Origin of the sequence: Sediminibacterium goheungense (genome assembly GCF_004361915.1) — a bacterium.
GTDB classification, from domain to species: Bacteria; Bacteroidota; Bacteroidia; order Chitinophagales; family Chitinophagaceae; genus Sediminibacterium; species Sediminibacterium goheungense.
The window spans coordinates 1,038,528-1,096,198 of sequence record NZ_SNWP01000010.1; the positions used below are offsets into that span (position 1 = coordinate 1,038,528).

Consider the following 57,671-nt stretch of genomic DNA (forward strand, 5'->3'; position numbering starts at 1 on the left):
ATTATGGCCAACTACCTCGAAACCACTTATGATGTTTATAAAGAAGCGGCAGAAAATCCACAAAAGGGTTTGTGCTGTACTACCACACCTGTATGGCAATTACCTGGCCTTTCTATTCCACAGAAAATGCTGGAAATGAATTATGGCTGTGGCAGTACTGTAAATGCCAGGGACCTGGTGAATCATCCTACAATATTGTATGTTGGTATTGGCGGAGGTATGGAACTATTACAGTTTGCTTATTTCAGCAGAAGGAATAAAGGAGTGATTGGTGTAGACATAGTAGATGAAATGATCGGTGTATGTAAGGAGAATATGCTGGAAGCAGCGCAACAAAACCCCTGGTTCAGCACTGAATTTGTAGATATCCGAAAAGGCAGTGCATTGAGTTTGCCAATCGATGATAATAGTATTGATGTTGCTGCGCAGAACTGCCTGTTCAATATTTTTGAGGAAACAGAACTGAAACAGGCACTTACCGAAATGTATCGGGTACTAAAACCCAGAGGCAGGCTTGTATTGAGTGATCCTACCTGTGAGCAGCCTATGCCCGAAGGATTAAAACAGGATGCCCGTTTACGTGCATTATGTTTAAGCGGTGCCCTTCCGCTTCAGGAATATGTGAACATGATTACCTCCATTGGTTTTGGCACTGTAGAGATCCGCGCCAAAAGACCTTACCGCATACTTGATCCGGAACATTATCAAACAGATGAGCTGATCTATATTGAGAGTGTAGAAGTTTGTGCCATCAAAGATCCGATGCCGGCCGATGGTCCTTGTGTATTTACCGGCAAAACAGCTATTTATTATGGTGGAGAGGAATATTTTGATGATGAGAAAGGTCATGTGCTTTTACAGAACCAGCCACTGGCCGTTTGCGACAAAACAGCTGCTGCCTTATATAACCTAGGTAGAAAAGATATTTTTATTTCGCCTTCTACTTTCTTTTACGATGGAGGAGGTTGTTGCTGATAGCTAAAATACTTTATTTCACTTTGTTCCATCCCAGCATAGATACCATCCAGTTGGGGAGTGGTTTATGGGTACGACGTTTGTTAAGCTGAAGATACCAGCCTAGCTTTTTTACTAAAGGTACTTTGTGTGTCTGCACAAGTTCAATTAAAGTACCGTCCGGATCCTCAACATAACAAAAACGCCCTGCTGCATCTTGCATAGAAAAACCCGATGCGCTGTCAACCGTAAATACATATCCATTTTCTTTCATCACCTTTTTAAGTGCATCCATATCCAGTACATCAAAACAAATATGAATGAAGCCACAATCACCCCAATATCTGTCGTGAAAGAGATGCTGAGGTCGTTCATCCATCAGTTGTATCAGTTCTATATCAGTATTACCAAGCAAGCGGGTAAATGCACCTTTTTCCAACATGGTTTTACGCAGCAAAACCCTTCTCCGACTGATTCGAAAGCCATTTATTTCATTCGTTTCTATAATGTCGTATACAAGTTTTGCTGTTCCGAGCAGGAGTTGATAAAATGATATGGATTTTTCCATATCCGTAACACCTATAATCGCTCCTGTAACACCTCCGAAACAATGGGTATTTTTTTGGAACCAGTCATAAGCTTCAATCAGCTGAAAACAATTTCCGTATCCGTCTATTACTTCAAAGAACTTTTTGTTATCGGGATCTGACTGGATCTGTGTAATGACTAAATCCTTATATTGTTTAAGATAGATATAAGCCGTATCTGTACAATGCACTTTCATCTTTACGGCATTGATACCAGGTGCGCCCCTGGTAAAATCATTTTTCTGTGGTGTAGCCGCCCTGCTGAGGAACTGCCATATTTCAAATCCACCACCACCATTCATATTCATGGTGAGGAGGGCCCTTCTCGTATAAATTTGATTTCCTGTATACGCTGTCATCAAACCTGCGGGTGCCCTGTCATCAAAAACAAGCGCATTCATGCCAAATAGATCACGGTACAGGTATTTAGCATCCTCTGCATCTGTAACACCAATGCCCACTTGCTGAATGCCAGTTGTGTATGAAAACATGTAAGATTTTATGAAATATACGGTAACCCTGAGTAAAAAGATGATTAATCATCGGTACTGAAGTAAGCTTTTATAGGTATTCACCATCTCATCCTGACCGGCTCCTTTCTTATACATCCTGATAATGGTAGAATTGGCCCACTGTACCTGTATCCAGCTATTTGTTTCGTATTTGCGTGCCGATACCAATGCTGCTTTTTTAAAAATTTTATACCGGGCTTTCTGTTCTTTTGCCCTCACCACAATATCATAGTCTTCCATTATGCGCATCTGACTGTTAAAACCATCGATCTTTTGAAAAAGCGCTTTCTGTATAAATAGTGTCTGATCGCCACCGTAACAGATAAAAAGATCTAAACGTGTAAACCAGGCATTAAATAGTAATATTTTCTTTGGCGAATCAAATTTTGTTCGGTATCTGCCAAAAGCATATCCGGCATCAACTGCTTCCTGAATATCTCTTGCAAAAGAAACAGGAGGAAAGGTATCGGCATGAACAAAATAAAAAATATCGCCACTGGCCTGTGCTGCGCCGCTATTCATCTGACCCGCCCTTCCTTTTACAAGAGAAATAACAACCACTGCACCCGCTTCTTTCGCAAGCAGTACTGTATTGTCTGTACTTCCACCATCCGATACAATGATTTCTTTTATATAGGACCCTCCATGATCCATCAGAAAACGAATCAGCTCGCGGATATTCCCGGATTCATTCAGTGTTGGAATAATGATACTGATGGAGTGCATGGTTAATACAATTTAAATTCGCTTTACATAGATACGACAGTTATGTATTTTACGGATGACTAACTTAAAGAAATCAAGATCTTGCAAAACTGATTTCGCAATAATGGTACCCAAATAAAGAGCGGCCTCATTACTGAAGCCGCCCTTTCAGACTATCCTTCACGATTAACAGTTCCGGATAACCGATGCACATGAGAACCTATTGGGGGTAATTTATTGTTTCGTTTTTCGGATCACCAGATCGCCACTCCAGCTCTTAATCATCATTTCTGCACCACCACCATTGATCTTACCGGAAACCCAGCTGTCTTTAATGATTTTATACACGCCGCCATTATTGGTTTTTTGAGCAGGTCCACTCCCTTTTTCTACGGCCACTTCAAAATCACTGTAAATTTCTCCCTGATCTGTTTTCATTTTCAGGTTGGCCTTGGTGGAAGCAGGGAAACTGATATTTACATCGCCATTGAAGGTGGAGAATGCCATGGGTTTACCATCTGTTACACTGTTGAAATCAACATTAATATCACCATTCGTAGTAGTAGCTACAGCAGAACCTGTAATACCGGAAAGTTTGATATCGCCATTGATATTACTGATCTCCAATTCACCTTTTACATTGGTAACCGTAATATCGCCCTGGTTAACTGTTCTCAATACCAGCGTACCGTTTTGCGGAACTTTTAATTCTATATCTACTTTGCGCGATATACTGCCATTACTTACCGATACTTCATTGTTTTTTTCTGCGGCCCTTACTTCAAAACCGCTGGCTCCTCCTATTCTTTTCAGACCATCTTTCGATTTATCTTTTGCCTTGGACGAACGGTCTTCTTCTGCCTCAACAGACACCAGAATATTATCTGCTGCATGACCGGTTACTTTGATGGAACCCGTAATCAGTTCTACCCTCAGCTTATAAGGTTTACCCGGACTGCTTAACGCTACGGTTAACTGTTCTTTATCGCCCGACTGTGCCAGCATCCCTGTAGTTATACAGATGAATGCAAGTACCATGATATATTTTATCTGTTTCATATTCTTTGTTTTATGATTTTTTGATATAAACGTTTCCGTTCAGTGTTTCAAAATGAAATTGTTTGCCGCCATTGCCAATCTTTACGCCGGCATTTTTTACAATTTTATAAACCGTTCCTTTGTCGTTTTTTTCTCCGTTTTTCACCAGTGTATTACTGATGGGTTCTGCATTATCGAAATCGGTATAGTAACTACCATTCATACTTTTGAAAAACAGTTCAGCATCGAGATTGGTTTTGTAATACACCGTAATATCGCCATTAATGGTATGATAAGTAGAAGCTGCCGGTGGATTTGCTGCATAGCTTACATTCAACTTACCATTCACCGTTGTGGCTTTTGTAATACCTTTTGCATTTTCAATGTCAATGGAACCGTTTACATTACTTACAAACAGGTTACCAAATACATTACTCACCTGGATATTTCCATCATTTACAGTCGACACGCGTAAACGAATACCCTGCGGTACTTTTACCACCAGGTCAAGGTAATATTTATAGCGTATATTTCTACGGTCCTCATTCCTGTCCCAGCTTCGCCGGGGTCTGGAATCATTGGGTGCGGCTACATATAATACTATACTGTCTTGTAACTGCTCTATTTCAAATTTAAATTCTTCTTTCCCTTTATCCACTTCATCCTGCGATTTAGCGGTTATTTTCTTATCAATTTCCAGCAGTACTTTATCGCCATCATAGCCCTCTACTTTAATAGAGCCAAATATATTGTATACCGCCAGTACAGCTTCTGTATTCTTTGCATTCACTGTAAACTGTTTCGATACATGTTCCTTGAACTCCTGCGCGGGCAGGTCAGTGCAGGCGCATAGAGATACTGTTCCTGCCAGCAGCAGGTGATAGATCTTTTTCATGTTTTGGGGGTTTTATGAAATGAATTAACTCAGTTGGTGTATGGTCTGTTTAATCTTGTCTTTAATGGCTTCATTGGTTTCAGGCTTCTTCAGCAACTGCTGCAGGGAGCGAACCGATTTTTTAGCCTGCATTTTCAACATCAGGTCGGCCAATGCCGATTGTATCAGCGGAGAATCCTGGTGAACAATAGATTGAATAAGGCCCTCTCTTACTTTCGGATCAGCCGTCATTTTTGATAAGGTTTCCAATGCTGTGAGACGAACATTGATATTCTCATCATTATTAAGTGTGGTAAGCAGCGCATCTTTTACACGCGCATCTACCGTATCAATTTCTTCTACATAACTAACGGCCCTTAATCTTTCTGAAGCCGACGGATGTTCCAGTAAACTCAATGCCAGCATCTCGCGCATTTCTTTTACCTGGGCAGATAATTGCTGCACATCATCTCCAGCTTTGTTGTTTGTGGTAAAGAAAAAAGTAGTAGCAATCACACCAATCAGCAACATAGCAAGTCCGTAACCAAATTTTGGCGTAACCATGCCGGCAACCAATGAACGCAACCGCTCTTTCCACATAGAGAAGCCATTGCTTTTCGACAACTGTTTTTGTTGATAGTTTTCCAGTTCTGCCATAAAGCGTTGCTTCATACCTGCAGGTACTTCCGGTTCGGGTAAGGCTGCGGTGATATTCCAGAAACCCATGATGTCATTCAGGGCAGCCTTACACTCTTCGCAGGATGCCACATGCTGGTTTACCGTTGCTTTTTCTGACTCACTAAGCTCATTCAGTGCCAGTGACCATAATTGCTCTTTATCAAATGCACAGTTCATGATAGAATGGTTTTATGGCTGAGTTGTAAATAGTTCTCCTTTAATTGTTTTACCGCACGATGGATCCTTACTTTAATAGCGCCTTCCGATAGATTCATCAAGACAGCGATTTCTTGGTATTTCATTTCCTGATAGCGGGAAAGGATAATCAATTCTCTGTCTGTTTCATTAAGCAGTTCAAGTGCTTTTTTCAATAATCGCTCTTCTTCCTTTCTGTGGATTTTATCATCTGCTTCTGCACTGTCTTTTAATTGACTGGTCACTTCATCTGCATCCACAAATCCGGCTGATCTTTTGTTTTTCCGGTAATGATCCTTGAGTGCGTTTCTGGCTATCGTGTACATCCAGGTTTCAAATTTGTGCGATCCCGTGAAAGTGGCCCTCGAACGGATCATATTCATAAATACGGTCTGTACCAGATCCTCACTCTCGTTTTTCAAACCCGTATTATGGTAAAAAAAACCATATAGCGATCGATGGTGCCTGTCGAAAAGCAGTCCCATCTGATCCAGGTTACCTTCTTTTACCCTGAACATGAGTTGATTATCAATGGATTCGCTGGTCAATCTCGGGTTAGTTTTATTCGGTTTGAGATATAAACTGCAGGAGAAAGGGAAAGTTACAGGATAATCGAATTTTTTTCACAGTCCCGCAACCGCTTAGATAGAATTTTTAAAACAAAAGAGAACAGCCATTGTCAGGTAATGGGTATGTTCTACAACACTGCACCTGATATGTACGTCAGGTTATGGATTATTTTTCTTCATAGCCCTGATCATTCTGTCTGTTCTTCTGTCTGCCCTGGCATTCTGTAAAGAAATAACGGCCCAGATAGCCGCAGGTATCCACCCGATCAAAGTGATTTGTAAAATGAGGCAGATGATACCTGTAAATATCCTGCCCCTTAATAAAAAAGAGAGAAAAGGAAAAAATATGGCAATGAGGGTCATGGCACAATATTCATTTAGTAAATTATATAGACAATTTCTACATAAATGCTGATGTATACAAATATTGTTCTTTCAATTTGTCATTTGCCTTGTATAAACCAGTTGCGCCTGACTGTCTTGTATTGAAAAAATAAAGGAAGAAGTATTATTGAATTAATCTGCAAATCGTTATTCAGCCATCCCGGCAGTATTCAAAAAGCTTTTTTATCAGTCCCAAATTCTGCATGCTGAAGTAAGGCTGGAAAAATTTACTCTTAATAAATCTATCTCATTTTATTTTCTACTTATAACAATGTGCTGTTGGATTATTTTTTGGAAAAAGCGAAATAAAATTTTTTTAGTTCATAAAATAATACAACTTTGCAAACGAAATATTAAAACAATGCTACGCAAACAATCACATATTAATTCACAAAATGGCTTTGATGCTCGTGGGTATCATATGTTTTGCGGGGTCTTATAATTTGATTACAACAACCAATTATAGTAAAGCCCCGCTGATTGCGGGGTTTTTTATTGACCGATCATGAAAACATGTAAACACATATTCGCTTTTGATACCATCAATCGCATGATGGCTACAGGGAGTACTATGCCTGTACAATATCAATTGCAAAAGCAAACCCGACCGTGGTATGGTGAACTGCTTGGCTGAATTAATTTCAGCAAGAAGGTATGACCCGGTCTGGTAACAGGCCGGGTTTTTTATTTATAACATAAGGATTCAGTTAATAGAATCCTTCTAAAACGAACTGTATGGGAATACTTTTAATTATACTACTGTCTATCTACCTGCTGGCCTGGTTACTTAGCAATATGCCATCTTGGTATCGAAGGCTGACCAGACTGATCAGCAAACTGGGTAACAAAAACACACAATTGTTTGACAGCTATTTCGTTGAACCTAAAGCATTTTATTTGAGAGAGTTCAATAAGGTTCCAGCAATGGCTTTTATCGGCAGTATAAATACTGATGCCGTATTAACGATGATCAATGAAAAGCAGTTTGGTGAACCTGTTGCTGTCTACCAACGTAATTATTACAATTGGAAGGCAGAAAGAATTGAATTTACCAAAACACTGGTGGTACTGGAAAAGCGTATGATAATTATGCTTGATGAAGATAGTGCTGAAATACTGTTTTGCAATACCGATTATGAAAAAGCCAGCAACATGATCCTTGCATTCAGTAAACATAAAGCTTTACAGAAAGAAGCTGATTTTGAAATCAATATTATTACACAATCTACGTATGGACTGGATTTGAAATCACTGGCGATTAAACCTACGGAACTGGATATCGATCTGTATTATAATGATGACTTCAAAGAAGTAGATGCGGTAATTAAAGAGCGGCTGAGTAAAGAAAATGAAAAAGGTATCGTGTTGTTACACGGTTTACCAGGTACGGGCAAAACAACTTATCTGCGACACCTGATCGGAGGACTCAAGAAAAAAGTACTCTTCGTATCACCCGGTGTTGCCGGTAATTTAATGAACCCCGAGTTCATGGATCTCTTACTCGATAATCCGAATGCTGTTTTGATTATAGAAGATGCAGAAAACATCATCATGGACAGAAGATACAGCAGTCAGAGTAGCGTAAGCAACCTGCTCAATATCAGCGATGGTTTGTTGAGCGACTGTCTGAATGTACAGATCATCTGCACTTTTAACAGTGCAGTAAATATGGTTGATGAAGCACTGATGAGAAAGGGCAGGCTGATTGCGCGATACGAGTTTGCAAAACTGGAAACAGTGAAAGCGCAAAAACTGAGTAAACATTTAGGGCTGAATCAACTGATCAGTAAACCTATGACATTGGCAGAAATTACCAACCCTGATGAAAACTTTCATGAGGTAGTACATACCAATGTTATCGGATTCAGACGAGATGCCGCATTGGTTAACTAATGTAAAAACTTATAAAAGAACGGATGAAGCATCCATAAAAGCTTGCCTGACGGCAAGAAGGATAATATACTTTGTTATCAAACCAGAAGTGTGTTTAATAAAGCACCTTAGTGCGGAGGTAGTAACCATCTGTATGCTATTGCTGCAAAGTGTAATGTCCTCCATTAATCTGCTGTATGTTGGGGGTTCGAGTCCTCCTTCCGGTAATACCGGAATAGCTCAACAGGTTAGAGCATCAGCCTTTATGTGGGTTCGAGTCCCACTTCCGACTTTGTCGGAATAGCTAAATGGTAAAGCACTACATAAAGATGTAGAAGAAGTACATCACTTCTATAAAAAGATGCCAGCAAATAGTTGTAGCACAGGGGAAGGGATAACAGGTATTGGCATATACCAGTTGCTGTTATTCCACATTTCCCTACACCTGCAGCCCGACACAATGAAGTAGCATACAATTGGTTTACATGAATTGTTCATTGAACATAAAAGTGAACCCTTGCAGCAAGTTTCATCCTGTCAGACTCCGTGAAAAGAAATGCCACTGTGCTGCTGCTATTATTATTAAGTATGTAAAATTGAAACAAATGAAAAATGTACTAATCAATGCCTATCAGATTGGTATTGTATTAAAAAGAGGCGTTTACCAGGGTTTCCTTACAGAAGGCAAATACTGGTTATGGGGTAAAGAGGTATTGATCTTCGATCTGTACAAGCCCTTCGTTGCACCTGTGGAATTGAATATCCTGTTACAGGATCAGGCACTGGCTGAAAAACTACAACTGGTAGAAGTCAGAGATAATGAAATAGCCCTTCAGTTCGAAAACGGTTATTTCAAAGAAGTGCTTACTGTGGGAAGGTATGCTTTCTGGAAAGGAGTGAATGAATACCGGTTTGTTATAGCCGATATCAGCAAACCAGATATTGACGAAGCTATCGACAAAAGCCTGCTACCACATAAACTGCTTGCACCCTATATACGTATGTATACCGTAGAAAACTATGAAAAAGCATTGCTTTTCATAGATGGAAAATACATGGGTATACTGGAAAGTGGTATGTACCAGTGGTTTAAAAACCCTGTACCGATCTTTATTGGTAAAGCCGATATGCGGCAACAACAAATTGATCTCAACGGTCAGGAAATTCTAACCAGAGACAAAGCTGCTTTGCGGATTAACGCCTATGCACAGTTTAAAGTTGCAGACATTGAAAAAGCATTACTTGACAACAAGGATTACGACAAACAATTGTATGCGCTGTTTCAGCTGGCATTGCGGGAATATATCGGCACTGTAAACTTTGATGATCTGTTGGAGAAAAAAGAAAGTATTTCTGCAGCAATATTAAATGGTTTGCAGGTAAAAGCAGCAACACTGGGCGTGCAGGTGATTGAACTGGGTATCAGGGATATTATTTTACCAGGCGATGTGAAAGATATCATGAACCAGGTATTGATTGCTGAAAAGAAAGCACAGGCCAATATCATCATGCGGAGAGAAGAAACCGCAAGCACCAGAAGCTTACTCAATACAGCTAAGCTGATGGAAGACAACACTATGCTTTGGAAACTGAAGGAAATGGAGTATGTTGAAAAAATCGCTGATAAAATCAACACCATCACTGTAAACAACAGTGGCGTGTTATCTGATCAGCTAAAACAGCTCTTCATTCCAGGTAAATAAAATGCACCGGGAGTTGTATAATAACGTATAGCTTCCGGTATTTTTTCCAAAGTGAATAAAAAACAAAACAGATAGCGCTTATACAGCACTATCTTAAACAACAAATGAAATGAGCAGGTTAAAAATAACAGCAAAAGAATTAAGGGCTATCGGATTTCCAGAGAGTCCGGTAATTCCTGTGGCCATGTCGGTAGTAGATAAGTTTTATAGATTCAGTAAAAAAGACGAGGTGATCGAACTATTAAAAAAAGTATTGACACAACCTGCCGACTATAAAAATGATCCCATGCTTGAGAGTATTGCTTTAAAACTGCTTCCGAAAGAAGTGGCGAATGCAACGGGCATAGCACTAAAAGAATCAGGAGCAGCCGTAAGTATTTTCGGGCCCAAACATATTGAAGCAGGTGCATTACACCAGATTCATATGGCAGCTAAACTACCCATATCGGTTAAAGCTGCATTGATGCCCGATGCCCATCATGGCTACGGCCTGCCTATTGGTGGTGTACTGGCAACTAAAAATGCCGTAATACCCTATGGTGTAGGCGTGGATATTGGTTGCAGGATGTGTTTATCAGTTTTCGATATGGATCCCGACCTGCTGAAAAGCAAAACATCTTTTTTTGCAAGGGAAATTCATGAAGCTACATTATTTGGCAGTGGTGCACAATTTAAAACAGCAGAAGAGCATGAAGTAATGGACAGGAATGAATTCCATTCTACCCCATTACTCAGGTCGCTCCATGGCAAAGCATGGAAACAGCTGGGCTCATCGGGTAGTGGTAATCACTTTGTAGAATTTGGCGTAGTTGAAATTCAGGAGAAAGATGAAATACTGGGTATTGAAACCGGAAAATATATCGGTCTCTTATCGCACTCCGGTTCGAGAGGGCTGGGTGCCAATATTGCCAACTACTATACCAAGCTGGCCATTGAAAAAAGAAAACTGCCCAACGATGCAAAAAACCTGGCATGGCTCGATTTACAGGAAGCCGAAGGACAGGAATACTGGATGGCGATGAACCTTGCAGGTGACTATGCCAGTGCCTGCCACCACATTATTCACAGGAAAATTGCCAGACAACTGGGGAGAACACCTATGAAGATGGTAGAGAACCACCACAATTTTGCCTGGAAAGAAATATTGGATGGCGAAGAAGTTATCGTTCATAGAAAAGGGGCAACACCGGCCGGTAAAAATGTATTGGGTATTATTCCTGGCAGTATGTCGGCCAATGGTTTTATTGTAAAAGGCAGGGGTATGGCTGATGCTATTCATTCTGCGGCACATGGTGCAGGTAGAAAAATGAGCAGGTCTGCCGCCATCAGTGCCATTACCCATAAAGCTATGAGGGATGCACTCGATAAAGCAGGCGTAACTTTATTAGGTGGCGGACTTGATGAAGCGCCGTTTGCTTATAAAGATATTCATACGGTAATGTCTGCTCAGACTGAACTGGTGGATATTGTAGGCAGTTTTACACCTAAAATTGTAAAAATGTGTGGCGATGGTCCAAAGCAGTTGAGAAAAAGAAACCCTTCAGATGGCGAATAAAAAGAGCGGTACAAAATGTGCCGCTCTTTTATCAACTGATATTACCTCTTCACCGGTATTTTAATAAACCCATCATTGTGCCATCGAATCTTCAGCGGTTCTTTTGCATCCTGAATGGTTTCGCTGCTTACATCTTTCCCCGTTCCGTAATTGATTTGTTCCGACTGACTTTTGTTTACGTTTACAATTAATACCAGCCTGCTGCCCTTCGCTATTTTTCTACTGGTGAAATAACTGTTCGTGAAAGGTAGTGTGGTTTTTTTACCCGGTATCAGCAATTGTCTTTTGGTATTGTCTCTTGCATAACTGGCCCTGCCCATAAAATAACTGAGGTAGAAATAGCGACCATCAGGTAACTGTTCAAACAACACAGCACTGTAATCCATATCTCGTTTGTTGATGGTAACTTTCAGGTTGCCGGTAAAACAGCCGGTAAATTCTGTGGCTGTTTCGAAGGGTTTGCTTTTATACATCACACCACCACCACTGAAAAGACTGTCCCATATAATACGGAACTCGTAGAAATAACTGTTCATGGAACTGCGATCGGCAAAATCAAGTTCCATATTCGAATAACCCGGCTGTGTTGGTTTTTTTCGGTTGAGCAGACCTTCGTTTTTATGATCGAGGTAAAAAGTAAGGGTATCATTGCTTACCTTATCAAGCGAAGCAGCATGTTTCCATTCGTTGGAAGCCATCGGCTGGTAATTGATCTTGTCTTTTAAAAAAGCGGGCTTGGGTTTTCCCTTCAGTATATAATCGAACCATTCGTAAATGATGTTGTGAATGGAAATATTGGCCACCGCATCAATGGTATAACCATGGTAAACCGTATCCGGATGACCCTGTGACCCGAAATGACCATAAGGACCAATGATGACATAATGCTCTGCACCCGGTTTGTATTTGTTGTGTTCGCGTGTATAATACAGCGCACCCACCTGCCCGCCATCGTAATAACCGGTAGTGGTTAATACGGGTATATCAATATTGGCAAATTCATGTTTATATGGAATCATGTTTTGCCAGTAGGCATCATAGGTAGGATGTTGCAACCAGGTTTGAAATATTTTATTACGGGGTCTGCCTTCTACCAAACTATCCAATGCGCGATAAGCCAGGCCTTGCTGAAACCATTGATATTCCAGTTCTTTCCATTTCGGGCTGTTATAATCTTCCGTATCGAGAAAGCGGTTATTGGATACATAATAGGTCCAGGAGAAAGGAAAACTCATGATAACATTGTTCATCATCGGCACATCCAAACCCGGTGCAACGGTGGCTGAGGGCACAATGGTTTTGAGTGCGGGGTGCATACGTTTGGTGGCGGCCCATTGGGTAAAGCCATTATAGCTGCCACCATACATTCCTATTTTTCCATTGCACCATTTCTGCTTGCTGATCCAGTCTATTACTTCATACACATCTTTTGCATCGTGTTCATAGGGCGTAATTTCACCGGTACCATAGCGCTTGCCACGCGAATAAGCCATCACACCCACATACCCTTTCTCTGCCGCTTCAATGGCTTTTTTAATATCGGTATGGCGGGCATAAATAGTGAACTGGAGAATCACAGGCAGTGGTTGCTGCTGCTCTTTTTTCAGCACCACCAATGCAGAAATAACGGCACCATCTTTTGAAGGAATCAAAACACTGTCGTACACATGGTAGTACGCGCCTTTAATTAATGTATCTCTTCCTGTTGTGTTGTTGGCTTTTACACAAAGCGATGCCCCCAGGCAGCAGACTGCCATGATGAATAGTTTGATCATATGGTTGTTGATTTTTTTAGTGAAGCCATTGGCTACAGGCTTCCATATTTATTTTTTAAACGTGCCGACTGCCTGTTCGAAACAGTAAGCCTTTTACCATTCTTCAGCAGAACGGTTAATTGTCCGTTCGGCAAAGCCTGCATTTGACTGATGAAACCGGTATTGATGATTTCCTGTCTGCTGATGCGGAAGAAAAAAGTTGCATCCAGTGTTTGCTCTAATTGGTTCAGCGATTTTTTGATCAATACTTTTTGCTGGTTAAAATAGATTTTTGCATAATTACCTGCCGATTCTATCAGCGAAATCTCATCTGTTTTAATCATGTAATAACGGTCGCCCTCTTTCACAAAAAGATGCTGCATCCCCACCCTTGTACCTTGTTCCCTTGTACCTTGCCCCCTTGTATCTTGTTCTTCTTGTTCTTCGTGTTTCCTTGCAACCTGTTCCTTCACCCTGTTAACCGCCATGGCAAAACGCTCATCGCGTATAGGCTTAACGAGGTAGTCGAGTGCATTGATTTCAAAAGCTTTCACAGCATAGGCATCGAAAGCAGTGGTGAAAATAACAGCAGGTATGGTATCGAGCGATTCCAGTAATTCAAAACCGGATTTGCCGGGCATTTGAATGTCTAATAAAAGCAGGTCGGGTTGCATTTCGGTGATGCGTTGTACTGCTTCATCGGCATCAGCAGCTTCGCCCACCAATTCGAAGTCGGCATGCTGCTGCAGGTGTCTTTTCAGCTCTTCCCTTGCGAGACGTTCATCATCTATTACCAACACTTTTATGCGGTTCATGCTAAGGGTATTTTGAGTGTGGCCAATACGGTATCTGCTGTATGCTGTGTTATCCGGAACGATGCATTGCCATCATACTGCAGTTGCAGCCGCTCCTGTAGGTTTTTTATACCCAGCCCATGGGTGGCAGCCTGTTGTAGTTTACCGGGGTTTTGCACTTCTACCCGCATGCTGTTGCCATCCTGCACTACCCTGATGCTGAGCATACCGCTTTCTTTGCAGTGGGCGATACCATGTTTAATGGCATTCTCTGCCAATACCTGTATACTAAATGGTAGCAGTGGCTGCGACAACAATGCTTCGGCTATGGTAAGGGAGGTTTGTAGTCTTTTTTCTAATCGTATCTGTTCCAGTTCGAGGTAATCTTTTACCATATCCATTTCTTCCTGTAAGGATATGAGGCCGGCTTCTTTCCGGTATAAGGATCTGCGTAACAGGTCAGACAAAAGATCGATGGCCCTGCGGGTGGCTTGTGGATTTTCAACTACCAGTGCTTTGATGCTGTTGAGTGCATTGAAAAAGAAATGCGGGTTCAGCTGTGCCGTGAGGTTATTAAAGGCGGCGTCTTTGGCCATCATACCCAAACGGCTGCTTTCTTTTACCGCATTGATTTCGCGGAGGGCAAAATGATACCCATAATAGGCCAGCAGCCAGATGCTCATGAGGCGCATACCCGTGGCCATTACCACCAGCCATTGCGCCGATAACTGTTCTGTATAACGCATAGAGAAACCCGGCTCAAACCAGTATCGCAGCAGGTAATTTTTAGAAACCGTGAGCCACATAAATGCGGCACCCAGCAATACCACTACCGGCAGCAGCCGCCCTACCAATGGCCGGATGGCCAGTTGATGCCAGCCCCATTGAATAGAAACATTTCTATACAGGTGCGATAAGCCGATATAGATGGAGAGATCGGCCAGAAAATGCAGGATGGCCAGCGTCCAGCTGAAACCCGATCCCAGAAAACCCTGCAGCCCCCAATACAATGCCGCCGCCGACCAGCCCAGCAACTGACATTTCCAGTACAACGATATTTTTGGTAATAGCTTCATGCTTTTGTTTGACAAACAAATTAAACTATTACCAGCTTAAGAAATATTTGTACAGGAACGTGAGGGTTTGGGGGATGGGGGGTTGCTATAGCTTTAATAAGTTTAGGTACTGACTATTTACTGAGCGGTTATAGACAGAGATACTAGAGGCACAAGAGAACCATTAGAGAGTGCTAGTGAAAACATAGTTTTTTGTAATGAATTCACTTTACAGACTAGTGTATAGTATTGGTAATGTCTAATCTGCCTAGATGCAACTATAGGAAAGTTTATGAATTTTTAAAATCAATTCTCATTATATTACTAAGATTGTGGGTAATAAACAAAAGATTGCGGCGGAAGTAAATTATAGTCTGCCCTTAAACATTTTGGTTGTCTATACTTTTTTGCCTTTTTAATTTGTATAGCAAACCCCTCGGTTCGGTTCTCAAAGTATTGGTAAAAATAATCCTCTGTTATTCCTGATAAATCTTGCGTCATTTCCCAAAGACTATCAATATCTTTATTAATAATCCTTTCAATGTCAAACTCCCCAATTACCTGCTGAACTGGTGAAGAAGCATATACAATTACAGTTTTTATTTTAGTGTTTTTAAAAATAGCTTTTCGAAACTCGAACTTCTTAGTTCCGTCAAATATTTTAAATGCGAATTCAGGTTTTATTGATAATACTACTTTCATTTCCCGATTGAATAATTTGCAATTTTAAGAAAATTTTCGCGGCTTATTTCCCTAAATCCTCTTGGCATATCTAATATGTCTTGGATAACTCCATTTTCATTAAGCCACTTCAAGTTAGGTCTTTTTCTAAACGAGTAAGCATAAATAAAGTTTACGATAAAGGGTTTGTCTGTTTTTCTATAATTCCAATGCTCTTTTAATTGCTGGTCTGTGAAAACACTTCTTTTTCTACAAGACTGAATGAAAACGGTTTCGTTTGGAATATTATCAATCACGGATTCTACAATTCCATAAGTTGTAACTACCCCTTGATAAATACCACCTGTTCGATAGAATACGACAATATCCCCCGGTTTTAAGTCCCGCACAAAAGAACGGGAAATATACACCTTACTTAGTGCATTTCGGTGGGGTTCATTTTCTGTAAAATTTATTGGGGATTCAGTTCTCAGAATTGAGTCTGGAAATAATTCAGTATGGTACTGGGGATAAATGGGAACTATATAAATTTTGTTTTGGGATGAAATAAACGGAAATGTTTTTTTAGGTTGCAAGGAATTTATTTCTTGTGCTCTATCAAAATTTTTCACATAAACATTTTCATCGCCAGTTGCAGTGGTTTTGATTCCAAAGTAGTAGAAACCCCATTCTTCAAGTAAAGCAATTAATCTAATTTGTTCTGGTCTTTTATTGAAGATAGTTACATATATTTCTGATACATTATATTGAAGTGCGTTGTCAAATATGATTTTTAAAAATCGTTCTCCAATTTTGAATCCATTACTTGCTACTTTTAGTGTCCCTATTTTTAAACGTTTTTTTCGTTTAAAGTTTGGCTGAATATCTGAATAGTTTTCTGTCTCTTCTTCAACTTTTATGTATAAAAATGCCGAAAGAGCATTATTGCTATAACAGACGTATGCTATTTCATCTGCTTTTTTATTAAACCATCTGTCGAACCCGTCATAATCTTCCCTAAAACTGTCAAAAAAAGTGTCTTGCACATTAACTTGTCCAAAATCGACTTTCTTAACTGCCAGAACTTTATAATCAACCAAACTAGGGTTTTCTGCAGTTACCTTTTCAAGGAACTGGTCAATTTTGAAAACTTTTTCTGATATCCCAAGCAGTAAAGCTTTTGTGTGAATTTTTTTATCTTCTGATATTAAAATGTCAACTCTTTCAGAAAACACTTCATTAAGTATTCTTGTGTCATTTATATCGTTTGCTACAGTGTCAATTTGCTTACTAACTTGTTCGATAATTTGGCTTGTTGGAGCAAGGTTTCTAATTAAGTTATAGCTAGCGATTTTTATTGCCATTGTGGCGACCGTTTGTGGATCTTTATTACGATTAAGTTCTTCAATTGTTACGGGATGTATGAATTTTTCATACTTAAGTTTGTCAAGCCAATTAAACAATATGCCAATATCCTGATTGATGATTTTGGAAGCTTCTCTATGGATAATTATGTTGGTGTCAAGTAAAACTTTCATTCAGTTAGTTTAATGATGCAAGGTGTCAATAACATAATTCACGACTACTAAAGTTTCGGAACAACGCGTTAATAACCTTCACCAATCAACCCAAAAAAATGGTGCATAGGAGAAAGTATTTATTGAATTTCTTGAAACAACAGTTTACACAAAACTGTCACTGGGGGGAATAGTAAGATAGAAAGAAAAAATGAAATATGCAAATTTATGCTAACATATTTAAGTGGGGGTTCCAGGGCTGGTTTAATAAATGATAAGTACTTTTCTTGAAGTTCCTTGCTATGTGTGGCGTAATGGCTGGTACTCAAGCATCAAATTCTTCCAGGAAATCTTCAGGTATGTACACCGCTAAGACAGGGATGCTCTTTAGTTGCCTATGTTTTATCCTTGTAATACAAATCTTTCAAATCGGCACGCATATTTACCTTTGCGGGAGTTTCCAGCTTATTTACCATGTCAATAATATTCTTCCTCTTTGCGGGCCTGGCAACAGTTTTAAAATAATGCTCCACCAGTTCAGAAATACTGGTTCCCCTCTTCAGGGCATAAGTCTTCATGTTTTTAAGCAGGGCATTATCTATAATAAGGTTTAATCTCGTTTTCATGGAACAAAGATGTGCATATTTTATAATTATGCGCATATCTTGTTATTTCCCAATACAAAACTTACTAAATATAAAATCCAGCTGATCCTCATTGGTAATTTCACCGGTTATGAGGCCGAGGTAGTGCAGGCATTGGCGTATGTCGAGGGCCAGCAGGTCGCCGGGTACCTGATCATGCATACCATTGCGTACATCGGTTAATGATTGGGAGAGTTTTAATAAGGCATCGTAATGGCGGGCATTGGTTACAATGGTGGCTTCGGTATTTACATCGCCACTGATGGCTTTTTGCGTGAGGGCCTGTTTCAGCACATCTATACCGGTATGGGTTTTGGCTGAGATACTGATGGCGTATGGCATATGGGTAATGGCCTGGATGCTGCCGAGCTTGGCCGTATCGGTTTTATTGGCCACGAGCAGGTATTGTATGTTTTTTTCTTTCAGGGTTTGTTCAAATGCCTTCAATTCTTCTGCCGTAGTTTCATTTACATCAAAGAGGTACAACACAATATCTGAGGCATTCATTTTTTCCAGGCTCTTCGCTACTCCTATCTGCTCAATAATATCAGCCGTATGTTCACGAATACCCGCTGTATCTACCAGGCGAAACAGAATGCCATTGATATTAATCACTTCTTCAATCGTATCTCTTGTGGTTCCGGCTATATCACTTACAATGGCGCGGTTTTCATTCAGTAATGCATTGAGTAAAGTAGATTTTCCTGCATTGGGTTTACCGATAATGGCTACCTGCACCCCATTGCGTATTACATTACCCAATGAAAAAGATCGTATCAACTGTTGTATCGATCCATCCAGTTCATCGATCAGTTGTTTCAACGCAGTACGATCTGCAAACTCCACATCTTCCTGCGAAAAATCGAGTTCCAGTTCTATCATCGCCGAAAAACGAATGAGCTGCTCGCGCAGTTGTTTCAGGTCAGATGAAAAGCCACCACGCATATTATGCAGTGCTGTTTTTCTGCTGGCTTCTGTATTACTCGCAATCAGATCGGCCACCGATTCGGCCTGTGCCAGATCTAACTTACCATTCAGGAAAGCTCTTTGTGTAAACTCACCGGGTTTGGCTAGTCTTGCCCCTTTTTTGGTAATCGCACGAATTACCTGCTCCTGTATAAACGGTGAACCATGACAGCTGATCTCAATCACATCTTCACCTGTATATGAACGCGGACCTTTAAACAGCGATAATACTACTTCATCCAATACCTGATCATCTTCTTTCAGATAACCCACCTGTATGGTATGTGAAGCTTGTGCCGTTAAATCTTTAGAAGGAAATAGCTGATTCAGAATATGAAAACTTTCTTTCCCACTTACCCTGATCACCCCAATCGCCCCAATACCCTGTGGTGTAGCCAGTGCCACAATGGTATCATCCCAACCAGATAAGTGAATAGACATGTTGTTTCTTATTTCCGCAAAGATAGAGAATCGTGAATTGTCAATTGTCAATTGTGAATGGTGAAGAAAGGTGAGTAGTGAGTAGTCAGTAGTGAGTAAAGAAAAGTGAGTAATTTGACGGGCTACATTCAGCACTGACTAGTGACTACTGACTACTAACTACTGACTACTCACTACTCACTCCCCTCACTGCTCGGTAACTTTGAACGTGATCATCTGTTTGTGTCTGTACACTACGGGACGGCCGTTTTGGTTGGCGGGGATCCATTTGGGGCCTCTTTTGATCACACGGATGGCTTCATCTTTGGTGCCATAGCCGGGATCGTTTTCTGCTTTTACATCACTTACCTTCCCTTCTGTATCTACCACAAATGAAACGGTTACGGTATATACACCTGTAGGTGCGCCATTTTCTGTTGGCAGATCACTGTTCAGGTTACGTTCCAGAAAACGTTGCCATTCTTTGATACCACCGGGAAATTCTGCTGCGATTTGTACAGATTTAAAGTCTTCATCTAATTCATTTTCTTTTGACTTTATGCCTTTAGTAACACCTGTAGTTAACTCAACAGGTGGCTCAACAATACCTATATCAGCAGTGCCTTCTATTTTTTGTAAACCGATTTTCACATCATTATACACTTCTACTTCCTGCATAACATCATCTTCTTTTACCATTTCATCCTGAACAATTTTTGGTGGTGTTAATACTTCTGTTGCAGTTTGTGGTTCTTCTACTTTTGGTTCCGGTGGTTTTACTTCTTCAACAGGTGGTTGCTCTTCAATATTGGTAAGTTCAATTTCAGGGCCTACATAAGCAAGATTATCTTTTTTGCTTTTTGCATTGGCAAGAATAGAACCTACGGTAAACAATAAACAGAGCAGGAACATGGCTGATAGTGCATACTTCATGCGTTTGTTATACATCACACGCAATTCATAAGCACCATAATCTTTGTTTCGATTGGCGAATAATATCTCTAAGATATCATTACGCTGGTTGAATTTTTTTTCCATAGCGTTTCGTTTTTAATGAGACGCCGGGGGGAGAAAATTCCATATGGAGAGGAAGAGTGAGTAAAGAAAAGTGAGTAGTCAGTAGTGAGTAAAAAAAACGAGTAATTTAGCGGGCTATATTCAGCACTGACTACTGACTACTGACTACTGACTACTGACTACTCACTACTCACAAAAAAGCCACCCCGATACACAGAGTGGCTTTTGAAAATTTATCAGGAAAAGAGATTACTCTTCTGATACCATGAAAGTGATACTTTGTTTGTGACGATAGATCACCTGACGTCCGTTCTGAACGGCTGGTTTCCAGTTGGGACCACGTTTGATAACGCGTACCGCTTCGTCTTTTGTACCATAACCGGGATCATTCTCAGCTTTTACTTCACTGATACCACCGTTTTTATCAACGATGAATGATACGATTACAGTGTATTTACCCGGAGGTGCACCATTTTCAACAGGTAAGTCTCTGTTCAGGTTACGTTCCAGGTATTTGGTCCAGGCAGGAATACCACCGGGGAATTCCGCAGGAATCTGTACTACGGTAAATACTTTATCGTAGTCTTCTTCCTGTTTAGGTGCTTCTACAACGCCGGTACCTTTGGCTTCCACGGGTGGAGCAACGATACCTTCGTCTTTAATACCTTCCTGGTTAATGGTACCAATTTTGGTATCTTCCAGTTTCTCCACTTCCTTGATTTCCTCTTCGGGTTTCACTTCTTCATCCTTCACAATTTTGGGAGGGGTGAATTTGGTGATCTCCACTTTCGGAGGCTCTTGTTTAGGTGGTGGAGGCGGAGGTGGTGGCTCAGGTTTTTTCTCTTCCTTCTGAACATCCTGTAACTGCACATCTTCAACCAGGATCTGCGTTTTATTTTTGTCAGAGGAATTGGCAATCAATGAACCTACCAGAAAAAGCAGGCACACCACTACAGTTCCTATGATAGCGTAAGTAATACGCTTGTTATAGGTTCTGCGGAGTTGGTACGCACCGTACTCTTTGTTTCTACCCTCGAATACGATATCGAGGATATCCGCGGTTAATATTTTATTTACGTCCATTGTTAGGTCTTTAAAATGTATGATTCATTTGCGGGTATTTTCCATACCGAAAAGTCAATTAATTTGAACCTGCTCCTCCGGCAGCACCGGCGGCATCAGATAACTTAACCAATTGTTCTTCGACAGGAGAAATATCCACGAGCGCATAGCGCTTTAACACATTGATAGTCATTTCATCCAGAATATCCACCACATTTCTGTAAGTGCTCTCAGATGAAGGCTTCAATACCACTACCAGGTCTTTCTCGTTGGTACGTGCTTTTTTCTCGAGCAGTACGGTACGGATTTCCTTGAAGTTGGATGATTTGAAGTTAGAACCATCTGGTGCCAGCTGACCCTCATAGTAGAAGACATTATTGTCTTTTCCCAGGAGGAGTGTGATAACACCTGATTCTTTTGCCTTATTCTGATCCTCCGGATTTTCAGCATCTTTTGGTAAAAAGAGCTTCATAGCCGTAGGTTGACTCATCGTTGTGGTGAAGATAAAGAATGTGATGAGCAGGAAGCCCAGGTCAACCATGGGCGTCAGGTCTACACGGGTAGATAATTTCTTCCCTTTCTTGACCCCGGGGCCCTTTTTGTGGCCCCCGCCACTCGAGGTATCCATTTCTGCCATAACGGTAGAATTTAGTTTTCGTGAGTAATTTGTTTACTTACTACTGATCAACAGTATTTATTCTTCTCTTTTCTCTCCGGCCATGGTTTTCTTCCATAACTCGGTACCGGTTGGAACACTTTCAGGATTGGTGATCATCTGGAACTTCAGCTGATCTGTTTTCTTGAAAGCATCGATCACAGCTTTGAAAGCCGGATACTTGGCAGCATTATCGCCTTTTACCAGCAGGTTGATTTTACTTCCCAGGTAAGCATCTGTAATGGCTCTCATCCAGGTAACCATCTGGTTATCGGTTGAGTCTAATACAGGGATACCAGGTAATTTATCGCCCTTACGCTGATCTTCAGCTAATGCGAGAAAAGATGCCATTTGTCCGAAGGGTGCACCAAAGAAACCTGCTTTTTTAAATGCAGCAACATTCATATTCAGGTTCAGCTGGCTATTCAAAGCATTACACACCGCTTCTTTCTTTTGTTCTTCATCCATCGTAATAAATACCTTGCCATCCTTGTCGATCGTAATCATTACAATGTCTTTATCGGGGGCCACTTTTGCTGCCACTGAATTCGGAGTGGTTACAGCAATGGCTTCAGCCGGCTTAAACTTTGTAGTTAAGATAAAGAACGACAACAGGAGAAAGGCCACATCGCACATGGCAGTCATGTCGATATTGGTACTTTTACGAGGTAATTTGGCTCTTCCCATTGTTATTTATTTATTGCATTCACTAATTAAGATTCAAAACTTTTCAATTTCCATACAAACAATCAACGATTATTTGTAGTTAGCAGCAAAGCTTTGAGTTAAAGTGAATCCAGACTCGTCGATACCATACGTGATTGCATCGATACGAGTGGTAAATACGTTATACATTACGATCGCAATCGCAGAAGTACCGATACCAAGGGCTGTATTGTACAGGGCCTCAGAGATACCTTGAGAAAGTTCGCGGGCAGCTTCTCCACCACCTTCATCACCGAGTTTAGAGAATGAACGGATCATACCCAATACGGTACCGAACAGACCCAACAGGGTTGCTACAGAAGCGATGGTTGAAAGGAATACGAGGTTTTTCTCCAGCATAGGCAGTTCCAGTGCAGTAGCTTCTTCGATTTCTTTCTGGATATTCAATACTTTCTGCTCAGTAGCCAGTTCAGTATTGGTGATCATTTCTTTATACTTACGCAGACCTGCTTTCATTACATTACCTACAGATCCTTTTTGTTTGTCGCACTCAGCCAAAGCCTTATCAACATCTTTATTAGCCAGGTGGAACTGTACTTTGCGGATGAACTCAGCAATGTTACCAGCACCAGTTGCTTTAGATACAGTTAATAATCTTTCAATACTAAAAGTAACAGCAGTTAAGAAAGTACCAATCAGGATAGGTACTACGATACCACCTTCATACATTTTGGTAAATGTACCTTTAGGACCCTGGTGTGCTGGCCAGAACCAATGGCTTGGATCGGGATCAGGAGTAGTAAAATTGCCTGCGCTTCCTAAAACTACGCGCCAGATAAAATAACCGCCCAGGATACATAAGATGGGGGCAAGTGTTGCAACTAAATTACTGCTCTTCTTAGGTTGAACAGACGTGGCGCTCTTTGCAGCCGTTGCAGTTGGTTTTGTCTCAGCCATGATTCGATTGATTTTTGTTTTTTTAAAATAACTGGTTGATTTAAAAAATTATCCTCGCAATGCTAATGAAAAATGTAATTCACAGGTCAAACATTGTTTCAAAAGTCTGAAAGGGGTTACAAAATAGGTATTTTCCTGAAAGCGGCAAATTTGATTCGGCAAAAACCCGCAAAGCTTTGCGTATTCAGGAATGGGCAAGATAAGGGGTTTATCAGAACCTCGCTCACCTTTTCACCGACCCAAATTAAAGATTTTACCTTTCATCCAACACTATCAGAAAAAAAATTGTTGATTAATTTACGATGCTATCTTTAACGATTATTCAAAACCATTTAACTGAAACAATGAGAAATTATTTTATCGCAGCAGCTTTGCTGGCTTCTACTGTGTCGGTTGCCCAAACCAGAGACACATCCAGACCCGCAGGTACCCCGCAGATAAGTAATCTTGGCGGGGGGTTCCCCGGCGCAGGTGGCGCAGCCCGAAGCGGACCAAGAGCTTACAGGGACGTAATTACCAATAAAGCCATTTCACAAAAAGGAATGGTGACTGTACACAAAGTAGAAGACAAATACTATTTTGAAGTACCTAATTCTATCTTAGGCCGTGAAATTCTTGCAGTTACACGTTACGTTAAAGTACCTGCTATTTCCGGCAACGGTCGGGGTGCCTATGGTGGCGAAGTAGCCAACCAGCAGACACTGGCATTTGAGAAAGGCCCTAACAGCAATATCTTCCTCCGTACCATCACGCTGATTAACGCAGCAGATCCGAAAGATGATATCTATAAAGCCGTTACCAATTCTAACCTGAACGCCATTGCAGCCGCTTTCCCGATTGCAGCCTATGGTAAAGACAGTGCTTCTGTGGTACTGGATGTTACCGACTATTTTAAAGGTGATAACCAGGTTGTAAGCATCAATGCCAATATCAAACGTTCTTTAGGTCTGGGACCTATCTCAGCCGACAGATCTTATATTCAGAAAATCAGCACCTACCCTATTAATACCGAAATCAGAACGGTGAAAACCTTTACCGCTGGTGGTGGTGGCGCAGCGATTGTAATTGGCGGCGGCGGCGGTGGAGCCAATATACCAGCTGCCAACGCTGCAGGTGCCGTAACCATTGAGCTCAATACTTCTATGCTATTGCTGCCTGAAAAACCAATGACACCCAGAATCGCAGACAAACGCGTTGGTTTCTTCACAGACGACTACGTGCTCTTTGGCGATAATCAGCAAAAAGTAGAAAACAAAGAATTTGCTGTTCGCTGGAGACTCGAACCAAAAGACGAAGATGTTGAAAAATGGAAAAGAGGTGAACTCGTTGAGCCTAAAAAACCCATCATCTACTATATCGATCCGGCTACACCAAAAGTGTGGAGAAAACACCTGATCCTCGGGATCAACGACTGGCAGAAAGCTTTTGAAAAAGCCGGTTTCAAAAATGCCATCATGGGTAAAGAGTGGCCTGAAAACGACACTACCATGAGCCTGGAAGATGCCCGCTATTCTGTAGTACGCTATTTCGCTTCTCCTACCGAGAATGCCTATGGACCCAATGTACACGATCCCAGAAGTGGTGAAATTCTTGAAAGCCATATCGGCTGGTACCATAACGTTATGAAACTGGTACACGACTGGTACATGATTCAAACCGCCGCTACAGACCCACGTGCACGCAAAATGAAGTTTGATGATGACCTGATGGGCGATCTGATCCGTTTTGTATCCTCACATGAAGTAGGTCATACCCTCGGTCTGCGCCATAACATGGGTAGCAGCAGCAAAACACCGGTTGAAAAACTGCGTGATAAAGCATGGGTTGAAGCCAATGGACATACCGCTTCTATCATGGACTATGCACGTTTTAACTATGTAGCACAGCCTGAAGATAATATTACCAAAGACGGTTTATATCCACGTATTGGCGAGTATGATGCATGGGCCATGCGTTGGGGTTATGGTTATATTCCTGGTGCTACAGAAGAAGAAGTAAAAAAGAACAGCAACAAGCTCGTTACAGAAACCCTGAAAGCCAATCCACGTACCTGGTTTGGTACTTATGAATCAGGTAACCAGAGCGATCCAAGAAGCCAGAGCGAAGACCTGAGTGATAATGCCGTAAAAGCCAGCGATTATGGTATTAAAAACCTCCAGCGTATTCTCGCCAATCTGGTAGAATGGACCAAAGAAGAAGGCGACCAGAATGAAAATATCGCCACTATGTATGGTCAGTTATTGGGTCAGTACCGTCGTTATTACGGACATGTTGCACGTAATATCGGAGGTGTATATGAAACCTTTAAAGTGGCAGAACAGGATGAGCCTGTATATGAGCCCACACCAAAAGCTATGCAGCGTGATGCATTGGCTTATATGAACCGTCAGGTATTCCAGACACCAAAATGGCTGATCGACAAAAAAATCTGGGATAAAATCAACGCACCTGGTACAGCCGATCCCCTGGCATCTGCACAGGAAGGCGCACTTGCTACCTTATTAACCCTCGACAGGTTAAACCGTATGCAGTATGCAGCTGAGCGTTTTGGTGCTGATAAAGCCTACAGCGCTATCGAAATGATGAATGACCTGCAGACTGACCTGTTCAGCGAGCTGAAATCAAATAAAGCCATTGACAACTATCGCAGAATGTTGCAGAAGAGCTATGTGGAGAAACTGAATAACCTGCTGAACCCAGCATCAAATAATGCTACTACCATTATTCTTGGTGGAGGTGGTTTCACCAATCCATACGCTTCTGGTGCCAACAGCCGTAGTGATGTTTACAGTATTGCCCGCGCACAACTTACACAGTTACGTGCCCAGGTAAATGCTGCTGCAGCTACCAACAGCGACAGAATGAGCAAGATCCACTTACAGGATCTCGCAGAAAAAATCAAAAGAGCATTAGATCCTAAATAAAACAGGATTTACCTCTGTTAAAAAGGCGCAGTAAATATTTACTGCGCCTTTTTTAATTTGGAAATTTTTTAATTTGGAAATTTGGAAATGAAAATATTGCTGATGATCTGATAGAGTATCTACGGTAATTAAAAACAACGCAGTTGTTTCATTCTTCACATTTCCAAATTTCCAAATTGTCTCATTTTCAAATTATCCTTACATTGTGTAAAACCATCCATATGCTTGAACCATGGCGCACAGGTAAGGTCATCAGGATTGAAGACGCTACCGATTCTACACGTCGTTTCTGGATCGAGATCCCGGAATTGGCTTCTTTTGATTTTAAGCCTGGTCAGTTTGTAACACTTGACCTTCCTATTCATGAGAAAAAAAACAAACGCTGGCGCAGTTATTCCATCGCCTCTGCACCGGATGGTACCAATATTATTGAGCTGGTTATCGTATTACTCGAAGACGGTGCAGGCACCAATTATTTATTCAAAGAAGTACAGGTAGGTACAGAACTTACACTTCGTGGTCCGCAGGGTGTTTTTACCTTACCTGAAATCATAGAAAAAGATTTATTCCTAATCTGCACCGGCACAGGCATTGCGCCATTTCGCTCAATGGCGCACTATATTCACCAACATAAAATTCCACACCAGGAAATTCATATCATTTTTGGCTGCAGAAAGCATGGTGATTGTCTATATGGGCCTGAATTAAAACAACTGGAAAAAGACATGCCCGGCTTCTATTACCATCCGGTTTTTTCGCGCGAAGATGCAGTACCGGAAGGCGCTTATACCGGTTATGTACACGGTGTGTATGAAGAACTGCTACGCATCCATAAAAAGCCCGTTCATTTTTTCCTCTGCGGATGGAAGAACATGATCGACGAAGCCAAACAACGCATCATCGCTATGGGATATGAGAAGAAAGATATTCACCTGGAGCTGTATGGGTGAGGGAACAGAGAAATAAGAAATAAGGAATAAGGAATAAGGAATAAGGAATAAGGAATAAGAAATTAGGGATGAGACGATTTACGGGTATTATTCTTTTTAGCAGTGTCAATACTTTTGAGGAATATAAATACGAGTTCTGAACATTCCTGTCTTAGTGTTGACAGATTAATTGGAATTTTCCAGTTCAATTTTTCTATAATAGCCAGACAATTTCTTGTTTCGCGCAATTCTTTGAGTGCGACTTTCATCTTATGAATGAAGTCTGTTCGTGATTCCGCTGATTGAGCCTCTCCATAATGTAAAGCCGGGGCTGATCCACTTCTGGTCAATTGTCCTCCCAAATGATTTCCAGCAAATGTCCTTGGAAGTTTCTCTGCTGCCTGAATACAACTAACTGCAAATTGAATCAACCTGTCTTCAAGATCAAACTTATATCTGGTTTCCATATAACTGATTTATCATACAAATTTCAACCTCATACCCACAAAAAAATAGCGTATTTATACGGTGTACAAATACGCTACTCATATTACTTTCTTATTCCTTATTTCCTATTCCTTATTCCTCTGTTTACAATGCCTCCATTACAATTCTCCGTACTTCTTTCATCGCAACTCGCTCCTGCACCATGCTGTCTCTATGGCGGATGGTTACGGTGCCGTCTTCTTTGGTTTGGTGGTCGATGGTTACACAGAAAGGAGTGCCGATGGCATCCTGCCGGCGGTAACGTTTACCGATGGCATCTTTTTCTTCGTAGAAACATTTGAAATGCGGTTTGCATTCATTCAATAATTCTTTGGCTATTTCAGGTAATCCCTCTTTTTTCATCAGGGGAAGAATCGCCAGTTTATTGGGTGCAATCTTTGCAGGAATACGCATTACCACACGGCTGTCTGTTGAACCATCTTCTTTGGTAATGGTTTCCTCATCATAAGCATGGCTCATTACCAGCAGGAACATACGATCGAGACCAATAGAGGTTTCTACTACATACGGAATATAATTGCCATAAGGCTTACCTGTTGCCGGATCAATATCAGCATCAAAATACTGTTGCTTTTTCTTACTGTATTCCTGATGACTCTTCAGGTCAAAATCCGTTCTGCTATGAATACCTTCCACTTCTTTAAAACCAAAAGGAAATTCATATTCAATATCCAGTGCCGCATCTGCATAATGCGCCAGTTTTACGTGGTCGTGGTAACGATATTTTTCTGCGGGTATACCCAGACTGGTATGCCATTTCATCCGCTCTTCTTTCCAGAAGTTATACCATTCCATCTGGGTACCGGGGCGTACAAAAAACTGCATTTCCATCTGTTCAAACTCACGCATACGGAAAATAAACTGACGGGCCACAATCTCATTTCGGAATGCCTTACCGGTTTGTGCAATACCAAAAGGTATTTTCATCCTGGCTGTTTTCTGCACATTGAGGAAGTTTACAAAAATACCCTGTGCCGTTTCCGGCCTCAGGTAAATGGTATCCGCATCTTCCGCTACAGAACCCAGCTGGGTAGAGAACATGAGGTTAAACTGGCGTATATCTGTCCAGTTAGCCGTACCACTTACACTACACACAATTTTATGGTCGTTCATCAGTTGTTTCAGGCCTGCAAAATCTTCTGCTGCCAGCAACTGATCCATCGATGCCAGCAATGCATCTGCACCGGCTGCATCGCCGTTTTCTCTTAACTGATCAGCTTTTGCTTCCAGCAAATGATCTACCCGGTATCTTTTTTTACTGTCTTTATTGTCGATCATCGGGTCACTGAAATTGTCTACGTGACCGCTTGCTTTCCAGGTGGTGGGGTGCATAAAAATAGCCGCGTCGATACCCACGATATTGTCGTGCATCTGTGTCATGCTTCTCCACCAGTAATCGCGGATATTCTTCTTCAGCTCTGCCCCGTACGGACCGTAATCATATACCGCACTTAACCCATCATAAATTTCACTACTGGGAAATACAAATCCATACTCTTTGGCATGCGAAATAATAGCCTGGAAACGATTGTCTTGTTGTATGCTCATAACGGAGCAAAAGTAAGAGATTTTAGGGGAAGCTGTGAGCCCCGAGCTATGAGCGTTGAGCTGTAAAATTTCATTATCTATTTTAATTCATCATCAGATTTCCCTTAAACCACCATCAAGCTCAAGGCCTGCAGCTCATAGCTCACAGCCTCCCTGCTAGCCTTTCCTCATTTTTTTTCGAAGGGCTCGCCGAAAACCTATAGTTTTAATGCGCTCAAAAAAATACAACATGCTTAGAAAAATCTCTTTCAGGCTACTTTGCTTGCTGATGCCTGCCATTTCTCTGGCCCAGCAAACCACCGAGTACCCCAACGATTACCTTAGTCCGGAATTTCATGCCGGCCGCCGTGCTGCTTTCAGGGAAATGATGCCCGATAATGCTGTAGGGGTGTTTTTTGCCTCACAGGTAAGGGTAAGAAACAATGATGTGGATTACCAATATGCACAAAGCAAAAATTTTTACTATTTCACCGGACTTGAAGAACCCAATTCACTGCTTTTACTTTTCAAAAAGCCGGTTACCATTTTAGGAGCTACAGGCACTGAATTCATTTTCGTACAGAACCGCAACCCACAACAGGAAATGTGGACGGGTAAGATACTCGGCGTAGAGGGCGTTAAGAATAAGTATAAAATTGCCAATGTATTTACGAATGATAAGTTTACCGCCAATACTTTAGACCTGAGTGCTGTTGATACAGTTCTCACCGTGTACAAAGGAGAAAACATTCTTTCTAAATACGGAAGTCGTGATCAGCTGTCTCGTATGGCTGGTATTGTAGACAGTATGATTACTGCACTTAAAAAACCTGTCGGTGAACGCACTACCGGCAGAATTATGACAGCACTGCGTGGCATTAAACAGCCGGAAGAAATTCGTTTACTTGAAAAAGCGGCTGCTATGAGCTGCGAAGGACATAATGATGTGATGCGTGCCGTTAAACCAGGCATGACTGAATACCAGGCGCAGGCCATTATGGAATATAATTTCAAGAAAAATGGTTCTGAATATCCTGGTTATCCCAGCATCAATGGATCTTCTGAAAATTCCTGCGTACTGCATTATGTTACCAATCTCCGTTTAATGAAAGATGGTGATTTATTACTGAGTGATTGTGCTGCAGAATACCATGGCTACACGGCTGATGTTACCAGAACCATTCCTGTAAACGGCAAATTCACACCCGAACAAAAGCTCATTTATGAACTGGTATTGGAAGCACAGGATTCAGGCTTTGCGGCCTGCAAGCCCGGTAACCCTTTTGGTGCCGTAGATGCTGCTGCCCGTCGTGTTATTAACCGCGGACTCATTAAACTGGGTATTGTTGCTAATGAGCAGGAAGCCCGTCAGTACTTCCCTCACGGCACTTCACATCATCTGGGTCTTGACGTACATGATATGGGACCTCGTACTTTAATGGAAGGTGTATGTTTAACGGTAGAACCCGGTATTTATATCCCACCGGGAAGTAATTGCGATAAAAAATGGTGGAATATCGGTGTTCGTATTGAAGACGATATCCTGATCACCAAAGATGGTCATCGCAACCTCTCTGCTTCTTCGCCAAGAACAGTTGCTGAGATAGAGAAAATGGCGAAGCAGAAAAGCATTTTTGATAAATAAACAATTTGAAAATTTGGAAATTTGGAAATTTGAAAATGGTGGTTATTATAACCAGAACGTTATCGAAAGGTTAGGCCTTATGACATTTTCAAATTTCCAAATTTTCAAATTAACTTATCATTCTCCTTGTGCCTGTTCCCATCTCTCAGGTTTTTCTTTTCGAAGTTTTTCCGCAGGGATTCTGTAAGGTTTACGCCGGTTTGATTGGCCAAACAGATTAACACCCATAACACATCCGCCATTTCATCACTCAGCTCCTTCCCTTTATCAGATTCTTTGAAGGATTGCTCTCCATAGGTTCTTACCATCAACCTGCTGAGTTCACCTACTTCTTCCATAAGAATACCCAGATTGGTTAATTCATTAAAATAACGAACACCGGTGGTATTGATCCATTGATCTACCTGTTGTTGTGCCTCTTCAATAGTCATGATTAATTGTTTTGTAGGTTGATGGGCGATGCTCCATGAATGGTTTTTATTTTCATTACCGTTGCGATAGATAGTGCTCTTTGTTTGGCCAGTTCCGCTTTATCACCCTCAAATAATGCTGTTACCGTTGACTGAAACAGGTTTACCCATCTTTCAAAATGCTGTTCTGTAAAAGGAGATTTTGTATGCAAATGCTGATGAACCGCGATAGCATTCGATTTATACCTTGCCACACCAAACAATACCGTTTCCCAAAAATCTACAATCACAGGCAGGTGCTTTTCAAGATCCATTTGGATAACTTCGGTAAAATAATGTCCGATGATGGCATCGGGAATGGCTTTGGCGTAAAAGGCACGCATCAGCTGTTCAATATCTTCTCTGGTTTCAATATCGCTCATTCCTTATTTTTTGAATCCATCACAATTGTTACCGGACCATCATTCAATAAACTCACTTTCATATCTGCGCCAAAGATACCTGTTGCAACAGGCTTACCCAGATCTTGTGATAACTGCTGAATCATACTTTCATACATAGGAACCGCTATATCGGGCTTTGAAGCGCGGATATAAGAAGGCCGGTTTCCTTTTTTGGTACTGGCGTGCAGGGTAAACTGACTAACCAGCAGAATACCACCACCTACGTCTTTAACAGATAGGTTCATGACGCCATCAGCATCATCGAACAGACGGATATTGGTGATTTTATTGCTCAGCCAATCAATATCTTCTCTGGTATCTGCGTCTTCAATACCCACCAATACCAGCAGCCCTTTACCGATGCTGCCCGTAACCTTCCCCTCTACCCGTACTGCTGCTTCACTCACTCTTTGTATCACAATTCTCATATTCAATTCCTCTTTTTATACGAACTTTATTTTGAAATGAAGATAGATATTAGAACTGAAATATTGTTTCAGACAGCCCGCAGTGGTGGCAAAGGTGGTCAGAACGTGAACAAAGTAGAGACCATGGTGGAGGGCCGTTGGAAAGTGGCTGACTCCGTATTTTTTACAGAAGAAGAAAAAGCACTGATCCTGGAAAGATTGTCTAACCGTATTACAGATGATGGCTATTTACTGGTAAAGTCGCAGTCTGAAAGATCGCAACTGGGTAATAAAGATGAAGTGATCCGTAAAATTACCCAACTGATCACTACTTCTCTTATCAAAAGAAAAATACGTAAACCTACCCAACCTTCCAAAGCAGCGAAAGAAAAGAGACTGGAGTCAAAGAAAAAGCATACCCGAAACAAAGAGCAAAGAAGAAAAATCAATAAGAACGATTATCTCTGATTCGTGAAAAAAACTATTGTATTCATATCCCTGTTCATCTGCTATACTATGATGGTATCGGCACAAAAAAAACAAGTGCTTACCATCTGGTTTGAAAACCGTTTTGGAAAAGAACGGTTGATACCCGAACAAACTTTTTACCTGAATGGAACAGACACCCTGGTGATCAATCGTTTTAAATACTATGTCTCCCATATACAATTAACGAACACTGCAGGTAAAACCATTGTTCCCGAAAATCAATACTATCTGATTGATATAGCCGACGAAAAAAGTACATCTGTTCAAATAACGGTTCCTGAGGGATCGTATACAGGTATTCAGTTTTTATTAGGTGTTGACAGTAGTCGTAATGTATCGGGCGTACAAACAGGTGCACTAGATCCGTTAAACGGCATGTTCTGGACCTGGAACAGTGGTTATATTATGGCCAAGATGGAGGGGACAGCCAGCAGCTCAATGATAGCAGGCAAACAATTTACCTATCATATCGGTGGGTTTCGTCAGCATCAACAAACTGCCAGAAATATCCGGCTGCAAACCACTCCATTCCACACCTCTGTTACCATTGTTGCAGATGCGGAAAAATGGTTGGAGGGTATTTCCATCGCCAAAGAACCTGTTTGCCATAGCCCTGGTACCCTGGCGGTTCGGATAGCAGATAATTACAGCAAAATGTTTTCTATTAGTGTAAAGGAATGAGGTACCCAAAAACCATAGTAACCATACTCTGCTTAGGCATACTTTGTACCGGCTGGATACAGATGGGAAATTATTTCAGACCCACACCCATTCGCTTTCAGGTTCCGAAAGGATGGCCGCAGCCTTTGTATAATTTTAAAGAAAATCCACTTACCAAAGAAGGCATCGAACTGGGCAGGCAATTATTCTATGATACTCGTTTAAGCAAAGACGGTTCTATTTCCTGTGGTACCTGCCACCAGCAGTTTGGTGCATTTAATACCTATGACCATAACCTGAGTCATGGTTTTAATAATTCACTTACCACCAGAAATGCGCCTGGTTTGTTTAACCTGGCATGGCAGAAAGAATTTATGTGGGATGGAGGCATCAACCACCTTGACCTGCAACCACTGGCTCCCATTACTGCGGAAAATGAAATGGCTGAAAGCCTTGCCCATGTGATTCAAAAGCTAGAGAAAGAAAAAGAATACAGAAAGCTTTTTAAAGCTGCTTTTGGGGATGAAGCCATCAATACCCAAAGGATGACAAAAGCACTGAGCCAGTTTCTGCTTACATTGGTAAGCAGCAACAGTAAATACGACAGAGTAAAAATGGGGTTGGATACTTTTATTCTTCCGGAGAAACTGGGGTATGAAATTTTCCAGAAAAAATGTGTGAGTTGCCATACAGAACCTTTCTTTACTGATTTCAGTTACCGGAACATTGGTATTCCGGTTGACCCCTTCCTGAAAGATTTAGGGCGGATGAAAATTACCGGCGAAAGCAAGGACTCTCTCAAATTCCGTGTTCCCAGTCTCCGTAATGTAATGCGTACTTTCCCTTATGGACATGATGGCCGCTTTTTCTCGGTATTGAGTGTGATGGAACATTACAGGAAAAATATGGTGCTAAGCCCCACAACAGATAGTTTATTAAAAAGCAGACTATCTCTTTCCAATTTTGAAATCGGACAGCTCACGGCTTTCCTGTATACACTAACCGACAGTAGTTTTCTCAGTAACCCCGCTTTTGCCGCGCCCGGCAAAGGCATCAGTACCACAGCACCTGTAGATATTCATAATAATTAATGAATGTTACCCGCTATTCTTGAATTTAATGCCAAGAAATGCGATGTTTGTAGCGTTAGTGAGCAGTGAGCAGTGAGTAGTGAGTAAAATCTCCTACTCACTACTCATTACTCACTACTCACTTTTAACGATGAGTAGTATTAAGAAATTAGCAGGACAAACTTTGTGGTATGGTGTGCCCACCATTGCCGTTCGTTTTTTGGGCTATGCATTGAACATCCTGTTATTCTGGTGGTATGAACCGAGCAGTACTGCTGGTATTACACAGATTTATGCTGCTATTCCTTTTTTGAACATTCTGTTTACTTATGGACTTGAAACCAGCTATTTCAGGTTTATACAGGATCATGATAAAACAAAAGTGTTCAATACATTTTTAACGTCCACCATTATCACTACGGTTCTCTTCACAGGCTTTTTATTGTGGCAGGCACAGGCTGTGGCTGGCTTGATCGATTTTGCAGATCATCCTGAATATATACGTTGGATGGCGTGGATACTTTTTTTCGATACACTATCTGTTATTCCTTTTGCAAAATTAAGACAGGAAGGAAGGCCACGCATGTATGCATTTATCAAAGCATCCGGTATTGTGGTCAATGTTTTGCTGGTATTGTTTTTTATTGGCACCTGCCCAAAACTATACCGGGAAAACCCTGAAAGCATATGGTTATCATTTTATAATCCCTTGATAGGTATCGGTTATTATATCATTGCCAATGTGGTTGCCAGCATATTTACATTGTTATTACTTACTAAAGAGTTCCGGGGTTTCAGGTTTGCCTTCGATTTTGCGCTTTGGAAGACGGTCATGAAATATTCGTATCCATTAATTATTGTAGGGCTTGGTGGAATGATTAACGAAATGCTGAGCAGGTTGGTGTATACAAGGGTATTGGATTTACCACGCAAGGAAGAATTACATCAACTGGGTATTTTCGGAGCCAATTACAAAGTGGCTGTACTGATCACCATTTTTATACAGGTGTTCAAGATGGGGGCGGAACCTTTTTTCTTTAACCAATCAAAAGAAGAAAATGCACCACGGACTTATGCAAGGGTGATGAAATTTTTTGTGATCGCCTGCGCATTTATGTGGCTGGCCATTGTGGTGAATCTTCCTATAATTATGCGGTTTGCTTACGGCTCTAATGCTGCTGCCTATGGAGAAGGCATTTCGATTGTTCCAATACTGGCCATGGGTAGTGTATTTCTGGGTATTTATTATAACCTGAGCGTATGGTACAAGCTCACTAACAAAACGCTCACAGGTGCATGGATCACGCTGGCTGGTGCCGCTATCACCATACTGCTGAATATATGGTGGATTCCTTTATTCGGATATACAGGCAGTGCCTGGGCAACTTTTGCATGTTATGCTTTTATGATGATCATTAGTTATCAACTCGGCCAGAAACATTACCGCATTCCGTATGCCAGCAAAAAACTGATTGCCTATCTGGTGATCGTTACCCTTCTTTACCTGATACACCAACTCTTTGTATATTTTCTACCACAATTATGGTTAGGAACGGCTTTCGGTTTATTACTCCTAGGCGTTTTTGCCTGGTTTATTTTACTGGTGGAAAGAAAAGAGTTTCAGAAAATGCCCGTAATCGGTAAATACATCAAATAAAAAATATGCTACCGGCCAAAAAATTTGCAGACCTCGCATTATCCATGGCCGATACAGATACAGTACCACATTTCGACAAACAGGCTTTCAGAAAACATACAAAGATTTTTGCTACGCTGCATCCTGTAACACTGGTGGCCATGGTGAAATTAACACCTGAACAGCAATCTGTTTATCTGCAATTACCTGGTGAAATATTTTATCCCGCTTCTGGCGCCTGGGGCAAAGCAGGCTGTACACACTGTAACCTGAAAATGATCAATACGAAGCTTGCAAAAGAAGTGCTGAGACTGGCATGGGGGAATATTCATCTGAAGAAAAAATAATCGGGATTTTATTACCGGACTGAAGTCTGGTGCTGGGTTAAAGAAACCTAATTAAGTATAGCTTATCCCAAAAACATAGCATACCCGAACCTCAGAAAATAGAATATTGCTTTCCTGAAATATCAGAGACCCGTTCCTTGCACCGGACTTCAGTCCGGTGATAAAAATCAAATCAGTTGTTTTTGAAAAATCCTGAATCGTTTATACAACTCCCCTCCCAACTTCTCACATTCGGCCCGCATGGTAGTATTCGTTTCCAGAATCAGGTGGCTGTCCATATGTGTCATTCCTCTCGCAGAAGCTGATTGTATCAATGCCATGGCCATATACACATCCAGCCCCTTTCCTCTGTATTTTTCTTTCACAGCGCCTAATAAAAGATTGAGTTGCTTACTTTTTCGCATAGCTGAGAAAATATGAAAAAGTCCGAATGGAAATAATTTTCCTTTGGCTTTTTGTAAGCCCATACTCAAGTCGGGCATAGCTACTACAAAGGATAACAAATTGCCGTTCTCATCAATCATCGCTTTTACAAAAGATGGGTTCAGGATCGGCAGGTACTGCTTTGCCATTTTTTGTATTTCAGCATCCGACATAGGTACAAACCCAAATAAGGGTGTATAGGTTTCGTTGATCAACTGAAAAACCGGTACGATATAGGGTTTGAGCGCTTTTCTGCTCTTGAATTCCAGCAGTTGAAGTTTTGGATTGCGGCCAATTCTCCCTAATATACGCTCATACAAAGCAGGTAATTGCTCCGGTATGGGAATCCGATACGAAACACAATCGATATACTTCTCATAGCCAAGCGATGCAAGTAAAGCAGGCATATAAGCCGGATTTGATGGTGTTGCAATCACAGGAAGATGTTCCAGTCCTTGAACCTGAAAGCCTTGCGGGTCTTTATCAGAAAAACCAAATGGACCAATCAGTTTATCCATGCCGTGTTCCCTGGCCCATGCTTCTACGGTTTTGATGAGCAGCGATGCAACCGCCGGATCATCGATACAATCCATCTGAAAAAAGCGGGCTGTTTTTTCCTTGTGTATACGGTTATAGGCATGATGAATGATGCCCATAATTCTTCCAACAGCTAAATTTTTCCTATATACTATCCATTTTTCTGTAACAGCGTCCTTGTAAGCAGGATTTTTTAAAGGATCATGAAACTGATACTCATCCACATACAGCGGTGGTACCCAGCGGGGAATATTTTCATAGATGCTGGCAGGCAAATGAATAAATGCCCTCAGCTCAGAAGGGCCATTAATTTTCTCAATGCGTAAATGCGTATCAAGCATCACCAAACTTAAGTTTTTTATCTTTGCGTTATGGCAGAAGACTTAAGCATCATCAAAGGTGATAAACGCACACAGTACGAATCACTGATACCGCAGATAAAAGCATTAGTGGAAGGAGAAAAGGATCTGGTGGCCAACCTTGCCAATATAGCAGCCGCTTTAAAAGAGCAGTTCGGCTGGTTCTGGGTGGGTTTTTACTGGGTTAAAAATGAAGAGTTGGTATTGGGACCTTTTCAGGGACCCGTTGCCTGCACACGTATCCGTAAAGGTCGTGGAGTTTGTGGCACCAGCTGGGCAGAAGCAAAAACATTGATCGTTCCCGACGTTGAAAAATTTCCCGGACATATTGCCTGCAGCAGTCTTTCCAAATCAGAAATCGTGGTACCTATCATCAGAAATGGCGATTTACTTGGCGTATTAGACGTAGACGCCAGCGAACTGGATCAATTTGATGAAACAGATAAGTTGTACCTGGAGCAGATAGTTGCAATGGTGAATGGTGAATAGTGAGTAGTGAGTAGTGAGTAGATTTAACTTATCTAATTAAATGTATTCTTTACTCACTACTGACTACTGACTACTCACTACTCACTTTTCTCCATCTCAATTTTTTTACTTAGCTTTGCATTATACATATACTCTCTCTACACACGACCGATTTCCTTCCGTGACAAAGTTCATCAGTCTTTATAACAGGTAGCATAAGCACCCACGTAGGAAGGTTATATAACAACTGAGCGATTTCAGTTGTGTTTTATTTAAAAATTTATTCCATTGACATTTGATTCATTGAATCTGATCGAGCCCATATTACGTGCGCTCCAGACAGAAGGTTACACAACACCCACCCCTATTCAGCAACAATCGATACCGGTAGTATTAGCGGGAAAAGATTTATTGGGTTGTGCCCAGACAGGAACAGGAAAAACAGCAGCATTTGCCATTCCGGTGATACAGTTACTTTCACAACAAAAAAATTTCACACAGGGTATTAAAGCCTTGATACTTACCCCCACCAGAGAACTGGCCATTCAGATCGACGAAAGTTTTGCGGCCTATGGTCGTCATACATCTATCAGACATGCCGTAATTTTTGGCGGTGTTTCTCAACTGCCACAAACACAGGCATTGAAAAGAGGTGTTGATGTATTGATTGCCACACCAGGTCGTTTACTCGATCTCATGCAGCAGGGGTATATTAATTTACAACAGCTACAATTATTTGTACTGGACGAAGCCGATCGCATGCTTGACATGGGCTTCATTCATGACGTGAAAAAAGTTATTGCAAAACTGCCGTCAAAAAGACAAACGCTTTTCTTTTCCGCTACCATGCCGCCTGAAATTGCGGGGCTGGCCAACAGTATCTTACAAGAGCCTGTAAAAGTAGAAGTAACACCTGTTTCCTCTACTGCCGAAAAAATTGAACAATCGGTTTATTTTGTAGAGAAACAAAACAAACGTCTTTTACTTAATCATCTTTTACAGGATAGCGCGATTGAAACCGTACTGGTTTTTACACGTACCAAACATGGTGCAGATAAAGTAGTAAAAGATTTGCAGAAAGCTGGCATTGGTGCTGCTGCCATTCACGGTAATAAATCGCAGAATGCGCGCCAGCGTGCCCTTACCGATTTTAAATCGGGTAACCTGCGTGTACTGGTAGCCACCGATATTGCCGCAAGGGGCATTGATGTGGAACAACTCTCGCATGTAATTAACTATGAGCTGCCCAATATTCCGGAAACCTATGTTCACCGTATTGGCAGAACAGGAAGGGCCGGTGCTTCAGGTATTGCCATTTCATTTTGCGATGCAGAAGAGAAAGCCTATTTAAAAGATATCCAAAAGTTAATCAGCATTTCAGTACCACAGGTGCTGGATCATCCTTATGCTATGAGTGATATTTCACTGACCAATTTCAAGCCTGCACCCAAGCAACAGCAGGGCAACAGAAATGGTCAGCGCAGATCATTCAGAGGCGGCGACAGCAGAAGGTATGCCGGCAATAATGGTCAGCAGCGTCAGCGGAGGGATTAAAAGACCTACTACTTAACTGATACAAAGCTATTTCGCTAATTTAGTTTCATGAAACAGCGAAATAGCTTTTTTGTATGTATACTGCTGATCGTCGTCTCCAGCAGTTCTTCATTTGCACAGAAAACAACGACCACCTATTTTCCTACAGCCGGAAAATGGGAACAGCGTATGCCCTCATCCATGGGCATAAAAGAAAGTATACTAAATGATGCCATTGCATTGGCCAAGGCGGGTGAATCAAAAAATCCCCGCAGTATGGAAATCAACCATTACCGCACTTTTGGTAAAGAACCTTTTGGCGAAGGCATTGGTCCTTTTGCCGATCGTGGTGAAGCTACGGGTATCATCATTTACAAAGGTTATATCGTTGCACAATGGGGCGAACCGGATCGTTGCGATATGACGCATAGTGTTACCAAAAGCTTCTTGTCTGCGATTGTGGGTGTTGCTGCTGATAAAGGTATGATCAACAGTGTTACAGATACGGTTGCGAAATATGTTCCGCCGATTGAGCTGTACCAGCCACAGCAACCGGTAAACAGACCGGCAGAAAATATAGGCGAGCCACAAATGCTTTTCCCCTTCGCATCAGCACATAACCGTACCATTACATGGGATGATCTGTTAAGACAAACCAGCGATTGGGAGGGCACACTCTGGGGTAAACCCGAATGGGCCGACAGACCGGATGCAGATGCCAATAAATGGATTGGCAGACCCCGCAATAAACCGGGTACCGTTTATGAATACAATGATGTACGCGTGAATGCGCTGGCCCTGGCCGCTACCAGTGTATGGAGAAGACCCTTACCACAGGTACTCAAACAATATATTATGGACCCCATCGGCGCATCCAATACCTGGCGCTGGACCGGTTACCGGAATGCATGGATTGTACTCGACGGACAACCCGTACAATCGGTAAGTGGTGGCGGACATTGGGGAGGCGGTATGTTTATCAATGCCTATGATATGGCCCGTTTTGGATGGCTCACCCTGAACCGGGGTAAATGGAACGGACAGCAGTTACTGAGTGAAGTATGGATACAAAGATCCCTTACACCCACTGTACCCAAAACAGATTATGGCTATATGAACTGGTTCCTGAATACAGGGCGTAAATTTTTACCCAGTGCCCCTGAAACCGCCTTTACACATGTAGGTAATGGCAACAATATTATTTACGTAGATCCTGAACATGAGCTCGTAGCGGTTATTCGCTGGATCGATGGCCGTTCGCAGGATGCCGTCATAGGCAAAATCATTGAGGCACTACCTGTTAAATAAAGAAAGCCGGGGAGCGAATTTTATGTGTAAATCCCCTACTTTTGCCACCCGATCTAAACCATTAGCGGATGTGGCGAAACTGGCAGACGCACTAGACTTAGGATCTAGCGGGGTGACCCATGTAGGTTCGATTCCTATCATCCGCACCAACTGAATGTGAATCAGTTATAAAACCCGCTTCGGCGGGTTTTGTGTTTTCAAGGCTAATTAATGACAAATATTACAATCAGGCATTTTATCACTTCTTTCCCTTTTTTTGTATCAAAGAGGGATGTTGGTATTGTAGCAAAGAAATACAAACACTATTGTATTTATCCAAGCCTGCAATTGGCACACTTAAAAGACTGGCTATTCAAATGACAGTTTTGCATCAATATTCACCATAAACTTTCCGTCCCTGAAACTAGGTGGTTTGTCACGTATTTTCCGTTGCCTGTCTCTCGTGAAATAGATTTGTTTCCCATCAAAAGCGAAAACAAATGAAGCAGTTACTAATGGTTATTACACTGGCAGCAGCCCTGCAAAGCAGCAGCCAAACAAAACAGGCGGCCATGGACAGCATGGTGAACAGTTATTACCGAATGAACAGATTCAACGGTGTTGTGCTGGTTACGAAAGGCAATAAAGTTCTCTTAAACAAGGCTTACGGTACAGCGAACAAAAGAAAGCAAACACAACTATCAACTGAAAGTATTTTCCAGATCTATTCCATCACTAAGCCTTTTACGAGTACCCTGGTACTAATGCTGGCACAAAAAAATCAATTGAACCTCGATGACACCCTGTCTAAATACTTTAATTTCCCTTCTGCAGATAAGATCATCATTCGTCAGTTGCTCTCGCATACTTCAGGTCTCTATGAATTCACAAGGGATAGTAATCATGGAGAGCCGGACAGTATTTCTTTTATTAATTATATAAAAACAAAACCCCTCGACTTCACACCCGGCAGTTCCTGGTCGTATAGTAATTCCGGGTACTGGATGCTGGGCCTGATCATTGAAAAAATCACTGGAATGTCTTACGAAAAGGCAGTTGAAAAGATGATCTTCGAGCCGCTTAAAATGAAGCACTCCGGGTTTTATTTTAGCAAACTGGAAGATGTAAATAAAACCGCGGGCTACTGGAATATCTTCGATTCCTCAATGACCGAGAGCGAAGTCTATGGAGGTCGCAGCGCTTATGCTGCGGGTGCAATATACAGTACGGCAGGTGATCTCCTGCTATTTCATAGGGCTTTGCAGTCGGGAAAATTACTATCACCCGAAAGCCTGCAGGATGCCTATACTATTATCAAAGCCAATTATGGGCTTGGGTGGATTTTGTCTGATTTTGACAATAAACACCTGGTATATCATAGTGGTGGTGCAGCAGGTTATCGCACCAATATGCTGCGCATTCCTTCAGAAGATATCTGCATCATTGTGCTGGCCAATACAGAAAGTACCAGCGCACAAAAGCTAACCGACAAACTGTTGTTGATCACACTGAACAAGCCCTATTTTATTCCCGGTACGGTACCGGAACAGACAGATAGCTTACAGGTATATACCGGTATATTTAAGGCCTCTGAATTTGACATTGTAGTCTCGATAGAAAAAGGAGACCTCGTAGCGGAAATAAAAGACCGCGGGAAGACGATTCTTTATCGGAGGAAGCCTGGTGTGTATTATGCTGACGAACTGGATACGGATTTCATTTTCGGATACGATGAATCAGGCAAAATTGTCTCCCTTACCTTTAGCAAAGGATCACAAAAAATAGAAGCAAAAAAGAAATGAAAATACGATTGCCTCAATACGAACTGATTTTTGTGACTGTTCTGTGCGTCGTGCAAACCTTTAAATATCTAAGCGAGATCGGTCCCGCTCCATTTGTGGTACAAAGCGATCATGTGCTTCTTTCACTGGTCACCGAAGTCAGGGTAGTTACTGTATGGGTATTCTTCGGCGTCTATCTCGTACTCCGATCTATTGTTATTCCAATAATGCGTAAGTCTTTTGATCCGGACCGTACAGCAAGAAATATCGCATTATCAATTGCTGCTATACTAATTGTTAGCGTTGCCCTGATCATAGGCGTAAATGTTTTGACAATGCTTGCTAAACCTCACCTGCGTAATTACAACGGTCATGCCCTACTTGCATTGTTTGGCTACCGTGAACCTCCTATCCACAATTATCTGGATGGCTTTGACCGTTCGCTTATACTGGTACTTGTGTTAACTGGCATACTAACGCTGCGTAGTTGGATATTAGACCAAGTCTATAAATTAAAACAACGAAGAGAGTTCTGGATAGATGCACTCAACCAGGCTGGCTTTATGATGTTATTGCTTTTCTTATTTGCTCTTTCCGAACAGGATCCCGTTAACTTTCGTACCGCTTCTTTTCTTACCACGTTACTCTTGATAATAACCCTTGTATATTGGATCTTTCCGGGTATCAAAAAATCATTCGCCGAACCACTAATCTGGTTGCGCGCTTTGGTTTCCTTAGGTGTATGCTCAGTGCCTGCCTGGGTATTTTATTTCGCCGGTAGGTCCACTGTTACATTCTGGCAGAGTACAGCACTGGTAATCGTCATAGCATTGCCTGTAGCCTATTTTATATACCGACGGAACAAAGAAAGGTTCTTGAAACTGGGAATACTTAACCGGCAACTGGCAACAACCCAAGCCAATCTGCAGCAGCTCAAATCACAGATTAATCCTCATTTCCTGTTCAATGCGCTCAATGGAATATACGGAACAGCATTAAAGGAAGGGGCTGACCATGCAGCTTCGGGAATACAGAAACTGGGAGATATGATGCGTTTCATGCTGACTGATAATGAAAAAGATAGTATATCACTAGAGAAAGAGATAGAGTATCTTCAGAACTATATTGATCTGCAGACTTTACGAATGAGTATAGAACAAACTGCCCACATCAAAACAAATATCGAAGAAATGAAAATCACTGGAATGGTTCCACCTATGATACTGATACCTTTTGTCGAAAATGCTTTCAAACATGGTATATCTTCAATGGAGCCTTCCTGGATCAGTATTGACCTATATGGTAAAGATGGCCGGCTTTTTCTCACAGTAAAAAACAGTATTCATGAAAGTCTGCATAAACAGGACCATACACATGGAATTGGCATAAATAACGTGGCTGAACGTTTGAAAATGGTATACGCAGATAGGTATAAACTTGAAATCAAAAAAAGTAGTGAGGAATTTATTGTAAACCTTCAAGTTCCATTGAACAATGCTTAAATGTATTGTAGTAGACGATGAGCCGTTGGCCCATGAGGTCATCAAAAGTTTTTCCGAAAAGGTGCAGATCATTGATATAGTTAGTTATTTCAATGATCCCACAAAAGCTGTCAGGTATATACAAACAAATCCTGTTGACCTGGTTTTCCTGGATATAGAAATGGCTGGCTTTACCGGAATAGAATTAGTGAAGACCCTCTCCGATCCGCCGATGGTGATTTTTACTACTGCTTTTGCCGGCTATGCCGTCGAAGGTTTTGAGCTGGATGCGGTTGACTATTTACTTAAACCTTTTTCGCTTACAAGGTTCTTGAAGGCATGCGACAGGGCTTACGATCAGTATATTACTAATCATCACAAAGAAAACAAGCAGGCAAAACCCGATCATATTTTTGTGAAAGCGGAACAGGGTCGGCAAAAACTGGTAATCACAGAAATTGAATACGTGGAGAGCAAAGCCAATTATGTCCTGATGGTAACGGCTGAAGGGAGACTACTCACCAGGCTTACCATGAAAGAGGCTGAAACGCTGCTCTTGCCTTATGGGTTTTTAAGGGTACATCGTTCTTTTTTAGTTTGCAGGGCACATATCAGCCGCTATACAAAAAAAGAAATGCAGGTAGGTTCCAATATCATTCCCATCGGAGAAAATTATATGGAGGCCGTATGGCAGAAACTTACTACAGCAAGCATGTAAAGAGCCATTATAACTGTCAAAATCGGCGAGAGGCAATGAACATTATCTCTCTTAATACTATATATAGCACTTAGCGAGAAAGACCCATTTGATGTGTCATTTTTATGTGCCGATATTATCAAGAATACCTGCTATACTATTTTCAAAAGCAGGTTTTTGTTGAATCAATTCCTGCAATAGCTTCATCTGGTTCAATGCCCTGTTCAGGTTATGTCCGGGATAGCTGGATCCATAATAACGATCATTTTCCAGATAGTCGGTAGCAAAACGCAGACACTGCATATAAATCATAAACTCTCCCGAAAATACCAGCAGCTTTTTTTCGGCGTCTGATAAAACATCCTTCATTTCAGACAGGTAGCCTTTGATGATGGCCTCAAAAAAATCCTTGCGTATCGTAATCTTATCCAGCGCAGCCTCTTCCTCATTAACAGCACAGGTATAGGTGCGGATCATATCGCCCAGATCACTGATAAAATAACCGGGCATCACTGTATCCAGGTCAATCACAGCGAGTCCATGATCCTCATCATCAAATAACACATTGCTGATCTTCGTATCATGGTGCATCACACGAAGCTGCATGGTACCGGCATGCACATAGCTTTCGTAAGCTTCTACAATACCGGCATGCTCCTGAAGAAAATGAATCAACAAGGAGGCTCTTTCTTTTCTATTCCGATCAGCCTGATCAACAGCGTTCATAAACTGATGATAACGCAGGCTCAGGTTATGAAAATCTGGAATAGAGGCACCCAATAATTTCGGGTCCAGTCCATTCAGTTTTTTTGCAAATTTTCCGAAAAGCCTTGCGGCCTCAAATGCCTGTTGAACAGTTTTGAGTACGGTATGGGTTACTGAACCTTCCCAAAAAGGAAAGAGCCTGAAATAACCATGCGCTGTATCAAATACCAATTCTTCACCACAAAGGGTTTTTAAAGGTAGCGGTAGCTGATAATCCGCATCATGGGAATGAATAAATGCAGCTATTTGCTTCAGGTTATTTTCAATGATATAAGGATCCCTGAAAACATGATGATTGATTTTCTGCAGAATATAAGCCTCCTCGCCGCATTGAATTTTCCAGGTAGTATTGATAAGACCATTACCCAGTTTTTCAACCCGTACAGTATTTTGCAGCTGCCTGTAGGCTTTTATCACTGAAGCCGGTATCGACAATGACTGAGACATTTCCTTGATCTTAGTACTCATCTGTAAATGCAAATACAGGTTTACGATACATCCATTGTCCACCGCTGAAATCAGGGAAAGCAATGGTAGCATTGCCATTGGCAATCGATTGTTCACTTAAAGGTGTAATGGCACTCCATGCAGCTGCATCATATACATCCATTGGTGTAGCTACATTACGCTTTACAGATTCGATAAAAGCATGTACTACATAAAAATCCATACCACCATGGCCAGAGCCTTCTGCTTCTTTGCTCCATCTTGCCCATAAAGGATGATCGTATTTATCAAGCCATTCTTTTGCCGTGTCCCACTGATGTGCTTTGGCTGCTTTCTTTTCAATATAAATGCTCTTGTTTACATCCATCCATATACCTTCTGTACCCTGCACCCTGAAACCAAGTGAATAAGGCCTTGGCAGGTTGGTATCATGCTGCAGCAATATGGTTTCTCCATTGGCACACTGGAGTGTAGTGGTAACCACATCCCCCAGTTTAAATTCAATATTGGCATTGGGATGGTCCTTTCCGCAATGTTCTACTATGTATTTATGCAGCCCTCTTGCCTTGGACGCAAATGAATTCAGACTCACAAAACGGTTACCTCGATTGATATTGATATAGTGTGCAATCGGTCCGATACCATGTGTTGGATAGAGGTCGCCATTTCTGTACACACTATGATGTGTGCGCCACCTGGCTTCTGTCCATCCTTTATCTCCAAACTCACAGCCTTTCCCATAAGCATCGATACCGTTGTTAAATTTCACTTCGCGCAAATCATGCTGATAGCCACCCTGTAAATGAATCAGCTCTCCGAATAATCCCTGCCTGACCATATTCAGCACTGCCATCACATCTCTCCGGTAACAAACATTTTCCAGCATCATTACATGGGCTTTGTTTCGCTCGGTGGCTTTTACCACATCCCAATGATCTTCCAGCGTTATACCAATCATTACTTCAGTACCTACATATTTAATACCTGTATCCAGCGAAGTAATGATCATTTCTTTGTGCCACTCCCAGGGTGTAGCAATCAGTATGGCATCCAGTTTTGTTTTCTCCAGCATGGTTTTCCAGGCATACGGATTACCGGTAAAAATCTCCGGCATTTTTTTCTGCGATTTTTCAATCATCTTTTTGGCACTGGCAAGCATTCGGTCATCAATATCACAGATGGCCACCAGTTCCACATCGCTGCGGCGCAATAAAAGGTCGAGATGATTCTGTCCCCTCAGTCCTACACCAATAATAGCCATGCGTATCTTATCCTTGTTGGCAGCAGCCAGTATATGATTTACCGGAGCCATGGCAATAGCCGCAGCCGCCATTCCTGAAGAAGTGATAAATGTTTTGCGGTTCATGTGTTGGTTTTATTTTTTAAAACAGCTGTAATCAGACAATCATATGGTTGGTTGTCTTTAATGGAACAAGTTAATACTTGAACTTAATAAAAATATGCGCAAACGTTAGCGCAAAATATCAGTGCAGTACGAGTTTTGGAATGAGCTGTTGTCTGATATATGACTGATCGGTATTTTGTTTATTGTTCAACAGCTGAAACAAAATCTCTGCAGCCATTTTACCCTGTTCATAAGGGTACTGTTCAATAGAGGCTGCAGGTGGATATGAGGTATAGCCGGTAATATTTAAATTGGAATAACTTACAAACAGCAGATCCCTGTTCACTTTTACTTTTTTCTTCAACGCTGCTTTTACTGCATCCATATGTACATAATCATTAAAAGAAATAATCGCCTGCGGAAGTTTTTTTAAGGATAAGAGATTGGATACCGCCTTATAAGTACTGTCTTCTGAAAAATCTGTTTCTTCTACCAGTTGCATGTCTACTTTGAGCTTATGCTGTTGCATGCCTTCCATATAACCGGCGAGTCTTTCTTTACTGGCAAAAAGTGCCTTTGGGCCATTGATAATCGCAATCCGTTTAAGCCCTTCCGAAAAAAGCCAGTGAATCATTTCTACCGTTCCTGTTTTCATGTTACAGGAAACCTTATGGCATGCATCACCCGCCGGAACCCTGTCGAAATACACAACGGGTATATTCATTTCTTTAAAAGCTTCCAGGTGCTGCAGTTTCGTAGTTTCCTTGGATAAAGAAATGATCAGTCCATCCACTCTTTGTCTTTTCATGGTTTCTGCCACAATTACTTCCCTCTTATAATCATCGTAACTCTGAGCAAATAAGATGGTATAATCCGATTGGGTGGTAACGGCTTCAATACCACTGATCGCCTGTGAAAAAAACTCTTCTCTGATGGAAGGAAGGATTACCCCGATGACAAAAGTCTTTTGTTGTTTAAAAAAAATGGCCTGACTATTGGGCTCATAACCCAGTTCTCCAGCCAGTTTTTTAACCCGCTCCTTTGTTTTTAGCCCGATTCTCGGATGATCGTGAAGGGCTCTTGATACGGTTGAGGCAGATACATTGAGCTTCCTGGCAATTTCTTTGATGGTAGGAATCGGCTTAGCCATAGAAGCTTTTCTCAAATGTATTACTTATTAACTGATGGTACCGGAACATCAGGCTACCAAGCTATATGGCAACGATGAAAGAATGATTACCATACTTATTAAATATAAGCCGGTAAAACAGGATGGAGCAATGGATTACACCAGTTTTTCATTCAATACGAGTCCAACACCCGCTTTTTCTGTTTCTTCAGGTATAGCAGACCTGACTAGTTCAATGCCTTCCGGTGTAATATAACAATGGGGCGTATCGAGTTGCTGTAAGATTACCAGCCCTTCTTCGGCCAGTGAAATAAGATGCTTGTGGATGAGATCCCATCCAAATGTAGAATGCAGTACCATTTCTCTCGGGGTACATAGGTATTGTTCAGGATGGGTTTCTTCTCTTACGATCCTGTACAGGGTTTGTAAGGTTTGATACGTGTTATCCATATATGAAAGATACTTCAAGAGATATTTTTTGCTGCTTTCCAGATCCGGTATTTGTCAACATTGAATACACCAAAAATTCGTAGAAAAATACACACCCATGAAAAATAAATTGAAAATCAACAAGTTAAAAAAATAGCCGCTGTGAATAACCCCTTTTCAAAACAAGCGTAAAAGGCTTTTACCAGTCATAACCAATCCGGTGAGGAGAATAAAAATCAGGACAACTTTTCGGAACTGTTCCGGCGAAACACTGTTTAATAATTTCTTGCCTATATATGACCCTACAAAAGCAATTACGATAAGACCCGGCAGGTACCACCAGAAATTACCCTGTACATATCCCTGCCCCACATAAATAACTGAACGGCTCAGGTCAACACCAAAATCAATAGCAGCGGATGTTGCAATAAAAATATTCTTTTCCAGTCCGAAGGAAGTCAGGATAACCGCCCTGATGGCCCCTCCGGTTCCGATAAAGCCGGCAAGAAAACCGGCAACCCCTCCCCCGGTAACTGCATTGCTATTGGTAGGTTTTAATTTCAAATCGGTTTTATACCAAAATAGCACAGCAAAAAACATACAAAACAAACCCAGCAGCATTTCAGCATACTGAAACTGTACATGGTTGCTTAACCAGGCCCCCGCAATGACCAGTAACACGCTGGGAACCCCTATTTTCCAGATCAGCGACCATTGTATATGTTGTCTGAAAAGCACCAGTTTGGCAATATTGCTGAACACATGAAGCAGACCCGTTAACCCCAGCACCGTCTTAAAATCGAAGAAAAAACCTGCCAGGGGTACAAAAAACACAGAGGAACCAAAGCCCCCCACCGTTCCCACGATTTCACTCAGCAATGCCAGTAATAAAAAGATAAAAGCGTTCACCATGGTGGCTTATTTGTGTTTTAACAACTGATTTTATGCACTAAACTCCTACCTTTGCTGCCCATTTACAAAAAAATCCTTTGCCTTTCCCAAGATAAGGCTTGAGGATGAACAGATAAAATATCAATAAAAAATATATCATGGCCACCGTTACCAGAGAAAACATTGGATTACTGACCGACAAATTGACTGTTACCCTCAATAAGGAAGATTATTTTCCGGGTTTTGAGCAGAGTCTGAAGAAATACGCCAAAACTGCGAATATTCCTGGCTTTAGAAAAGGCATGGTTCCGGCCGGACTGGTTAAGAAAATGTATGGTCAGAGTGTTTTTACAGATGAAGTGTTGCGCACCATTGAAAAAGAACTGAATACCTACCTCACCAAAGAAGAACTGGATATTTTTGCCCAACCCCTTCCTTTAGACAATGATGCACGCTCACTGGATATCAATAATCCGGCTGATGTTAGCTTCGCATTTGAGATTGGACTGAAACCCAGCTTCGATATTGATACCAAAAAAATCAAAGTAACCCGTTATGTAATCGACGTTACCGATGAAATGGTAAACCAGGAAATCGAGAGATTACAGGTACGCAATGGTAAAATGACAGAGCCAGAAGAAGTAACAGGAGATGACAATGTACTGAATGTTACCTTCATTGAAAGCGATAAAGAGGGTAATGAAGTAGAAGGCGGCATCAAAAAAGACAATTCTTTACTGGTTAAATATTTTGAAGAGAAATTCCGCAAAAAACTGATCGGCAAGAAAAACAACGATACTGTTGTATTACAACTGGAGAAAGCATTTGAAGACAAGGAGAAAGAAGCTATCATTGCTGATTTAGGTCTTACTGCTGAAGACGGAAAACGTTATTTCAAATTATTGATTACCAAAGTTGGATTGGTAGAGAAAGCAGCACTGAATGCTGAGCTTTTTGCATCTGTTTATCCCAATGCCGAAATCACTACAGAAGACGCATTCCGTGCAGAAGTAAAAAAAGAAATTGAAAACTACTATGCACAGCAGTCGCGCAACCAGATTCACGATCAGATTTATCACCATCTGGTAGACCATACCAGCATGGAGTTTCCTGAAAACTTTCTGAAGCGCTGGCTACAAACAGGTGGCGAGAAACCCAAAACTGCTGAAGAAGCTGAAAATGAATACCCAAGCTTTGTGAACCAACTTAAATGGACACTGGTAAGCAGCAAACTGGCAACTGATAATAAAATTGAAGTATTACCGGACGATATCCGTGACTTCGCTAAACAACAACTATTCAGCTATATGGGCGGTCAGTTAGGCGCCCTGGGCGATAACCAGCAGTGGGTGGAAGATTATGCTAACCGCATGATGCAGGACAGGAAGTTTGTAGAAGATAGCTACCACCGCATCAGCACCGAAAAGCTTTTCGGATTACTGGAAACACAGGTAACTGCCAAAGAAGAAAGCATCAGTGCAGAAGCTTTTGCTGAAAAACTGCACCATCACCACCACTAAGAAGATTTGAAGATGTCTGATGGCGGATGTCTGATTTAAAATATGGCCGGATGCTGAAGCATCCGGCTTTTTTATGCCAAATCCGACATCCGCCATCAGATATCCTAGATTTCCTCCTGACTTGTTGTCGTAAAAACAGCTTTGCACAGTATTTGAACATTGTTTTCTCCTGTGAAATTGCAAATCACTTATCTTCAAAGCGTAAATCGAAACATATGAATTTTGGAAAAGAGTTTGAGCAGTATGCCGTAAAGCACCATGGCATCAGCAGTGCCACCCTGTACAATTACCAGCAGCACCATAATGTAACCAACCTTACACCTTATATTATCGAAGAAAGGCCCCTGAATGTAGCCAGTATGGATGTATTCAGCCGTTTGATGATGGACCGGATCATTTTTATGGGAGAGGGTATCAATGATTATGTAGCGAATATTGTTACTGCACAGTTGCTGTTTCTGGAAAGTACCGACAGAACACGCGATATCCAGATGTATATCAACAGCCCCGGTGGAAGTGTATATGCCGGCCTTGGTATTTATGATACCATGCAGTTTATTGGTCCGGATGTAGCGACCATTTGTACCGGTATGGCGGCCAGCATGGGTCAGATTTTACTGTGCGCAGGTGTAAAAGGCAAAAGAACAGCGCTGAAACACAGCCGTATCATGATGCACCAGCCAAGTGGAGCTATCGGCGGACAGGCTACCGATATCGAGATCACTGCCAGAGAGATCAAGAAACTGAAACAGGAACTGTATTCCATCACGGCTTACCATACCGGTAAAGAGGTGGAAACCATTGCCAAAGACAGCGATCGTGATTTCTGGATGACGGCCCAGGAAGCCAAAGAATATGGCCTGGTAGACGAGGTATTATTAACGAATCCAAGAAAGGAAAAAAAGGCTAATAGCTAAAGGAGGATAGCGGATAGCTAATAGTTCATAGCAAATAAATAAGTTTTTACTATTCGCTATAAGCCATTCACCATAAGCCAAAATCAACCATTTTCAAATTTTCAAATTAACCAATTTTCAAATTAACATGTCACACCTAAAATATATCAATCCTTTTCTCATGGAAGATGAGGAAGAGAATGAACCAAAAGAGGATAAGCAGGAACAACCCGGTTTTATGATGAAGAAGATGGAAAAACTCTTCTTCGAAAAAAGAGCTGTTTACCTGTGGGGGCCTGTAGAAGACAAATCAGCCCGCGATGTGGTAAGTAAAATACTCTTACTCGATGCGGATAAACCAGGAGAAGAAATTAAGTTCTACATCAATAGTCCTGGCGGTGTAGTAACCAGTGGTATGGTCATTTATGATACCATTAAAATGATCCAAAGCCCGGTAAGCACCATTTGTATGGGACTGGCTGCCAGTATGGGGTCTATTTTACTGAGTGCCGGTACTAAAGGCAAACGTTTTATTTACCCGCATGCAGAAGTGATGATACACCAGCCGAGCATAGGTGGTTATTTTCAGGCTACCAGTGCCGATATTGAAATTCATGCAGAACAGATCCGCAAAACCAAAGAACTGGGCGCCAGAATACTGGCCGAAAACTGTGGTAAGACAGTGGATCAGATCATGAAAGACTTTGACCGCGATTACTGGATGAATGCTACAGAAGCTGTAGAATATGGCATTGTAGACGGTATTTTATCCAAAATATAGCCCGTTTAACCTTTTTTACCGATTTTAACCCCGTTTGGTCGACCGAACGGGGTTAACTTTGCAACATAAGCATCAAAAAGCGTGTCTTTCCTGTAAAGGAGCGAAACACAGATTTATAATATGGCAAAAGCGAATCATTTACATTGTTCTTTCTGCGGCAGAAACCGTGATGAGGTTAAGATCCTGATCGCCGGACAGGAAGGGCATATCTGTGAGAATTGTGTGGAGCATGCACAGGAAATCATTGTTCAGGAATTAAGTAGCAAAGCAGATAAAACCAATGGAGGTTCTGGGTTTAAACTCAATGTACGTAAGCCAGCAGAGATCAAGAAATTTCTGGACGAATATGTGATTGGTCAGGATGATGCGAAAAAGGTTTTATCAGTAGCTGTCTATAATCATTTCAAACGCGTAACCCAGAAGCAACAACCGGATGATATTGAAATCGAAAAAAGCAATATCATTATGGTGGGCGAAACAGGTACAGGTAAAACATTATTGGCCAAAACCATCGCCCGCTTACTCAATGTGCCTTTTGCCATTGTAGATGCCACGGTATTTACAGAAGCTGGCTATGTAGGGGAAGATGTAGAAAGCATGCTTACCCGTTTACTGCAAAACTGCAATTACGATGTAACAGCTGCTGAACGCGGTATTGTTTACGTAGATGAGATCGACAAAATTGCCCGCAAAGGCGATAACCCATCTATTACACGTGATGTAAGCGGAGAAGGTGTGCAACAGGGATTATTGAAAATGCTGGAAGGAACGGAAGTACTGGTACCACCACAAGGTGGCAGAAAACATCCTGAACAGAAAATGATAAAAGTAGACACCAAAAACATCCTCTTCATCTGTGGAGGTGCTTTTGATGGTATCGATAAAGTAATTGCCAGAAGGGTAAATACCAATGCCATTGGTTTCAGTGTAAACAAAGAAGAACAGGAAATGCAGCGTAAAAACCTGCTCCAGTTTATCAATGCACAGGATCTGAAAAGTTTTGGTCTCATTCCCGAATTGCTGGGCCGCTTACCGGTAGTAACACATTTAAATCCGCTTGATCAGGATACCTTGAGAAGCATCCTCACAGAACCTAAAAATTCACTGATCAAACAATATACCCGTCTCTTTGAACTGGAAGGTATCGAACTCATTATTGATAAAGAAGTGCTCGACTTCATGGTAGCAAAAGCACTGGAGTATAAACTGGGTGCACGCGGTTTACGAAGCATCTGTGAAAGTATTTTAACCGATGCCATGTTCGAACTTCCCGGTACAGAAACCAAACAGCTGCACGTTACAAAAATTTATGCTGAACAAATGTTTAATAAAAGCAAACTCAGTGCACTGAAAGTAGCCTAGGGAACAGAAGAACAGAGAAACAGAGGAATAAGGAATTTCCAAATAAGGAAGTATATATAAAGCGATGGGAATAACTTCTTATCGCTTTTTTGTTGAGAGCCATTATTTTGCAACTGATTATTCATTGACCATTGACCATTGACCATTGACCATTAATCATTCACCATTCACACAAAGTAATATGAACGAACTTATTCAAAGATTAACTGCTGAAGCAGGTCTTACCCCCGAGCAGGCACAGAAAGCTGTGGCAACCATTGCCGGTTTTGTAAAAGAGAAATTCCCGATGCTGGGTGGTGCAGTAGATCAGATTTTTGCTGCAGGTACAAAAGAAGATGAATAATACAAAAGTTTCTGTTTTTCTGTGTGTTCTGTGGCGATGCATCTTGCCACTGAGTACACAGAAAACACAGAAGCGATTTATTTTCTTTTTTTCGCCACCAGCCTATAAGAATGCTCAATACATTCTTTTAATTGCAGGGTAGACAGGACTCCATCTACTACTATCGTGTTCCAATGTTTTTTATTCATGTGGTAACCGGGTAATACAGATTGCGGGTATTGTTCTCTCAACTCCACAGCCAGATCAGGATCACATTTCACATTAAACTGAACCGGATCGTTTTCCAGCCCCATCAGGAAAAATATTTTCCCGTCAACCTTATACACCAATGTATCGGGACCGAAAGGTGTAACTTCTTCCACATCATTTAGTGAAAGCACATAGTCGCGGAGTGCTTCGATATGCATGGGTGGAAATTAAAAATGCAAAAGTCAAAAGTCAAAACGGTAAGATGTTTTGACTTTTGCATGCTGGTTTTTGAATTTTTATTTATTTTATCAGATCCTTCACCGCAGTCACCAATTCGCCTTTTGTAATCGGTATACCCATGATCTTGTTATATGCTTTCGCATCTACCAGGAACTGGTCACGGATTATCTTGATGAGTTGACCATTATTGATTTCAGGAACCAGTACATGCTCAAAATTGCGGATCATATCACCCAGGTTTTTAGGGAAGGGGCGCAGGTAACGTATATGCGCATGGCTCACCGCCACACCTTCTGCCTGTAATTCCTGTACGGCACTTTTAATGGCACCATAGGTAGAACCCCATCCCAGCACCAGTACTTTTCCTTTTTCTGGTCCGCTATCTAATGTTTGCAGCGGAATATAATCTGCAATCTTATCTACTTTGGCCTGACGGGTTTTCACCATATGCTGGTGATTCTCCGGTTCATAATTTACATTACCGGTAACATCCTGTTTCTCCAAACCACCTATACGGTGTTCAAGACCTGGTGTACCAGGTACTGCCCATGGACGTACCAATTTTTCATCACGCTTATAAGGCATGAATTTTTCTTCTCCCTCTGCCAACCCCTTTTTAAAGGCAACCGTAATAGGCTGCAGATCAGCAGCAGATGGAAACTTCCAGGGTTCTGCTCCATTGGCTATATAACCATCACTTAACAGGATAACAGGTGTCATATGCTGCACCGCTATTCTTACCGCTTCATAAGCTACATCAAAGCAGTCGCTCGGCGTAGAGGAAGCTATAACAGGCATTGGGCATTCTCCGTTTCTACCGTAATAGGCCTGCAATAAATCGCTCTGTTCTGTTTTGGTAGGTAAACCGGTGGATGGGCCACCACGTTGAATATTTATGATTACCAATGGGATCTCCAGCATCACTGCAAGTCCCATAGCTTCGGTTTTCAGGGCCATACCCGGGCCAGATGTTGTGGTAATGCCCAGTGAACCGCCATAGCTGGCACCGATCGCTGAAGTAATCCCTGCAATTTCATCTTCTGCCTGAAAAGTGCGTACACCAAATGCTTTATGCTTACTCAGTTCATGCAGAATATCTGAGGCGGGTGTGATGGGATAGGTTCCAAGAAAAATAGGGAGACCACTTTTATCGCTTGCAGCAATCAAGCCCATCGATAATGCCTGGTTGCCCATGATACTGCGATAAACACCCGGACTCATTTTTGCCTTTTCTACTTTATAACGGGTAGTGAAAGATTCAGTGGTATCACCATAATGATAACCTGCCTGCAATACTTTGATATTACTCTGCAGGATCACATCTTTTTTACCGAATTTCTCTTTCAGGAAGTCAATGGTGTTATCGAGACTGCGGTTATACATCCAGTATAACAGTCCCAGTACAAACATATTTTTTGCCCGGTCTCTTTCTTTGGTACCGAGTTCTGTGAATTCTTTGAGGGCCTCACGGGTAAGTTTTGTAACATCTACTTTGGTGAGTTCATACCCATCAAGGCTACCGTCTTCCAGTGGATGAACGCCATCGGGATAATTGGCAAGTCTGAGATTTTTTGCATCAAAACCATCAATATTGGCTATGATTTTACCACCTGGCTTAATGCTTTTGAGGTTTACTTTCAGTGCAGCCGCATTCATGGCTACCAATACGTCACAAAGATCGCCCGGTGTAAAAACCCTGTCGCTTGAAAAACGCAACTGAAAACCACTTACACCCGGAAGTGTACCGATCGGAGCCCTGATCTCAGCGGGGAAATCAGGAAAAGTAGCCAGATCAATACCCAGCAGGGCTGTATTATTAGTGAACTGCTGACCCGTTAACTGCATACCATCGCCACTGTCACCGGCAAATTTTATCACGACATCCTGTAGAAGCGTTTCTTTTCTTTCCATCAGCTTAATTTATAAGGCAAAGTTAGTTGATTGACGAATGATCAATGTCGTTTTTTGGTCAAAGCATGCT

54 protein-coding genes, 1 tRNA gene and 1 pseudogene are annotated in these 57,671 nt (G+C 41.6%); 24 read left to right on the forward strand and 32 right to left on the reverse strand.

Translation table 11 applies throughout. From position 1 onward, the window contains the following. The first annotated feature begins 3 nt into the window (after positions 1 to 3). On the forward strand, positions 4 to 975 hold the full coding sequence (arsM, locus tag BC659_RS04435) for an arsenosugar biosynthesis arsenite methyltransferase ArsM (RefSeq protein ID WP_133473460.1): 972 nt from the start codon (positions 4 to 6) through the stop codon (positions 973 to 975). Positions 976 to 988: 13 nt separating this feature from the next. On the opposite strand, the gene BC659_RS04440 is transcribed toward arsM, so the two are convergent. The 7 genes from BC659_RS04440 to BC659_RS04470 form a co-directional block, all read right to left on the reverse strand. Further along, the gene (locus tag BC659_RS04440) at positions 989 to 2,032 is read right to left on the reverse strand and encodes a VOC family protein (protein ID WP_133473461.1); all 1,044 of its coding nucleotides are present in this window, start codon (positions 2,030 to 2,032) and stop codon (positions 989 to 991) included. A 48-nt stretch (positions 2,033 to 2,080) separates the two neighbouring features. Further along, positions 2,081 to 2,779 (reverse strand): TIGR04283 family arsenosugar biosynthesis glycosyltransferase, encoded by a 699-nt coding sequence (locus tag BC659_RS04445; RefSeq protein ID WP_133473462.1) that lies wholly within the window; start codon positions 2,777 to 2,779, stop codon positions 2,081 to 2,083. A gap of 213 nt (positions 2,780 to 2,992) precedes the next feature. Then, positions 2,993 to 3,817, reverse strand: a complete 825-nt coding sequence (locus BC659_RS04450) for a DUF4097 family beta strand repeat-containing protein (RefSeq protein WP_133473463.1) — start codon at positions 3,815 to 3,817, stop codon at positions 2,993 to 2,995. Positions 3,818 to 3,827: 10 nt separating this feature from the next. Continuing rightward, complete coding sequence (locus BC659_RS04455; RefSeq protein ID WP_133473464.1) at positions 3,828 to 4,691, reverse strand: DUF4097 family beta strand repeat-containing protein; 864 nt, start codon at positions 4,689 to 4,691, stop codon at positions 3,828 to 3,830. A gap of 24 nt (positions 4,692 to 4,715) precedes the next feature. Beyond that, entirely contained in the window at positions 4,716 to 5,525 is an 810-nt protein-coding gene (locus BC659_RS04460) for a HEAT repeat domain-containing protein (RefSeq protein ID WP_133473465.1), read from the reverse strand. Next, entirely contained in the window at positions 5,522 to 6,091 is a 570-nt protein-coding gene (locus BC659_RS04465; protein ID WP_211340698.1) for an RNA polymerase sigma factor, read from the reverse strand. Before BC659_RS04465 ends, BC659_RS04460 begins: the two co-directional genes overlap by 4 nt. Before the next feature lie 180 nt (positions 6,092 to 6,271). Further along, positions 6,272 to 6,475 (reverse strand): YqaE/Pmp3 family membrane protein, encoded by a 204-nt coding sequence (locus BC659_RS04470; RefSeq protein WP_133473466.1) that lies wholly within the window; start codon positions 6,473 to 6,475, stop codon positions 6,272 to 6,274. Positions 6,476 to 7,231: 756 nt separating this feature from the next. Here BC659_RS04470 and BC659_RS04475 point away from each other — a divergent pair. From BC659_RS04475 to BC659_RS04485, 3 genes are all read left to right on the forward strand, one after another. After that, complete coding sequence (locus BC659_RS04475; protein WP_133473467.1) at positions 7,232 to 8,389, forward strand: AAA family ATPase; 1,158 nt, start codon at positions 7,232 to 7,234, stop codon at positions 8,387 to 8,389. A gap of 584 nt (positions 8,390 to 8,973) precedes the next feature. Next, the gene (locus BC659_RS04480; protein WP_133473468.1) at positions 8,974 to 10,071 is read left to right on the forward strand and encodes a slipin family protein; all 1,098 of its coding nucleotides are present in this window, start codon (positions 8,974 to 8,976) and stop codon (positions 10,069 to 10,071) included. A 109-nt stretch (positions 10,072 to 10,180) separates the two neighbouring features. Beyond that, complete coding sequence (locus tag BC659_RS04485) at positions 10,181 to 11,626, forward strand: RtcB family protein (RefSeq protein ID WP_133473469.1); 1,446 nt, start codon at positions 10,181 to 10,183, stop codon at positions 11,624 to 11,626. A gap of 41 nt (positions 11,627 to 11,667) precedes the next feature. On the opposite strand, the gene BC659_RS04490 is transcribed toward BC659_RS04485, so the two are convergent. The 12 genes from BC659_RS04490 to BC659_RS04545 all read right to left on the reverse strand — a co-directional run bounded on the left by BC659_RS04490 (position 11,668) and on the right by BC659_RS04545 (position 23,793). Further along, positions 11,668 to 13,383: a CocE/NonD family hydrolase gene (locus tag BC659_RS04490; RefSeq protein ID WP_211340699.1), complete on the reverse strand. Its 1,716-nt coding sequence runs from the start codon at positions 13,381 to 13,383 to the stop codon at positions 11,668 to 11,670. Positions 13,384 to 13,433: 50 nt separating this feature from the next. After that, positions 13,434 to 14,195: a LytR/AlgR family response regulator transcription factor gene (locus BC659_RS04495; RefSeq protein ID WP_133473471.1), complete on the reverse strand. Its 762-nt coding sequence runs from the start codon at positions 14,193 to 14,195 to the stop codon at positions 13,434 to 13,436. Beyond that, a complete protein-coding gene (locus BC659_RS04500; protein WP_133473472.1) occupies positions 14,192 to 15,250 on the reverse strand; it encodes a sensor histidine kinase in 1,059 nt (352 codons plus the stop codon). Before BC659_RS04500 ends, BC659_RS04495 begins: the two co-directional genes overlap by 4 nt. A 303-nt stretch (positions 15,251 to 15,553) precedes the next feature. Then, positions 15,554 to 15,931: an ASCH domain-containing protein gene (locus BC659_RS04505; RefSeq protein ID WP_133473473.1), complete on the reverse strand. Its 378-nt coding sequence runs from the start codon at positions 15,929 to 15,931 to the stop codon at positions 15,554 to 15,556. Further along, positions 15,928 to 17,427, reverse strand: coding sequence for a hypothetical protein (locus tag BC659_RS04510; protein ID WP_133473474.1), 1,500 nt, complete (start codon positions 17,425 to 17,427; stop codon positions 15,928 to 15,930). The genes BC659_RS04505 and BC659_RS04510 overlap by 4 nt, the downstream gene beginning before the upstream one ends. A gap of 374 nt (positions 17,428 to 17,801) precedes the next feature. Then, the gene (locus BC659_RS04515; RefSeq protein WP_133473475.1) at positions 17,802 to 18,032 is read right to left on the reverse strand and encodes a DUF6364 family protein; all 231 of its coding nucleotides are present in this window, start codon (positions 18,030 to 18,032) and stop codon (positions 17,802 to 17,804) included. Positions 18,033 to 18,074: 42 nt separating this feature from the next. Beyond that, positions 18,075 to 19,457, reverse strand: a complete 1,383-nt coding sequence (mnmE, locus tag BC659_RS04520) for a tRNA uridine-5-carboxymethylaminomethyl(34) synthesis GTPase MnmE (RefSeq protein WP_133473476.1) — start codon at positions 19,455 to 19,457, stop codon at positions 18,075 to 18,077. A 186-nt stretch (positions 19,458 to 19,643) separates the two neighbouring features. Beyond that, positions 19,644 to 20,474, reverse strand: a complete 831-nt coding sequence (locus tag BC659_RS04525) for an energy transducer TonB (protein WP_133473477.1) — start codon at positions 20,472 to 20,474, stop codon at positions 19,644 to 19,646. Positions 20,475 to 20,702: 228 nt separating this feature from the next. Beyond that, positions 20,703 to 21,536 carry an energy transducer TonB gene (locus BC659_RS04530; protein WP_133473478.1) on the reverse strand — a complete coding sequence of 278 codons (834 nt, stop codon included), beginning with the start codon at positions 21,534 to 21,536 and terminating at the stop codon, positions 20,703 to 20,705. Positions 21,537 to 21,594: 58 nt separating this feature from the next. Beyond that, positions 21,595 to 22,152: an ExbD/TolR family protein gene (locus tag BC659_RS04535; RefSeq protein WP_133473479.1), complete on the reverse strand. Its 558-nt coding sequence runs from the start codon at positions 22,150 to 22,152 to the stop codon at positions 21,595 to 21,597. 57 nt (positions 22,153 to 22,209) lie between these two features. Next, positions 22,210 to 22,857 (reverse strand): ExbD/TolR family protein, encoded by a 648-nt coding sequence (locus BC659_RS04540; RefSeq protein ID WP_133473480.1) that lies wholly within the window; start codon positions 22,855 to 22,857, stop codon positions 22,210 to 22,212. 69 nt (positions 22,858 to 22,926) lie between these two features. Continuing rightward, the gene (locus BC659_RS04545; RefSeq protein WP_133473481.1) at positions 22,927 to 23,793 is read right to left on the reverse strand and encodes a MotA/TolQ/ExbB proton channel family protein; all 867 of its coding nucleotides are present in this window, start codon (positions 23,791 to 23,793) and stop codon (positions 22,927 to 22,929) included. 344 nt (positions 23,794 to 24,137) lie between these two features. Here BC659_RS04545 and BC659_RS04550 point away from each other — a divergent pair, with 344 nt between their 5' ends. Then, positions 24,138 to 26,717, forward strand: coding sequence for a zinc-dependent metalloprotease (locus BC659_RS04550; protein WP_133473482.1), 2,580 nt, complete (start codon positions 24,138 to 24,140; stop codon positions 26,715 to 26,717). 221 nt (positions 26,718 to 26,938) lie between these two features. Next, entirely contained in the window at positions 26,939 to 27,667 is a 729-nt protein-coding gene (locus BC659_RS04555) for a ferredoxin--NADP reductase (RefSeq protein ID WP_133473483.1), read from the forward strand. A gap of 62 nt (positions 27,668 to 27,729) precedes the next feature. Here BC659_RS04555 and BC659_RS04560 read toward each other — a convergent pair whose 3' ends face one another. Continuing rightward, positions 27,730 to 28,113, reverse strand: coding sequence for a four helix bundle protein (locus BC659_RS04560; protein ID WP_133473484.1), 384 nt, complete (start codon positions 28,111 to 28,113; stop codon positions 27,730 to 27,732). Between the two features lie 124 nt (positions 28,114 to 28,237). Continuing rightward, positions 28,238 to 29,701 (reverse strand): glycine--tRNA ligase, encoded by a 1,464-nt coding sequence (locus BC659_RS04565; RefSeq protein ID WP_133473485.1) that lies wholly within the window; start codon positions 29,699 to 29,701, stop codon positions 28,238 to 28,240. A gap of 229 nt (positions 29,702 to 29,930) precedes the next feature. Between BC659_RS04565 and BC659_RS04570 the strand changes: the two genes are divergently transcribed. Then, positions 29,931 to 31,325, forward strand: coding sequence for an aminopeptidase P family protein (locus BC659_RS04570; protein ID WP_211340700.1), 1,395 nt, complete (start codon positions 29,931 to 29,933; stop codon positions 31,323 to 31,325). Between the two features lie 104 nt (positions 31,326 to 31,429). Here BC659_RS04570 and BC659_RS04575 read toward each other — a convergent pair whose 3' ends face one another. From BC659_RS04575 to dtd, 3 genes are read right to left on the reverse strand one after another with little or no spacing between them, the layout of a single operon-like run. Further along, positions 31,430 to 31,756 carry a nucleotide pyrophosphohydrolase gene (locus BC659_RS04575; RefSeq protein ID WP_133473486.1) on the reverse strand — a complete coding sequence of 109 codons (327 nt, stop codon included), beginning with the start codon at positions 31,754 to 31,756 and terminating at the stop codon, positions 31,430 to 31,432. A gap of 2 nt (positions 31,757 to 31,758) precedes the next feature. Further along, positions 31,759 to 32,157 carry a group III truncated hemoglobin gene (locus tag BC659_RS04580; RefSeq protein WP_133473487.1) on the reverse strand — a complete coding sequence of 133 codons (399 nt, stop codon included), beginning with the start codon at positions 32,155 to 32,157 and terminating at the stop codon, positions 31,759 to 31,761. Further along, entirely contained in the window at positions 32,154 to 32,606 is a 453-nt protein-coding gene (gene dtd / locus BC659_RS04585; RefSeq protein ID WP_133473488.1) for a D-aminoacyl-tRNA deacylase, read from the reverse strand. Before dtd ends, BC659_RS04580 begins: the two co-directional genes overlap by 4 nt. A 42-nt stretch (positions 32,607 to 32,648) precedes the next feature. Between dtd and arfB the strand changes: the two are divergent. The 5 genes and pseudogenes from arfB to BC659_RS04610 all read left to right on the forward strand — a co-directional run. After that, positions 32,649 to 33,053: pseudogene (gene arfB, locus BC659_RS04590) on the forward strand (alternative ribosome rescue aminoacyl-tRNA hydrolase ArfB); the annotation flags it as partial. A gap of 3 nt (positions 33,054 to 33,056) precedes the next feature. Beyond that, positions 33,057 to 33,755 carry an MbnP family protein gene (locus BC659_RS04595; RefSeq protein WP_133473490.1) on the forward strand — a complete coding sequence of 233 codons (699 nt, stop codon included), beginning with the start codon at positions 33,057 to 33,059 and terminating at the stop codon, positions 33,753 to 33,755. Beyond that, entirely contained in the window at positions 33,752 to 34,825 is a 1,074-nt protein-coding gene (locus BC659_RS04600) for a cytochrome-c peroxidase (protein ID WP_246027079.1), read from the forward strand. Before BC659_RS04595 ends, BC659_RS04600 begins: the two co-directional genes overlap by 4 nt. A gap of 130 nt (positions 34,826 to 34,955) precedes the next feature. Further along, positions 34,956 to 36,461 carry a lipopolysaccharide biosynthesis protein gene (locus BC659_RS04605; RefSeq protein ID WP_133473491.1) on the forward strand — a complete coding sequence of 502 codons (1,506 nt, stop codon included), beginning with the start codon at positions 34,956 to 34,958 and terminating at the stop codon, positions 36,459 to 36,461. A 5-nt stretch (positions 36,462 to 36,466) separates the two neighbouring features. Then, the gene (locus BC659_RS04610; RefSeq protein ID WP_133473492.1) at positions 36,467 to 36,787 is read left to right on the forward strand and encodes an MmcQ/YjbR family DNA-binding protein; all 321 of its coding nucleotides are present in this window, start codon (positions 36,467 to 36,469) and stop codon (positions 36,785 to 36,787) included. A 167-nt stretch (positions 36,788 to 36,954) separates the two neighbouring features. Here BC659_RS04610 and BC659_RS04615 read toward each other — a convergent pair whose 3' ends face one another. Further along, positions 36,955 to 38,091: a hypothetical protein gene (locus tag BC659_RS04615; RefSeq protein WP_133473493.1), complete on the reverse strand. Its 1,137-nt coding sequence runs from the start codon at positions 38,089 to 38,091 to the stop codon at positions 36,955 to 36,957. Between the two features lie 27 nt (positions 38,092 to 38,118). Between BC659_RS04615 and BC659_RS04620 the strand changes: the two genes are divergently transcribed. The 7 genes from BC659_RS04620 (at position 38,119) to BC659_RS04650 (ending at position 45,374) form a co-directional block, all read left to right on the forward strand. Beyond that, a complete protein-coding gene (locus BC659_RS04620; RefSeq protein WP_133473494.1) occupies positions 38,119 to 38,595 on the forward strand; it encodes a GAF domain-containing protein in 477 nt (158 codons plus the stop codon). Between the two features lie 267 nt (positions 38,596 to 38,862). Then, positions 38,863 to 40,128 carry a DEAD/DEAH box helicase gene (locus BC659_RS04625; protein ID WP_133473495.1) on the forward strand — a complete coding sequence of 422 codons (1,266 nt, stop codon included), beginning with the start codon at positions 38,863 to 38,865 and terminating at the stop codon, positions 40,126 to 40,128. Between the two features lie 48 nt (positions 40,129 to 40,176). Beyond that, on the forward strand, positions 40,177 to 41,415 hold the full coding sequence (locus BC659_RS04630) for a serine hydrolase domain-containing protein (protein ID WP_133473496.1): 1,239 nt from the start codon (positions 40,177 to 40,179) through the stop codon (positions 41,413 to 41,415). A 64-nt stretch (positions 41,416 to 41,479) separates the two neighbouring features. Continuing rightward, positions 41,480 to 41,564 (forward strand) — tRNA-Leu (locus tag BC659_RS04635). Positions 41,565 to 41,894: 330 nt separating this feature from the next. Beyond that, the gene (locus BC659_RS04640; RefSeq protein ID WP_133473497.1) at positions 41,895 to 43,196 is read left to right on the forward strand and encodes a serine hydrolase domain-containing protein; all 1,302 of its coding nucleotides are present in this window, start codon (positions 41,895 to 41,897) and stop codon (positions 43,194 to 43,196) included. Then, positions 43,193 to 44,677, forward strand: a complete 1,485-nt coding sequence (locus tag BC659_RS04645; protein WP_133473498.1) for a sensor histidine kinase — start codon at positions 43,193 to 43,195, stop codon at positions 44,675 to 44,677. The genes BC659_RS04640 and BC659_RS04645 overlap by 4 nt, the downstream gene beginning before the upstream one ends. Next, positions 44,670 to 45,374, forward strand: a complete 705-nt coding sequence (locus BC659_RS04650) for a LytR/AlgR family response regulator transcription factor (protein WP_133473499.1) — start codon at positions 44,670 to 44,672, stop codon at positions 45,372 to 45,374. Before BC659_RS04645 ends, BC659_RS04650 begins: the two co-directional genes overlap by 8 nt. A gap of 102 nt (positions 45,375 to 45,476) precedes the next feature. Here the strand turns inward: BC659_RS04650 and BC659_RS04655 are convergent, their stop codons facing one another. From BC659_RS04655 to BC659_RS04675, 5 genes are all read right to left on the reverse strand, one after another. Further along, a complete protein-coding gene (locus tag BC659_RS04655; protein ID WP_246027080.1) occupies positions 45,477 to 46,586 on the reverse strand; it encodes a phosphotransferase enzyme family protein in 1,110 nt (369 codons plus the stop codon). Continuing rightward, complete coding sequence (locus tag BC659_RS04660; protein WP_133473500.1) at positions 46,576 to 47,931, reverse strand: Gfo/Idh/MocA family protein; 1,356 nt, start codon at positions 47,929 to 47,931, stop codon at positions 46,576 to 46,578. Before BC659_RS04660 ends, BC659_RS04655 begins: the two co-directional genes overlap by 11 nt. A gap of 118 nt (positions 47,932 to 48,049) precedes the next feature. After that, positions 48,050 to 49,060 carry a LacI family DNA-binding transcriptional regulator gene (locus BC659_RS04665; protein WP_133473501.1) on the reverse strand — a complete coding sequence of 337 codons (1,011 nt, stop codon included), beginning with the start codon at positions 49,058 to 49,060 and terminating at the stop codon, positions 48,050 to 48,052. A 135-nt stretch (positions 49,061 to 49,195) separates the two neighbouring features. Next, complete coding sequence (locus tag BC659_RS04670; protein WP_162847351.1) at positions 49,196 to 49,489, reverse strand: hypothetical protein; 294 nt, start codon at positions 49,487 to 49,489, stop codon at positions 49,196 to 49,198. 156 nt (positions 49,490 to 49,645) lie between these two features. Beyond that, positions 49,646 to 50,380 (reverse strand): sulfite exporter TauE/SafE family protein, encoded by a 735-nt coding sequence (locus BC659_RS04675; protein WP_133473503.1) that lies wholly within the window; start codon positions 50,378 to 50,380, stop codon positions 49,646 to 49,648. 137 nt (positions 50,381 to 50,517) lie between these two features. Here BC659_RS04675 and tig point away from each other — a divergent pair, with 137 nt between their 5' ends. From tig to BC659_RS16815, 5 genes are all read left to right on the forward strand, one after another. Continuing rightward, positions 50,518 to 51,879: a trigger factor gene (gene tig, locus BC659_RS04680; protein ID WP_133473504.1), complete on the forward strand. Its 1,362-nt coding sequence runs from the start codon at positions 50,518 to 50,520 to the stop codon at positions 51,877 to 51,879. Positions 51,880 to 52,094: 215 nt separating this feature from the next. Beyond that, positions 52,095 to 52,796, forward strand: a complete 702-nt coding sequence (locus tag BC659_RS04685) for a ClpP family protease (RefSeq protein ID WP_133473505.1) — start codon at positions 52,095 to 52,097, stop codon at positions 52,794 to 52,796. A 127-nt stretch (positions 52,797 to 52,923) separates the two neighbouring features. Further along, positions 52,924 to 53,556 carry a ClpP family protease gene (locus tag BC659_RS04690; protein ID WP_133473506.1) on the forward strand — a complete coding sequence of 211 codons (633 nt, stop codon included), beginning with the start codon at positions 52,924 to 52,926 and terminating at the stop codon, positions 53,554 to 53,556. 120 nt (positions 53,557 to 53,676) lie between these two features. Next, positions 53,677 to 54,918 (forward strand): ATP-dependent Clp protease ATP-binding subunit ClpX, encoded by a 1,242-nt coding sequence (gene clpX / locus BC659_RS04695; RefSeq protein ID WP_133473507.1) that lies wholly within the window; start codon positions 53,677 to 53,679, stop codon positions 54,916 to 54,918. Between the two features lie 181 nt (positions 54,919 to 55,099). Further along, complete coding sequence (locus BC659_RS16815; RefSeq protein ID WP_162847352.1) at positions 55,100 to 55,261, forward strand: hypothetical protein; 162 nt, start codon at positions 55,100 to 55,102, stop codon at positions 55,259 to 55,261. 77 nt (positions 55,262 to 55,338) lie between these two features. On the opposite strand, the gene BC659_RS04700 is transcribed toward BC659_RS16815, so the two are convergent. Both BC659_RS04700 and BC659_RS04705 read right to left on the reverse strand, forming a co-directional pair. Then, positions 55,339 to 55,668, reverse strand: a complete 330-nt coding sequence (locus BC659_RS04700; RefSeq protein WP_133473508.1) for an MmcQ/YjbR family DNA-binding protein — start codon at positions 55,666 to 55,668, stop codon at positions 55,339 to 55,341. Positions 55,669 to 55,750: 82 nt separating this feature from the next. Continuing rightward, entirely contained in the window at positions 55,751 to 57,601 is a 1,851-nt protein-coding gene (locus BC659_RS04705) for a 2-oxoacid:acceptor oxidoreductase subunit alpha (protein WP_133473509.1), read from the reverse strand. Positions 57,602 to 57,671 lie beyond the last annotated feature (70 nt).

Coding starts and splice junctions, on each gene's coding strand:
- arsM (WP_133473460.1), top strand. CDS start 4: ATGGCCAACTACCTCGAAACCACTTATGATGTTTATAAAGAAGCGGCA.
- BC659_RS04440 (WP_133473461.1), bottom strand. CDS start 2,032: ATGTTTTCATACACAACTGGCATTCAGCAAGTGGGCATTGGTGTTACA.
- BC659_RS04445 (WP_133473462.1), bottom strand. CDS start 2,779: ATGCACTCCATCAGTATCATTATTCCAACACTGAATGAATCCGGGAAT.
- BC659_RS04450 (WP_133473463.1), bottom strand. CDS start 3,817: ATGAAACAGATAAAATATATCATGGTACTTGCATTCATCTGTATAACT.
- BC659_RS04455 (WP_133473464.1), bottom strand. CDS start 4,691: ATGAAAAAGATCTATCACCTGCTGCTGGCAGGAACAGTATCTCTATGC.
- BC659_RS04460 (WP_133473465.1), bottom strand. CDS start 5,525: ATGAACTGTGCATTTGATAAAGAGCAATTATGGTCACTGGCACTGAAT.
- BC659_RS04470 (WP_133473466.1), bottom strand. CDS start 6,475: ATGACCCTCATTGCCATATTTTTTCCTTTTCTCTCTTTTTTATTAAGG.
- BC659_RS04475 (WP_133473467.1), top strand. CDS start 7,232: ATGGGAATACTTTTAATTATACTACTGTCTATCTACCTGCTGGCCTGG.
- BC659_RS04480 (WP_133473468.1), top strand. CDS start 8,974: ATGAAAAATGTACTAATCAATGCCTATCAGATTGGTATTGTATTAAAA.
- BC659_RS04485 (WP_133473469.1), top strand. CDS start 10,181: ATGAGCAGGTTAAAAATAACAGCAAAAGAATTAAGGGCTATCGGATTT.
- BC659_RS04490 (WP_211340699.1), bottom strand. CDS start 13,383: ATGGCAGTCTGCTGCCTGGGGGCATCGCTTTGTGTAAAAGCCAACAAC.
- BC659_RS04495 (WP_133473471.1), bottom strand. CDS start 14,195: ATGAACCGCATAAAAGTGTTGGTAATAGATGATGAACGTCTCGCAAGG.
- BC659_RS04500 (WP_133473472.1), bottom strand. CDS start 15,250: ATGAAGCTATTACCAAAAATATCGTTGTACTGGAAATGTCAGTTGCTG.
- BC659_RS04505 (WP_133473473.1), bottom strand. CDS start 15,931: ATGAAAGTAGTATTATCAATAAAACCTGAATTCGCATTTAAAATATTT.
- BC659_RS04510 (WP_133473474.1), bottom strand. CDS start 17,427: ATGAAAGTTTTACTTGACACCAACATAATTATCCATAGAGAAGCTTCC.
- BC659_RS04515 (WP_133473475.1), bottom strand. CDS start 18,032: ATGAAAACGAGATTAAACCTTATTATAGATAATGCCCTGCTTAAAAAC.
- mnmE (WP_133473476.1), bottom strand. CDS start 19,457: ATGTCTATTCACTTATCTGGTTGGGATGATACCATTGTGGCACTGGCT.
- BC659_RS04525 (WP_133473477.1), bottom strand. CDS start 20,474: ATGGAAAAAAAATTCAACCAGCGTAATGATATCTTAGAGATATTATTC.
- BC659_RS04530 (WP_133473478.1), bottom strand. CDS start 21,536: ATGGACGTAAATAAAATATTAACCGCGGATATCCTCGATATCGTATTC.
- BC659_RS04535 (WP_133473479.1), bottom strand. CDS start 22,152: ATGGCAGAAATGGATACCTCGAGTGGCGGGGGCCACAAAAAGGGCCCC.
- BC659_RS04540 (WP_133473480.1), bottom strand. CDS start 22,857: ATGGGAAGAGCCAAATTACCTCGTAAAAGTACCAATATCGACATGACT.
- BC659_RS04545 (WP_133473481.1), bottom strand. CDS start 23,793: ATGGCTGAGACAAAACCAACTGCAACGGCTGCAAAGAGCGCCACGTCT.
- BC659_RS04550 (WP_133473482.1), top strand. CDS start 24,138: ATGAGAAATTATTTTATCGCAGCAGCTTTGCTGGCTTCTACTGTGTCG.
- BC659_RS04555 (WP_133473483.1), top strand. CDS start 26,939: ATGCTTGAACCATGGCGCACAGGTAAGGTCATCAGGATTGAAGACGCT.
- BC659_RS04560 (WP_133473484.1), bottom strand. CDS start 28,113: ATGGAAACCAGATATAAGTTTGATCTTGAAGACAGGTTGATTCAATTT.
- BC659_RS04565 (WP_133473485.1), bottom strand. CDS start 29,701: ATGAGCATACAACAAGACAATCGTTTCCAGGCTATTATTTCGCATGCC.
- BC659_RS04570 (WP_211340700.1), top strand. CDS start 29,931: ATGCTTAGAAAAATCTCTTTCAGGCTACTTTGCTTGCTGATGCCTGCC.
- BC659_RS04575 (WP_133473486.1), bottom strand. CDS start 31,756: ATGACTATTGAAGAGGCACAACAACAGGTAGATCAATGGATCAATACC.
- BC659_RS04580 (WP_133473487.1), bottom strand. CDS start 32,157: ATGAGCGATATTGAAACCAGAGAAGATATTGAACAGCTGATGCGTGCC.
- dtd (WP_133473488.1), bottom strand. CDS start 32,606: ATGAGAATTGTGATACAAAGAGTGAGTGAAGCAGCAGTACGGGTAGAG.
- BC659_RS04600 (WP_246027079.1), top strand. CDS start 33,752: ATGAGGTACCCAAAAACCATAGTAACCATACTCTGCTTAGGCATACTT.
- BC659_RS04605 (WP_133473491.1), top strand. CDS start 34,956: ATGAGTAGTATTAAGAAATTAGCAGGACAAACTTTGTGGTATGGTGTG.
- BC659_RS04610 (WP_133473492.1), top strand. CDS start 36,467: ATGCTACCGGCCAAAAAATTTGCAGACCTCGCATTATCCATGGCCGAT.
- BC659_RS04620 (WP_133473494.1), top strand. CDS start 38,119: ATGGCAGAAGACTTAAGCATCATCAAAGGTGATAAACGCACACAGTAC.
- BC659_RS04630 (WP_133473496.1), top strand. CDS start 40,177: ATGAAACAGCGAAATAGCTTTTTTGTATGTATACTGCTGATCGTCGTC.
- BC659_RS04640 (WP_133473497.1), top strand. CDS start 41,895: ATGAAGCAGTTACTAATGGTTATTACACTGGCAGCAGCCCTGCAAAGC.
- BC659_RS04645 (WP_133473498.1), top strand. CDS start 43,193: ATGAAAATACGATTGCCTCAATACGAACTGATTTTTGTGACTGTTCTG.
- BC659_RS04650 (WP_133473499.1), top strand. CDS start 44,670: ATGCTTAAATGTATTGTAGTAGACGATGAGCCGTTGGCCCATGAGGTC.
- BC659_RS04655 (WP_246027080.1), bottom strand. CDS start 46,586: ATGAGTACTAAGATCAAGGAAATGTCTCAGTCATTGTCGATACCGGCT.
- BC659_RS04660 (WP_133473500.1), bottom strand. CDS start 47,931: ATGAACCGCAAAACATTTATCACTTCTTCAGGAATGGCGGCTGCGGCT.
- BC659_RS04665 (WP_133473501.1), bottom strand. CDS start 49,060: ATGGCTAAGCCGATTCCTACCATCAAAGAAATTGCCAGGAAGCTCAAT.
- BC659_RS04670 (WP_162847351.1), bottom strand. CDS start 49,489: ATGGATAACACGTATCAAACCTTACAAACCCTGTACAGGATCGTAAGA.
- BC659_RS04675 (WP_133473503.1), bottom strand. CDS start 50,380: ATGGTGAACGCTTTTATCTTTTTATTACTGGCATTGCTGAGTGAAATC.
- tig (WP_133473504.1), top strand. CDS start 50,518: ATGGCCACCGTTACCAGAGAAAACATTGGATTACTGACCGACAAATTG.
- BC659_RS04685 (WP_133473505.1), top strand. CDS start 52,095: ATGAATTTTGGAAAAGAGTTTGAGCAGTATGCCGTAAAGCACCATGGC.
- BC659_RS04690 (WP_133473506.1), top strand. CDS start 52,924: ATGTCACACCTAAAATATATCAATCCTTTTCTCATGGAAGATGAGGAA.
- clpX (WP_133473507.1), top strand. CDS start 53,677: ATGGCAAAAGCGAATCATTTACATTGTTCTTTCTGCGGCAGAAACCGT.
- BC659_RS16815 (WP_162847352.1), top strand. CDS start 55,100: ATGAACGAACTTATTCAAAGATTAACTGCTGAAGCAGGTCTTACCCCC.
- BC659_RS04700 (WP_133473508.1), bottom strand. CDS start 55,668: ATGCATATCGAAGCACTCCGCGACTATGTGCTTTCACTAAATGATGTG.
- BC659_RS04705 (WP_133473509.1), bottom strand. CDS start 57,601: ATGGAAAGAAAAGAAACGCTTCTACAGGATGTCGTGATAAAATTTGCC.